The organism is Luteimonas aestuarii, assembly GCF_004357985.1.
Lineage (GTDB): Bacteria > Pseudomonadota > Gammaproteobacteria > Xanthomonadales > Xanthomonadaceae > Luteimonas > Luteimonas aestuarii.
The window spans coordinates 230,090-283,754 of the sequence record NZ_SMTF01000002.1; the positions used below are offsets into that span (position 1 = coordinate 230,090).

Sequence of the window (53,665 nt, forward strand, 5' to 3'; positions counted from 1 at the left end):
GGCAGCCCTTCCATATCAACTTCGGCGCGGCGCTTGCCGATCTGAAGTAAGCCGACTTTTCGCGGCGGGGCGCGCCCCGCCGCTTTCTCATTCGGAGGATCCCAACGATGAAATGCACATTGATCGCCGCACTGTTGGCCGCCTGTGCTACACCCGTGCTCGCAGCCGATCCTGCAGTCCCGTACCCCGATGGTTACCGCAGCTGGCACCACGTCAAGAGCATGGTGATCGAGAAGGGCCATCCCCTGTTCGAGTCGTTTGGCGGCATCCATCACCTCTACGCCAACCCGAAGGCGCTGGAGGGTTACAAGTCCGGCAAGTTCCCGGATGGAGCGGTCATCGTCTTCGATCTGCTCGACGCCCCGCAGGCGGATAACGCCATCACCGAAGGCGCGCGTAAGGTTGCTGGCGTGATGCACAAGGACGCGAAGAAATACGCGGCAACCGGCGGCTGGGGCTACGAGGGTTTCGGAGGCGGCGACAAGACCAAGCGCGTCGTCGGCGCCAACGCCGCCACCGCCTGCCATGCCTGCCATACCGCGCAGAAGGATCACGGCTACGTGTTCAGTAGCCTGCGCGACTGAGCGTGACGGTGAGTGACTTTCCGACAGCGCCCGCCTGGCAAGTCAGCCAGTGGTTCAACGCCGACCGCCCCCTGGACCTGGCCGCCCTGCGCGGCCAGGTCGTGGTGCTACATGCCTTCCAGATGCTGTGTCCCGGTTGTGTCTCTCATGGTGTGCCGCAGGCGGAGCGCATCCATCGCCTGTTTGCCCAGGATGGCGTCGCGGTGGTCGGTCTGCATACGGTGTTCGAGCATCACGAGGCTATGACGCCAGTCGCGTTGAAGGCCTTTCTGCACGAATACCGCGTCAGCCATCCGGTGGGCGTGGATGTGGCCGTTGCGGGCGCCCCAATCCCGGCCACCATGCTCACCTACGCGCTGGAAGGCACGCCGTCGCTGATCCTGATCGACCGCGCGGGGCGCCTGCGACTGAAACACTTTGGCCGGCTGGACGACCTCACGGTGGGTCGCGAGGTGATGCGCCTTGCGACGGAGTCAGGGCCCGGCGTGGACTCGTGCACCGACGAGAGTTGCCGCGCCGTCTGACGTGACCTCGACGGCCTTAGCTCCGCAGCCTCTGGCAGAGCGCCTGGCGGCGGTGCAGGCGCGCATTGCCGCGACCTGCGCCCGCGCCCACAGGGATCCGACCTCGGTGAAGCTTCTGCCCGTGAGCAAAACCGTGCCGACAACACGCCTGCGCCATGCACTCGCGTTGGGTCTGCGCGATTTTGGCGAGAACCGTGTGCAAGAACTGCTCGGCAAACGCGATGAGATGGGGAGCGACGCAGCCCGTTGGCATCTGATCGGCCATCTTCAGACCAACAAGGTGCGTCGGATCGCCACGCGCATCGCGAGCTTCCACGCCCTCGACAGTCTGCGCGTGGCCACCGCGCTGGACCGCGCTTTGTTCGCCGAAGGCCGGTCTCTCGACGTGCTGGTGCAAGTCAACACCGCAGGCCAGCCACAGCAGTATGGCTTGCCACCGGAATCGCTGCTGCCGTTCCTGAGGGAACTGCGGGCCTGCCAATGTCTGAAGGTGCGCGGGCTAATGACGCTCGCCATCTTCAGCGCCGACCCTGCACGGGTGCGCCCGTGTTTTGACCGGCTCCGCGTCTTGCGCGATGAGGCGCGCGAGGCGCTACCGGAGGCAGCCTCACTGCAGGAACTCTCGATGGGCATGAGCGGCGATTTCGAGACCGCCATTGAGGCGGGCGCCACCATCCTGCGCCTTGGTCGGGTGCTGTTCGGCGATCGGGGCGTTCCCGACAGCGCCTACTGGCCGCAGGCGGCTGGCACTGGGGACGGCGAAGTCGGGCCCAAAATCCTCGACACCGCCACTGACTGACTCCACGTCCCGCAGCGGTTCTGGAGCAGAGGCGACAGAAGTCGCATCAGGTTCGTCGCCTTGTTGGGTTGGGGGCGCCCTAGGCACGACGAACCGGACTTGGGGAATCAGTACCGGCAGTCGGAACTCCGCTCAATCGAACCTGATCGGCGTGCCGCTTTCAAACACAGCGACAGAATGTCGATGTGCTGACGTCATCGATCATCGTCACTGCGCTCCCGTTCCTTGCGAAGCCTGAGAAACCAAGGCTTCACGTACATCCAGTACAGCCCGCAGCAGAACGTGAATAGGCCAAGCAGCGCCAGCACCGGCTTGATCGCCTTGGCCGGTGCCCTGACGAGAATTGGCCAAGCGGCGAGCAGTAGGGCCAGGAACAGGAACCCGAACACCGCGATCTGCGCGCCGCCCCACAGGGCGATCCAAGGGCTCGCCGTAAGGCGCACTCCGAATACCGACCGATGCAGATTGCCGGTGTGCTGGAACAACTGGATTTCCGGGTCGGTCAGGTCGTATCGATTCTTCAGCGCGATCAGGCCGATCCGATCCCGGCGATTCCAGCGGAATCCCGGACCGAAGCGTTTGCGGAACTTGCCCTCGTCGGCGATCACTTCGTCGTCAGAATAGAGGCTGTCCAGCGGTTGGGATTCCGCGAGGATGCGGCGCATCTCTTCCAGCCGCGGGTCGAGTCGCTCCGGTGGCGGCGACTGCTGGTCAGGGCGCAGCGAGACAACCTTGCTGCGAGTTCCGGCGTTGCCTTCGGGCGGATCTTCCTGCAGAGCGTTGCGCCCCGGACCATGACGATCACTCATCGGGTCAGGCCGCGACGGACAGCATTTCACGCAGATGCGTAGCGTCAACCTCGCCTTTGGTGATGCAATGCTCGTAGCTCAGCCGGATCAACCGCGCCTTCTTGTCGGGCTTGAGCGTGCGACGGTGCTTGGTGAGCCATTCCTCGATGAGCCGAATCACGCTCTCCATCAGATCCATGTCGAGCACGCGACGACCCACCAGGACCGGATCTTCACCGGGACCCGTGAGCTGCCACAGCGGATCGATCCGGAACGTCTCGCACAGCGATTTGAACAGCGCCGTGGGCATTTCCCGCTCGCCGCGCTCGTAATTGGCATAGGCGCGCAGGGATAGCCCCAGCTTGTCCGCAAAATCAGCTTGCGTGAGTCCGCTGGCGACCCGGATGGCCATCAACCGGCGACCCATGACGAGGTTGTCGTCTTCGTTTGACAACTTACTCATAACTGCCTACTGTGAGTCTCAGGACTTCCCCTGACGATATCACGCATGCGCCCAGCCCTGGAACAACACGAGCGGATCAAGATGCGGCTCCGCGTCGCCGGCAGCTCGCTGGCCGAGGTCGCTCGCGAGCTGGGGGTCGCCGGCACGTCGGTCACGAGCGTGAGTCAGGGTTACCGGCGATCCCGGCGGATCGAATCGGCCATTGCCGACAAGCTCGGCGTCGTGCCCAGCAGCCTGTGGCCTGATCGATATCCAGATGGCGCAGGTGGTGATGACCGATCCCCCGTGTCACGGAATCTGGACTGCATGGGAGGTGGCTCGCTCAGCCCGGTCTTCTGCTGATGGCGGTAGCGGTACGTTTCGGGCAGCACAACGAGAAAACCCACGCCTTGCCGGGCGTGGGTCTCGAGCAGCTTCAACTGAACCTTGAGCCTGCATTCTCGTTTCTGCTTCCGGCGGTGTCAAGGACAGCGGCCCGTTCCGGGCCGTGCGATGGGCCTTTCCCCGCCGCCGGAGTGAGGTCCTCCCTCACGCCTCTTTCTGGAGGTGTCAATCGATGAGAACGCGGGATGAATCTGAAGGATGTGTGTCGCTATCTGCTCACCACCGACTTCTCCAACCGGGAAGTCGGTCGAGCAGCGGGAGTCTCGCCCAACACGGCGGGCCGCTACCGGATGCGCCTGGCTGAGGAGGGTCTGGACTGGAATGGGGTCGCGGTTCTGACGGACCGGGCCTTGGAGGAGCGGCTGAACAACGGCCGTCAGCTCGCGCGCAAGGCCTTTGCCGAGCCCGACTTCGCCCATGTCCATGCCGAACTGCGTCGGCCGGGCGTGACCTTGCTGCTGATGCACGAGGAATATGCGGACGCGGCCGGCAGTGACGCGATGTCGGAAACCGAATTCCGGCGGCGCTACGACCGCTACGAGTGCTCCCTGGGCATCGTCATGCGCCAGCCGCATGCGCCGGGCTACCGACTGTTTCTGGACTACTCGGGCAAACGCCCGAGCGTTCTGAATCCGAAGACCGGGGAGAAGCAACCGGTCGAGCTGTTTGTGGCCGTTATGGGTGCGAGCCGCAAGACTTTCGCGTATGCAAGCGCGACGCAGCGGCTGCCGGACTGGTGCGAGGCCAACGTGCGCGCCCTGGAGTTTTACCGTGGCGTGCCCAGGCTGCTGGTCCCCGACAACTTGAAGTCGGCGGTGGAACGGGTGACGGTGGCCGAGGGCCACATCATCAACTACACCTACAGCAAACTCGCGCAGCACTACGACTGCATCGTGATGCCGACGCGAGCGCGCAAGCCCAAGGACAAGGCCGCCGTCGAGGTCGGCGTGCGTTTCGCCCAGCGATGGATACTGGCGCGGCTGCGTAACCGGGTCTTCACGTCGATTGAAGAACTGAACGCCGCCATCGCGGAGCTGCTGGTGCGCATGAACGACAAGCCCATGCGCGGGCACGGCGGCAAAAGCCGCAACCAGCTCTTCGAGGAGCTGGATCGTCCGGCACTGAAGGCATTGCCGGAACTGCCCTTCGAGTACGCAGACTGGAAGCTCAACGTCACGGTGGCACAGGACTACCACGTCCTGTGGGACGAGCATTACTACTCGGTGCCGTACACCTACATCGGGGCCAAGGTACGCATCCGCGCGACCGCCCGACAGGTCGAGGTGTACGCAAAGGACGATCACTTCCCGATTGCGACCCACCTGCGGAATGCGCACAAGGGTGGTTGCACCACCTTGCCGGAGCACCAGCCTGCGTCCCATCGGGCGTACGCGCAGGATCAAGGTGCCGAGCTGATCGCATGGGCGGACCGCTCAGGCCCCTGGATCAGTGCCTTCGTGAAGAAGCACATCGACACGCATCGGCGGCCGGCGTTGTCGATGCAGGCGATGCGCGGCCTGCGCGGCATGGCCAAGGAATACGGCCCAGAGCGCCTGAATGCTGCCTGCCATCGCGCGCTACGCATCTCCACCACGTCGGTGTCGTCCGTGCGCTCGATGCTCCAGCGCCGGATCGAGAGCACGCCATTGCGCGGCGCCAGTGACGATGAGCCATTGCCGGGCCACGACAACGTGCGTGGCGCCAAGACCTACGAATCCTGAGGAACCCCGAATGACCATCATGAACACCGCCCAACAGCTCCGCGAACTGCGTCTCGTCGGCATGGCCGAGGCGCTGGATCAGCAGATGTCTCAGTCCGCCTTTCTCGGCGCGTCCTTCGAGCAACGCCTGCAGATGCTCGTGGATGCCGAGATCAGTTACCGCGACACGCGGCGCTACAAGAGCATCCTGCGCAACGCGCGACTCAAGGTGCAGGCCGTGCCCGAGGACATTGACTACCGAACCGGCCGCGGCATCGACAAGGCGACCTTCGCCGATCTGCTCACATGTGCGTGGATCTACAAGCAGATGAACCTGCTGATGACCGGCCCGACCGGCACGGGCAAGACTTGGCTGGCCTGCGCGCTGGCAGTGCAGGCGGCGCGCAAGGGCATCACCGTGGCTTACCGCAGGCTCGGGCGCTTGCTCGAAGAGATGGCCATCGCGCACGAAGACGGCTCCATCACGAAGCTGCGCAACCAGGTGGCCAAGGTCCAGCTCCTGATCCTGGACGACTTTGGCCTGACCGCACTGACCAATCGCGGTCGCGCCGACCTGCTGGAGCTGCTCGATGATCGGGTCGGCACGCACTCGACGATCGTGCTCGGGCAGATGCCGGTCAAGGAGTGGCACGCCTTCATCAATGATCCCGCGCTGGCCGATGCGCTGCTCGATCGGCTCGTGCATTCGAGCCTGAAGATCGCCCTCAAGGGCGAGTCGATGCGCAAGCTCAAGTCGGAGGGTGGGCAGTAGCTTGGCGGGGATGCGCAACAGCGTGGCACCACTGCGCAGGAAGCTGGTGCCATTGCGCAGCGACTTGGCGCCGGTGCGCAGCCTGGTGGCGTCGCCGCGCAAGGTCTTGATGCCGGTGCTCAGCTGGCATGGCGTCGGTGCGCAGATTAAATGGCGTCAACCGATCAACTCGCACGGCGGAGCCGCGCAGGTGAGCGCCGTTTTGTAGTTTGCGCGCTGCGCACTTACGCCCAGTGCTCTTCGCGCCCGGAACGCATGGTATGCATGCGGCTTGCAACACCGCTTTCGCGGGTAGTTTCGCCCGCTCTATACCCGACAGCGGTTCCAAAGCCCCAAAACTCGGGCCAGAGGGCAGTTTCGAACGTCGGCTTCTGGCCGCGTGCCGCCGGCTACAGGCGATGACTATGATCGTCGGGCCACGTGCTCACGTGGCCGGATGGCCTGTTCAGTAACAGTGGTATCCGCAGAGCACGACGTTGCTCAGTAGGTACTTCGAGGTCCCCGGACACGCTGCGAGCACGTTGGATGAACCTCGCCATGGGTTCGGTCAGGCGCGCCAGGGGATGCAGGAGGTAAGCCATCACGACGGTCGGTGCGCCAGCCAGCGGCCGCGCGGCGATGCCGCGGTTCAGGTAGCCAGCAAGCCTCGCAGACGGCGCGACGACGAGGCCGTACCCGGCTGACACGAGCGTCATCGCGATGTCGAAGGAGCTGACCAGCTGCTCCCGATCCTGCAGCGCATCCCCGAGGACACGCTGCGCCACAGCGCGCCACGGCTCGCCGGCCGTTGACTGCGCACGGATCAACGGCTGCTTGAGCACTTCCTGGCACGGCACTTCACGGTAGGCCAGCAAGTGGGAGCGCTTGGCCACGGCGACCGCCAGCGTGTCATGCCACAGCGGTTCGCATACCCAGCCAGGCCACTGCCGGGCAACCGCAGACAAGGCGAAGTCGAAGCCGTCGCCCGGCAGCTCCGCGCCCCGACCGGGATCTGTCCATCCAGCCAGGACGGCATGGGTCTCCGGCTCTTCGGCGCGCTGCAGGGCTAGCACGTCGGCGAGCTGGGGAGGCACCCATTCGCCGAGGACGGCCATGCGAATTTCGGCGGTGATGTCGCTCGATTCCACGTCCAGCTCCCCCCAGGCGGTGAATGTCGTGGCAACTGATCTCGGAGCCATTGAATGAGTTAAGTTTAACGTGGTTTAAATCGTGACCTTGTTCGACGCTTTTGGCAATGCAAAAGCGTTCGATCCAAAGAGGCCGCCCCGTCGGCACTACTACCTACGAAGCGGAACCAGCCATCGCGTTTGGGGCTGCCGTGCGGGAAGAAAGAACCAACCAGGGTATCGCTCAGGAAACGCTGGCCCACTTGGCTGGCATCGAACGGTCGCACATGGGCAAGATCGAACGCGGAGAGCACGTCCCCACGCTTCCCCTCATCCTCAAGATCGCCCGCGCGCTGAAATGCAGTTCTGCTCACTTGATGACTCTGACCGAAGCCAAGCTGGCGGAGTCGGCCCCATCCGCAGATTGAAGCCGGCCTTACCCCTGATCGTCGTTGTCCTTGCCGCCAAAGGCTGAATCTTCGCGCTTTGCGGCCTCGTTGAGGAGCCGCAGGTATGGGTTGTCTGGCGGCGTCTCCTGGAACAGCGCATCCGGGCTGGCGAGCAGATAGCCGTGCAGCCGGCGCGACTTGCGCGGCCCCGTGACTTCGCAGGTCCAGATGTTCAGCCCGCTGGGCTGCTTGCGGTGCTGCCCCAGCTTCTCGAACCGCTTCTGCACCCACTGCCACCCCTCCAGCTTCTCCTGCTTGGCCAGCGCGGCGACTTGAAGGTACTCCTGTGCATAGCGCTGAAACACGCCGGGGCTGACGAGGTAGGCCGTGCCGGCGACGGTATGCACCAGAGCCTTGGCGTCGTTGATGATCAGCTTGCGCGTCTGGATGCTCTGACGCAGCCAGGCCATGAAGTGCGCCCCGGAGGGCTCCGCGCGATCCTGGGAAGGCACGAGGTTCATCTGCGGCGGTGGCACGGTCAAAGGGGCCGGCTCGGGCTCGGCAACAGGGCAACTCGGGATCTCCGGTGCTGTAGGTGCAGTGGTGTCGCCCAGCAGGTCGAGCAGCGCGGCCACGCCCGGGTCTGTGGCTGCGGATGCGATCGGCGCCGTGCTCGCGGGTGCAGCATCGATGCCTTCCGCGCGCGGCACATCGGCCACCGCCGGCGCCTGCGGCTCCGCTTGTTCCTCTTCGACCTGCACACGGCCTGCGAACGGCGCCGGCCGATCGGCGGCATCCCAGATCATCGCCGGCGAGAGTTTCAGGAAGGTGAAGGCGTGCGACCAGCCGGCGTCGCTGGTGACGGTAGCCTTCCAGATCGCCTTGCCATCCGGCGTCGGTTGCACGATGCCGTGATCCTGCAGCACGTTGAACACGGCCGTATTGCTCGCCGGGATGCCGTCGATGCCCTGCGACAGCAGATGTGCGCGCAGCTTGTCGGAGACGGTCTTGCTCACCAGCCACAAAGCCTCTTGGGTCAGCCAACCGTCCGCCGGGCCGCCCTGGTTCAACTTGAACTCTTCCTTGAGCAGGTAGCGCAAGCCGTCGAGCAATTTGCGTTGCAGCGCATGCTTGGGTGCCGCCAGCGCCTTGCTGGGATCGCCGCCGAGTTCCTGGGCGACCGATGCCTGGTCGGCCTGCACGACCAGCTCGCCGAGCGTGCCGGCGTGCTCGTACTGGCCGGCCAGCACGTACAGCAGCGCGGCCCAGAGGTCGGGATAGCCGCTGAGCCAGTCGAAGATGTCCCGATCGAGAAGGCGCGCGTAGAGCAGCCCGGTGGCGGCGCTGTGCAGGCGGTACTCACGCTCCTTTCGGTAACGAAAGCGGTAGGGCTTTCGCACCGGGCCGTGCCAGGGATGCCAGGCGCTGCCGTCGGCATGCTCGACGTGCAGATCGACCGCTATCTTGCCGATGTCGTGCAGCAGGGCCGCGTAGGCCGTGCCTGCGGTCCAGGCTTCGGCCTGCGCCGCCTGTGCCTCTGGCGTGACGCCCGCAGGCAGCAGGTAAGACTGCCGCAATTTCAGCGCGTAGGCGACGATCTCCAGGCCGTGGTCCAGCATGCCGCCCGGATAGGCGTGGTGGTGGCTTTCGGACGCAGGGAACTGCTGGACCAGTTCGGCGTAGCGTTCCAGCGGCGCCAGGTACAGCGTGGCGAATTGCCCGCGCGACAGCGAGGTGCGCTGCCAGATGTGTTCCAGCAGCTTCTGCCGGCGCGGTGTTGCCAGCAGCGATGCGGCCGACTCGGGCCGCGTCAGCCCTTTGGGTGTCTCGGTGGAGGGAGTGGATGGTGCGCCGGAGGCCGGCAGCATCCGTTTGCGAAACAGCGAGAGCATGGCGAACCTCGGATGAGAGGCTGCTCAGGGGTGCCTTTTGGCCTTTTCGGGTAGGGCCTTTCCCCTTGGCCCCATTCCCTTGCCCCTTCCCAGCCCTTGCGGCCTTTTTGGAAGCCTTTGGGTATAGGGGCAGCGCGTGTCGCGTGCCGCAATCAATGCGGCATGGGGCAACCCCGGCAAGCCGGGAATACTTCTGCCGCCGCGTCAGATCTGGCCCAGGCCGGCATCGAGCGCAGCGGCTTGCGCGGCGAAGTCCTTGGGGCGCTTTTTGCGAAAGGTCTCCAGGTTGTTGAGCTTCCAGCGCAGTGCCGGCAGTTGCGCGGCGTGCTGGCATTGCACCAGCGACCAGTCCGGTTCTGCGCGTACCAGGCCGCTCAGGAACCGCCTGTGCGCCTTCGTCAGCCGTTGCTGCAACTCGCTTCGCAACTGCGCGCGAGCGTCCAGCAGCGTGTCCAAGGGGCAGTCCACTTCGGCCATACCGACAAAGGCCCGTTCGTACTCGCCGGCGATGTCCTTGTCGTTGCCGAACAGCACTTCGTGGGGCGGCCGGTTGTGCCCGGCCAGGTAGACCACGAAGCACTCGACCATGCCATCGCTGATGCCGCCCGATTCGTAGAGCTGCCACACGTCGAACAGATCGCGCGGATGCTGTCGATCCAGCGCAGCCACCAGCTTGCTGGCGTACAGCTCGTCCGGCGCCAGGATCGGCAGCTCGAACTCGACGCCGAACAGATCGCGGGTCTTGGCGCTCAGTGGTCGCCGCTCGACGGGCAGCACACTGCCACGGAACACGACATTGACCTCGATCTTCACCTGGCCGACGTCGTTCTCGACGATCAGCTTGGTGTCCCCCAGGTCCTTGGCGCGAACCAGGCGTGTCTGCACACCCAGTGGTGCAACGCGCGCGGCGATGGCGGCCAGTTCCTGGTTGATGGCTTGCAGCGCTTCGTCGCGCGGCGTCTGCCACGGGAGGTACACCACGTCGATGTCCACCGACAGGCGTGGCATGTCCTGCACGAAGAGATTGATGGCCGTGCCGCCCTTCATAGCGAAGATGCCATTCGCGAAAACATCGGGCGCGACAGCCAGCAGCAGGCGAACGGTGTCCGCGTAGGTCTTATCCATGGGACTTCAGACTCAACAGGCTGCCGTCGTCGAGTCGGCTCATCCAGCGCGTGGCGCTGCCGGTGCGAACCGGGTACTGTTCCAGCAAGGCATCGACGTCCACGAGGCTTGTTTCCCGCGCCCAGGTGAGGAACAGGCGCACGGCCTTGACGCTGGTACAGCAGGACAGCAGTTGTCCGAGCATGTCCTTGCGGGGCGAGCGCAGTCCGTCGAAGACGTTGCGCGCTTCTTCGAGGCTCTGCTTGACACCGGCTTCGTACAGCAGCTCCAGAACGGCACGCTCGGGGGCTGCCACCCGCAGATCCTCGGGCAGGCCAGGCGGCGTGGACAGGGTCTTGCTGGCCAGCGCCGTGTCCGGCCAGTCGAACAGGCGGGCATGGACGTAGCGGGCCGGGAAGCGCGAGGTGAACCAGACCGGCAGCGCGTAGCGGTTGTCGCCCCACAGCACCAGCGTGTCGCGGCTGCTCAGGTTGTGCCGCACGCCCTGCAGGGCCAGGGCGCTCTTGCCGCCGACATGCAGGCCGGGCACGCGCTGCCGCAGGAACTTCAGCGCACCGTAGACCCCAAAGTCATCGTTCGGGAATGCATAGACACCCTGGGCCAGGCGCACGAGCCAGCCCCCGTCGGCGTAGTGGGCAGCGAGCTGGGGCGACACCCCGAACTGGCTCAGGGTGGCCAGATCGAACGGTGCTCCGCGGGGAAGCTCCGCCTGCAGACGCTTGATTACTTGGTGCTTGGAATTTCCATCCATGTTATAAAAATAACACGAAATCCAATCACGCCCTAGCGCTGCCACAGACATTTGCACAGAAAGTAGCATCATGTTTTACTTTTGGAGCATAATCTAATCATGATCGGCAGCCCAGGCCAATCCGACTCGCCGATCGCAACCTCGCCTTCTGGATCGCGGTCTATGCTGGAGGGCGAACGACAACGCCTCCCCCCATGAGGTGAGGCACCACTGAAACCGAGGCACATGAGCATGACCACCAACACGCACAACGGGCGCTGGAGCCACCGGCTGGGCCGGGGGGCTGGCCGCGCCTGGCGTGGCTACCTGCGTCGTGAGCAACGTGCCGCCGGCTGGCTGGTGGCGCGTGGAGTGCCTGCAGATGCGGCCAAGGCGGTGCTCTGGATCGTCAAGCTCGCCGTGTTCGGTGTCCTGCTCTACGCTGCATCCTGGCTGGCCTTGCTGCTGGTCTTTGCGGTGGCCGCCGCATGGCTTGCGCGGAACGCCGATGCGGATGATGAGAACCAGCCAGAGTGGCGTGAAGGACACTCCGGCCATGGTCTGTACGACAAGAACGAGTGGCGCCACGACATGGGCGACTCTGACGAGTCGTAGCTGCCCCATCGGTACGAAAGGATGCGTTTTACTTCGCGCCGCCTTTCGATGCAGCTGTCATCGCAAGGCGAGAACCACTACCTCCAGCCGCCTTTGCGTCGCCGGTAGCGACGGTAAGCGCACCAAGGATATTGCCTGCCCGTACACCAGCCCAGGCCAGTGCCATCACCCAGAACGTCGGCAGCACGATGAACATCATCGCCATGACGAAGTTCAGCAGCATGTCCCCGAACGCATTGTTCAGACCGATCAAAGGATCGAAGTTGCTGTGCGGCCGGTTCGCGCCGAAGCCCCAGCCGTAGAGCGCGTCGAGGATCGTGCTGTCGATCCAGCGCGCGAGCTGGAACCAGAAGTCCACGAAGAACAGCGCGAACTTCACGCAGCTCACCGTCACCGTCGTCTTGAGGTCGTAGGTGCCCACCAAGAGCACCAACGGGATGCAGATGACGAGCGCCATCTTGAGCATCGTCAGCACCATCGGCAGCGCCTGACGCACCACGTCCATCGCCGGGAAGAAGCCCAGCGAGCCCACGGTCAGCCCCAGGTCGCTCGCGCCGCGCGTGACGATGTTCGGCAAGGTCTTGTCGATCTGCCCGCCGTAGTCGGTGTAGACGGCGCCCTGGTTCATCTTCTGCTGTCGCGGTGAGACCACGGCGCGGATCACCGAATCATTGACCTCGCTCTGCGACAGGAAGCCCGCCCAGCGGCCGATGCGGGTCAGCAGGTCCGGGTCGACCTGTGCCAGCAGCCGGCTGCGCAGTCCCTGGCTGCCATCGGCCCACCACTGCCGGCAGGACGGATAGCCGCCGCCACTGTCCACCTGAGCCAGCCCCGCATCGCGCGTGGCGTCATAGGGCCAGACGATGCGCGGCGTCTTGGAGCGGTAGGTGTCGTAGAAGCCCGGCGTGCTGAGGAAGTAGCTCGACCCGATCCATGTCACGTCGTTCATCTGCTCCTCGGTGAGCGTCGGCCGATTCATGAACAGCTTGGCGCGCGAAGGCCCGTAGCAGTCGTGTGTGAAGTCTGCGACCTCCTGGGCCAGCACCGGGTCGTCGGTGCGCGTGGCATCCACATCCATCCGTATTTGCCGCAGGTCCGTGCCGCAGGGAATCGCTGCAACCGCCGCGCCCGTCACGGCTTTCGACAGCGCGTGCATGGCGAACCACCACACCGGCACGAGCGCGCTCTGGTTGTTGAGCGTGGTGTAGGCGTTGGACCAGCCCGTGTCCTGGGGCTGCGGGACATTGACCTGGCATTGTGCGGAGCGGGTCGTGTCGAAGCGGATGATACTGAGGTCGACCGGAACGAACGGGATGCCGGCGAACAGGATCACCACGATGGCCACCCACACACGGTTCTCGATGCGCAGCGAGGACAGCACGCCCTTGTTGCCTTCGTCCGCGCCCTCGCTGCGCGCCCGGAGCCATTCGTGGATGACGATGACAACGAACGGCAGCGCGAACACGCCGCTGGCCACCAGCAGGTTCCAGATGCCGTTGTTGACGATCCAGCCCACCAGCGTGAGGTAGTACTCCAGATAGTCCGTCGTGTAGAGCGTCATGCCCGTCTCCCGGTCTCAGCCGTGCCGCAGCAACTGACTGCCTTCCAGCAGCACGAGGGCTGTCACGGCCGCGATCTCCGTGCGCCGCAGGCGCTGATGCGCCTCGGCCGACGGTTCACGTTGCCGCAGGCGCCCGCGCATCCACCACCAGCCGTAGGCTGTTGCTGCGTAGAGCAGAAGCCGCCACAGGAAGAAGTGGCCCGCATGCGCCCTCAACCAGTTCTCCCAGCCATCGACGCCGCCGACCACGTGGATGCCCGCGATGTTCACCGCCACCGCGGCGGCGACCACCAGCAAGGTCCACAGCAGCGCCACGCCAACGCGGCGGTTGAACAGCCACGGCAGCCGCAGCCAGGCCAGCCGGCTCATGGCGTACCGCTCCGCGGCTTCTCGATCTCCCGCAGCCGGTCGCGTGTGGTGTCGCCCTCGAAGACACCGCGCGAGCCGGCGGCGCGGGTGCTGTGGCGCTGGATGATCGCCATCGCCGAGTTGCCGGCCAACGTGCGCCGCAGCTCCAGCTCGGTCTTGAGGTTGTTGATCTCTTGCTCCAGCGCGGCGTTCTCCTGATCGACCGCCTGCACGGCCAGCTCGTTGGCTGCGACGTTGGGCTCCTTCTTGCCCGTCAGCAGCGTGCGCTGCAGCAGCAAGGCTTTTTCCAGCACGCTCGACAGTGCGGCCTCGGATGCGAGACGCCGGCCCAGCACGTCCTGATCGGGCTCGTCGCGTAGCGCTTCGATCACGCCACGGGTGATCGGCAGCGAGCTGCTGCCGGCGGCTTCGAGATGGGCCGGCGTCGTCGGCCGCGCCCCTGTCACCAGCTCTTGCAGCGACTGCAGCTTGGTTTCGTACTCTTCCTGGATCATCGGCGTGAGCCCGACGCCTGGGGTGGTCTGCGTCTTGGTGCAGCTCTCGCAGGTGCGCTGCTCACGCTCGCCCAGCACGCGGATCGCCCAGGCCGAGGCCGCCTGCGGCGATGGCCAAGTCTGGCAGGTCAGGCGGTTGCCGCAGGCGCTGGACGCAATCGGCGACGCATCGCCGACGCTGCGGCCGTTGAGCAGGTTGTAGCCCGCACGCGTCACGTCGCCCACCACCTTGATCGAGCTTTGGCCGTTGCCGCCGGCATTGCTGCCGCCAACCCAGGGCACGCCGTTGTTGCCCCGGTTGGTCTCGGCCTGCTCGATGGCGGACACGGCATCGGTGCTGGCGACCGCATCGCGCAGCGCCAGGCCCTCGGCGAGCTGGTTCCAGCCGGCTTGACCGCCAGCCATGTCGGCCATCCGCTCGGCGATCGCACGGCAGGTCATCTTGGAGCGGTCGAAGTCCAGCCGCGCCTGCAAGATGCCGTTGGTGAGCAGGTTGTAGAGCCCGGGATCTGCGCGCTGGATGATCAGCGCCGGCAGCGACGCCACCGCGGCAGTAGCGTTCTGGATCACGTTCGACATGATCGTCTGGAAGCCATTGGTGAGGCCGTTCAACTGGTTCTGCAGCGTCGTGGTGATGCTCATGTCGCCGCAGATGAGGTTGCTGTTCCAGCCGATGCCGACACCGATGCTCTGCATGTTCCCCGCACCGCCCATGGACACGGCGCGGCCACCGCCGATGCTGTAGAGCACGTCGTCGCCGATCACGCTGCCGCTGACATTCACGCCATTGGGGTCGATGCGGGTCTGCGCCCAGGCGGCGCCGACGGCCAGCGTGATGGCCGCCACGAGCAGCGTGGCCCGCAGGTGCGACTTCGCGCGGCGCAGGAAGTCAGGGAGGGAGGCGTTCATCGTGGGTTCCTCACATGAAATCGACGCTGCCGAGGAAGACCTGGCCACGGCGCCGGCAGCAGGAGTACGGCCGCCACAAGGCCCAGGCGTAGTCGCCTTGCTGGGCCTGCACGCGGGTGCGGCTGTGCGGGAAGACCACGCAACTGTTCGAGAGCGTGGGCGTCAGCTCCTGCCACTTGCCCGTCGAGGCGTCGGTCTCCATCAGCGCGCCGGCCGGCCAGTAGCCGTCGCGGGCGTTGGCCAGCAGCGGCTGGTACACGTGGATCTGGCCGCGGCGCGTCACGATGTCACCCGCACGCTGCGCGACCACGGCACCGCTCTTGTAGTCGTCGGTCTGGTGCAGGAAACCGCCACGCGGATAGACGTTGCCCCACAGGTTCAGGCCGGCGCGCGTGCCGATCTCGCGCCGTCCGGGAATCAGAGCTTCGGGGTAGAACGCTTCGGGGATGTTGTAGCGCCAGGCGATGGTATCGAGCGTGCTCAGCAGGTAGGGCATGAAGGCCGTGCCCGCACCCTCGCAGGAGTAGCCGGAGGTGGCGGCGAACTGGCTGAACACCAGGCCGGCGGGGTGGCCGATCACGTCAGCGTTCTTGAACTTCGCCAGGTTGTTCTCGTTGTCGTGGTTGGTGGTGCCGTCGCCGCCGGCCTTGGCGGTCGGATTCGGCATGCTCATCGCCCGCACTTCCAGCCAGGGGTTCTCACCCGTGTTGCTGTAGCTCGACACGACGGCATCGGGCACGTAGTGGCGTACCTTCACCGAGGTGCGCACCGAGCAGCCGAACGGCGTGCAGTACAGCCAGTAGCAGATGCCGACGACACGGTACTCCAGGCAGTCGGGCGACAACGCCGAAGAGACGATGGTGGCGGTGTTCAGGGCGAACGCCGAGGTGGCCGCGCCCAGCATCAGCGAGGCGACGATGGCGCGCAGGCGCCGGGAAGTCATCAGGCGGCTCATGGGCGTGCGCTCCGGTAGGCGTCGATGCGCGCGACGGCGCGGGCCACGTCGGGCTCGCCGTAGACCACGTAGCGCCGATCGACCACCACAGCAGGGATCTTGACGATGCCCAGTCCCCAGGCATCGGCGACGCCCTGGTAGGCCTGGCCGATTCGGCGCTGCAGGTCGGCGCCGCCATCGAGCAGCCGCTGCCGTACCAGGGCCTCCGCCTGGGCTGGGTCAGCGGGCAGGTGCGCCGTGAGTTCGGCCTCGATGTGCGCCGGCTGGTCCAGCTCGATGACACGCACGCCGGCCAGGGCCTGCACCGGATGACGGCTGTCGGTGACGACGAGCACGTCCGCCGCCACCGCAGCCTGGCTGAACATGAACAGAACTGCCCACAGTCCGGGGGCAATGCTGATGATCAGCAGCTGGGGCGAAGCCCTGAAGAAGGGGGCCGGCATATCGGGTGTCCTTGAAATCGATCAAGGTCGCAGTCGACTTCAAGTGCCGATGTGGCGCGACAAAGAAACCGCAGTCGGGCCCTGCCGGTTTCATGCCTATGCCGTTGTGAGCATTGCGTTTGCCTCCTGTAGGAGGCGGAGGTCAGGCGCGCGACGCTGAGGTGCCCGCGAACCCAAGAAACGCATGATGCAAGCGAATCGGCATCGACGGCTTGGAGCGCGCATGTAGGCTCTGCCAAGTCCCTTCACTGATGTCGCTCGGGGCGAGGCGATCTACCGAGCGCGAAACTCGTCTCAAGTAAGCGTTGACGCCATCCGCGGAGTCCGGAGGCGAGCCGGAGAGAACATAGCCCACCATGAAGCCGATTGCGTGGTTCTCCCCGTACGGAGGTGGATATTCTTGGTGGTCAGCAGCGGGAGCCGTGCCGACAGGTCGAAGCGCATCTGATGGCCGAACAGGCTCAACGTCCCGGTGCCGGTGCGGTCGCTTTTTTTAGCGCCCCATGCGCGAGGACGTGACGCAACAACCGCAGGAATTGCCGCTCCATCGAGTCGCCGCTTCCGCTCATCGCATTGCCCCACGTCCATCGATCTCCGACAGGACGCGCCGAACCGCGCCCGTCAATAGCGAAAGGTCCTGCGGCTCGATCACGTAGGCCGGCATCATGTAGACCAGGCGGCCGAAAGGACGCAGCCAGATCCCGGCCTCCACGAATCGCGGCGTCAGCGCGCGCAGGTCCACCGGCGCATGCATCTCGATGACGCCGATCGCGCCCAGCACCCGCACCTCCCGCACCGTCGCCAGCGCGGCACAGGGGGCCAGTTCCGCGCGCAACTGGCGCTCGATGTCCCGCACCCGCGCCTGCCAGTCCTGATCCAGCAGCAGGTCGACACTCGCCACGGCCACGGCGCAGGCGAGCGGATTGGCCATGAAGGTCGGCCCGTGCATGAAACAGCCGGCGCCGCCGCGGGAGATGGTCTCCGCGACCTCGGCGGTGGTGAGCGTGGCGGCGAGCGTCAGGTAGCCGCCGGTGAGCGCCTTGCCCAGGCACAGGATGTCCGGGGCGATGCCGGCGTGCTCGCAGGCGAACAGCCTCCCGCTGCGCCCGAAGCCGGTGGCGATCTCGTCGGCGATCAGCAGCACGCCGTGCGCGTCGCACAGGGCGCGCACCTGGCGCAGGTACTCGGGGTGGTAGAACCACATGCCGCCCGCGCCCTGCACGACGGGCTCCAGAATCACCGCCGCGAGTTCGTCGCGGTGCGTCTCGATCAGGCGCGCGAACCCGGCGATGTCGGACGGATTCCAGGCGTCGTCGAACCGGCAGCCGGGGCGCGGCGCGAAGAGCTGCTCGGGCAGTGTCCCTCTGAAGAGGTGGTGCATGCCGGTTACCGGGTCGCACACCGACATGGCGGCGAAGGTGTCACCGTGATAGCCACCACGCAGAGCGAGCAACCGGCGCTTGTCCGGGCGGCCCCGGGCCTGCCAGTACTGGATCGCCATCTTGACGGCCACCTCCACCGATACGGACCCGGAATCGCACAGAAAGACCTTCTCCAATGTGGCTGGAGTGATCGCCACCAGCCGCCGCGCCAGTTCGATCGCCGGCGCGTGGGTCAAACCGCCGAACATCACGTGCGCCATGCCCCGTAGTTGATCCTCCACCGCGCGGTTGAGCCGGGGGTGGTTATAGCCGTGGATCGCCGCCCACCACGAGGCCATGCCGTCGACCAGTTCGCGCCCGTCGGCGAGCTTCAAGCGCACCCCCTCGGCACCGATCACCGGCCACGCCGGCAGCGGATCGGTCATCGAGCCATAGGGATGCCAGAGATGGGCGCGGTCGAAGGCCAGCGCGTCCGCCCAGTCCGGCCCAACCTTGACTTCGCCGTCAATTCCCATCGGCAGCCTGTGCCAGGGCGGCTCCCATCGCTCGAGTCAGATCTGTCATGGCTTCAATCGGTCACCGCCCCCTTGCTCGCCGACGATACCTGCTTGGCGTACTTCGCCAATACGCCCCGCGTGTAGCGGGGCGCAGGCGGTTGCCAAGCTTTGCTTCGGCGCGCGATTTCGTCCTCGGGCACGTTGAGTTGCAGCAAGCGTTGTTCCGCGTCCAGGGTAATCGAGTCGCCCTCCTCGACCAGCGTGATCGTGCCGCCCACAAAGGCCTCGGGTGCAACGTGACCGACCACCATGCCGTAGGTGCCGCCGGAGAAACGGCCGTCGGTGATCAAACCCACGCTGTCACCCAGGCCCGCGCCGACCAGGGCGGAGGTGGGCGAGAGCATCTCGCGCATGCCGGGGCCACCCCTCGGGCCTTCGTAACGGATCACCACCACGTCGCCCGCCTTGATTTTCTGCGCCAGGATCGCTTCCATGCACGCCTCTTCCGAGTCGAACACACGTGCGGGGCCTGTGATCCTCGGAACCTTCACCCCGCTGGTCTTGGCCACCGCCCCCTCGATGGCAAGATTGCCTTTGAGGATGGCGAGATGGCCGTGCGGATACATGGGCCGGCCCCAGGGCCGGATGACATCCTGATCATGGCGCGGCTCTTCGGGCACGCTCTCGAGCGCCTCGGCCAGAGTCTGGCCGGTCACGGTCAGCGCGTCTCCGTGCAACAGGCCGTGGGCGAGCAGCATCTTCATCACTTGCGGGATGCCGCCCGCTTGGTGTAGATCGGTGGCGACGTAGCGTCCGGACGGTTTCAGATCGCACAGCACCGGCACGCGCCTGCTGAATGCATCGAAATCATCGAGTGTCAGCTTCACTCCCGCGGCGTGCGCGATGGCGGGCAGGTGCAGCACGGCGTTGGTGGAGCCGCCCAGCGCCATCAACACGGCGATGGCGTTCTCGAACGCCCGGCGGGTGAGGAGGTCGCGCGGCAGGATTTGTTTACGGATCGCCTGCACCAGCACCTCGGCCGATTTCGCCGCGCTGTCGGCCTTTTCCGCGTCCTCCGCGGCCATGGTCGAGGAATACGGCAGGCTCATGCCCATGGCCTCGAAGAGCGAGGCCATGGTGTTGGCGGTATACATGCCGCCGCAGGAGCCCGCGCCCGGGCAGGCGCGGCGCTCGATCTCCAGTAACTCGTTCTGGTCAATTTTATGCGCGGTGTACTCACCGACCGCTTCGAAGGCGCTCACAATGGTGAGATTGCAGCCCTTATAGTGGCCCGGCTTGATGGTGCCGCCATAAACAAAGATCGCCGGGATGTTGAGGCGCGCGATGGCGATCATCGCCCCCGGCATATTCTTGTCGCAGCCGCCGAGGGCGAGCACCCCGTCCATGCTCTGGCCGTTGCACACGGTTTCGATGGAATCCGCGATCACCTCGCGCGACACCAGTGAATATTTCATGCCCTCGGTGCCCATCGAAATGCCATCCGAGATGGTGATGGTGCCGAACATCTGCGGCATGGCACCGGCTTTTTTCAACGCGGCATCGGCGCGCGCGGCGAGCGCGCCGATGCCCATGTTGCACGGCGTGACGGTGCTGTGCGCGTTCGCCACGCCGACGATGGGTTTGTCGAAATCCCCATCGTCGAACCCCGTGGCGCGCAACAGGGCGCGGTTGGGCGAGCGCTGCACGCCTTGGGTGACGGTTTTGCTTCTGCGGTTGTCGGGCATGATTTATCTCCTGATATGAGCCGTGCCCAAAGCGCCGTGACCGGGGACATTGGGTGTGGAATCTTGCAAACGAATGCCTTACGAGTTCACTCTGCCAACCGCCACGCAATCGTTTCCCCGGCGCGCAGCGGCACGCCTGTTTCCTTTCCGAAACGCAGCTCCTCGGGCACGGTCCAGTCCTGGCGCTCCAGTGTGATGCGCCCCGTATTGCGCGGCAGCCCATAGAAATCGGGGCCGTGGAAACTGGCGAACGCCTCCAGCCGGTCGAGCGCGCCGGCCTGCTCGAAGGCCTCTGCATACAGTTCGATGGCGGCGTGCGCGGTGTAGATGCCGGCGCAACCGCAGGCCGACTCCTTGGCGCGGCGCAGGTGCGGGGCGCTGTCGGTGCCGAGGAAGAATTTCGGGTTGCCGCTGGTGGCGGCGGCAATCAGCACCTGGCGGTGCGGCTCGCGCTTCAATACCGGCAGGCAGTAGGCATGCGGGCGGATGCCGCCGGCGAACATCGCGTTGCGATTCAGCAATAAATGGTGCGCAGTGATGGTGGCGGCCACGTTGGGGCCGGCCCGCTCGACGAACGTGACCACCTCGCGCGTGGTGATGTGTTCCAGTACCACCTTGAGGCGCGGAAAACGCTCGATGATGCGCTGCAGATGTCGCTCGATGAACACCGCCTCGCGGTCGAACACGTCGATCTCGGGATCGGTCACCTCGCCATGCAGCAGCAGCGGCAGACCGGTCTCCTCCATGGCCGCGAACACCGCGTCGCAGCGCGCGAAATCGGTGACGCCAAATGAAGAGTTGGTTGTTGCGCCAACGAGAAAGGCTTCACCCACCGCGTGCACGAAACCGCTCGCCCTGGCCCGCAGGATCTCTTCGGGCGTGGTGTGGTCGGTGAGATAGAGCGTCATCAACGGCTCGAAGGCCATGCCCGCCGGCAGCGCTGCCAGGATGCGCGCGCGGTAGGCGCGGGCCTCGTCCACCGTGCGCACGGGTGGATCGAGATTGGGCATGACCATGGCGCGCGCAAACCGCCGCGCGGTGTCGGGCAGGACCGCGGCCAGTGCATCACCGTCGCGCAGGTGCAGGTGCCAGTCGTCGGGACGGGTGAGGGTCAGGCGTGCTGTGGCCATTGATGGGATCTCATGGATTGCAGTAATCGCAGCGCCCCGGATCGGCGTACTGCGGCTCGGGGCGCTCGCGCGTTTCGCGATGCGCGCACTTCAGGCAGCCGTACACCTCGGCGCGGGTCTCGCGGGTCGGGGCGCCGCAGTCGCCACAGAGCAGGCCCGCAATGCGCTCGACGAGCCAGAACCCCGGCGCGCCGCAGGCCGGACAGGGCGAGCCGAGCTTGGCGACCAGGTCCTCGGCCGCAAGCCGGATCATCTCCATGCGCGTGGGGTTGGCGTGGGCCCGCAGGTCGGTCTCCAGGAACACCTGGCCGCTCGCCGATTGCGCCTGCGCCCAGGCGAACGCGGCTTTAAGCTCCTCCCAGGCGGCGATCCCCTTGCGCAGGCGCGGGTCGTTCTCGCCCTCGGGGCGCACGACCAGATGGTGCGCGGGAAACGCCGCCTGCCGGGCGAAGGCCTCGGCCGCCGTCCAGTCGCCGGTCAGAAGATGCGCGTGGATCGCCTTGCCCTGCGCGACACCGACGATCTCGAGCCCCTGCTCGTCGTCGATGAAGATGAGGAACTCCACGTTCCAGGGGAACATCCCCACCATCGGGTCCGGCCCGAACGAGCCCTCGCTGGCGAGCCCGAGCGAAAGTCCGGACATCTCCATGCCGAGGCGCGCCTTCTTGCGCGCCGCCTCGAGCTGCTTGCCGGCGCGCGGGATCTCGCGGGTGAAGGTGCCGAGGAGATCGGTGTCGTAGCCGCCGACCCGTTCCACCTGGCAGCCGAGCGCTGTGTCGAGCACCGAGGCAATCACGCGCTCCTTGCCGTGCTGGGTGAGCAGGGCGATGCGTGTTCCGGCGTAGACAACGCGGGTCATGGCGCCGCAGCGGTCGGCAGCGTCCGATGGCGCGCCAGCAGCACAATCAGCGTGATGACTGTGAGCGGCAGCACGAAGCCCAGCATGGTGGCGCTGTACGCCGGCAGTGCCATGTGCTGCGTGGCCGCAAGAATCAGGTACGACACATAGACGGCGTAATAGCCGAGGAACAGCGCCCCCTCCCAGCGCGCGATCCGGTGGCCGGTGGCGAAGATGGGCAGGCACGCGAGCGCCACCGCGATCATCACCGGCAGATCGAAGCGGACCAGCGCGGCGGCCACGTCGAGCCCGCCGGGCGTGACCAAGGCGGCGATGCCGGCGATTGCCAGGAGATTGAACAGGCTGCTGCCGATCACGTTGCCCACGGCGATGTCGCGCTCGCCGCGCAGCGCGGCCACCAGGGAAGTGGCCAGCTCGGGCAGGCTGGTGCCGACGGCGACGATGGTCAGGCCGATGACGATCTCGCTCACCCCGAAGGCGTGCGCGATCGCCACCGCGCTGTCGACCAGCCAGGTGGCGCCGAGCACGAGCAGCGCCAGGCCCGCGGCGATGAAGACGATCTGGACCGGCAACCGGTCGATCCATGCGCTCGCGCCGCCGTCGAACTCCCGCGCATATTCGGCCTGTATTTCCGGGCTTTCCTGGCGACTCTGGCGGATAGCGAAGACCGTATAAGCCACGATGCCGGCCGTGAGCAGCAGACCATCGAACAGGCCGATGCGGCCATCGAGCGCCATGACCCAAAACAGCACCGACACACCGATCACCAGCGGCACGTCGAAGCGGACGAGCTGCTGCTGAACCACCAGCGGCGCGATGAGCGCAGAAAGCCCGAGCACCACCAGCACGTTGAAGATGTTGCTGCCAACGATGTTGCCGACGGCGATGTCTGCCTGTCCCGAAAGACCGGACTGAACGCTGACCGCCAGCTCCGGCGAACTGGTGCCGAAGGCGACCACGGTGAGTCCGATCACCAGCGGCGAAATCCCGAAACGGGCCGCGAGGCGCGCGGCGCCGCGCACCAGCAACTCGGCGCCAGCCACCAGCAGCACCAGGCCCAGCACCAGAAAAACAACAACCGTAAGCGTCATGAAATCAAAGCCTCAAGAAGTCTGACCAAAAGATGCGCGCACTGTGGGGAAAACCCGCATCGCCGATCACCGCCCGCGCACCATGGCCATGACCCGCCCCATATCGAGCGTTGCAGCCTGTTGCTGGATCTGGGGCAGGTATTGCGTTTGCATCTGCTTGGCGGGGCCGAGCAGGTTCTGGAACGTATCCTTAAGCATCACCGTATTCATCACCCGGCCGCCGGCGTAATAGCGTTTGGCGAGCTGCCCCAGGGCGTAGGTGGTGGCGAAGGAGAACGCCATGCCGGTGGCCGCGCTTCCCACCTTGCCGAAGGTCCTGCCCGCTGCCTTGCCGAGCAGGCCGCCCAGCAGCTTGCGGCCGAACTGCTCCAGATATTGCGAGGTGAGGCCGACCCCGGCGGCGGCGATGAATTCCTTGATGTGGCCCTGGTCGAGCTGGACGCCGTGGGCGCTGCCGATGCCGTAGACCATCTTGATCTGCAGCGGGATGATGGCCATCGATGCCCAGGACTGCGGCAGTAGTTCCAGCGCACCGTTCATCAAGGCGTAGTTGAGGATGGACTTGTCGAGTTCCGCCTCGGACACGTTCGGCTGCGCCGCCACCACCGGCCCGGGCGCGGCGGCTACAGCGGCGGCGCCTGCCGCGGCTACGGGGGCCGCGGCCTCGCTGAGCTCGACAATGGCGTCGGCCTCGCGCTCGAAGGCGGCGGTCTGCCCCGCATCGAGCTTCAACAGGGCTTTCAGCTCGTTCAGGAAGCGCTGCTCGGCCTCGCTCTGGCGACCGTCGGCGTCGCACACGCACACCGCCATTTCATAGGCCAGCTGGCGTTCATGCCCTTCAGGGTGCTCGCCGGGGTCTTGCAACGCGGTAACGGCGGCATCCAGGCTGATGCGCTTGAGCAGCACGTCCTGATAGAGGCGGGCGAGATCAGGCGCGCCCGCCTCGCCGCCCAGCGACTCGGCGATGCGGCGGATTTCCTCGCGCTCGCGGTCGTGCTTGGCGCCGTCGGCGAAGGCGGCGTGGAGGGCGATGGCGAGGATGGCTTTCTGCTGTTCGGGGTTCATTGCGGGTTCTTCCATCTGATCTGGAATTCGATTTCTTCCGACTCGCCTTCCCGTTCGTGTTCGATGTTGCAGACCGCCCGCACCGGCACCGAGATTCTTTCGCCCGCGATCTGGATTTCAAAGCGTTCGCCCTGTTCGAGCGCATCGGCCAGGCGCCGCAATTTCGCAATGAACTCCGGCAGGGGGTAGGTTTTTTCCACATCGCGTTCAGGTTTGCTGTTCATGCGTGTCCTTTCAGTGCTTCGGTGAGTTTCAGTCCGGCCAACTCGCGGAGGGAGCGCGCCAGGAAATAGAGCGCGGCCATCATGATCAACATGGAGGGCAGCGCGATCATGGGATAGCTAAACAGGGTGAGCCGCCCCAGCTCTTCGTTGAAGGCGGGGGAGCCGGATGGACTGGTGACGATCCAGGTGGCGAGAAAGTAGTTCATGACGGAGGAAAAAAAGAACGAGCCGGCCAGCATCCAGGTGGCGGCCCGCAGGCGCGTCTTGAAGGCGGCACGCTTGCCGCGTTCGTCCAGGCCGCGCTGAATCCGCTCGACATCCATCAGCGCCGGCGTGAACAGCAGCACCCGCACCAGCGGGTAGCGGCTATGGGCGGAAATGGCCACGGCCAGACCGATCAGGCCGGGAATGGCGGCTTCCTTGATGGCCAGCCACCGCGTGTCCAGTTGCAGCAGGCCGATCCCGCCGGTAAGCAGGATGCTGACCAGACCGAGCACGGCGAACAGGTTGAGCTTGCGCCGGGTAAGCAAATCCCGCGCGCCCCAGGCCAGCGGGAAAGCCAGCGCCAGCAGCAGCGCGTTGACGGCGCCCAGGTCTTCCGGGCCGCTCAGCTTCATCAGGATCAGAGAGGGAATGACGATAGCGATCAGCAGTTCGATCAGTGGGTTGTTTTTCCCGGATGCCGAAGAAGGTGCAGTGGAATGGCACGCCGCCCCCCGGCGCGCCCCGTGCTTGATTTCAGCCACGATTTCGCCACCACTTCTCGAGACCGATCACCGGCAGGATGAGGGCGCCGACAACGATGCTCAAAAGCACGTCGCCAGCGGAGAGGGGCGCGGACGCGAAGATCTCGTGCATGAACGGGGCGTAGACGAACAGCGCCTGCAGCACGAGGATCGCCGCGATCCCGACGAACACGGTCTTGTTGCTGAACACCCCGATCTTCAGCATCGAGTCACGCAGCGAGCGGCAGTTGAGCAGGTAGAAGATCTGGAACATGATCACCGTGGTGACGGCCATCGTTTGCGCCTTGGCGAGCGCTGCGGGTCCGCTGTCTCCCGCGGCTCGGAACTCGTAGAGGAAGAGCCCGAGCGCCCCGGCGGTCATCAGGATCGCCACCACGAAGGTGCGCATGACGACGAACCCGCTCAGCACTGGCGCGGCCGGGTTGCGCGGTGGGCGCCTCATGACGTTGGGCTCTTTCGCCTCGAACGCGAGCGGCAGCGCCAGCGCCACCGCCGCTACCAGATTGATCCATAGCAACTGCGCCGGCGTCATCGGCATCAGCAGCTCGCGCATCGTATGGGCGACGCCGTCGATGACGTGCGTGACATCGGCGAACGGGAAAAAGGCTACCGCCCACATCAGGATCAGCGCCAGCCCGAGGTTGGTCGGCAGCACGAAGGCGAGCGACTTGATGAGGTTGTCGTAGACGCGCCGCCCTTCCTCGACCGCCGCGGCGATGGAAGCGAAGTTGTCGTCGGCGAGCACGATCCCCGCCGCCTCCTTGGAGACGCTGGTCCCGGTGATCCCCATCGCCACGCCGATATTCGCCTGCTTGAGCGCGGGCGCATCGTTGACGCCGTCGCCGGTCATCGCGACCACTTCGTTGCGGCTCTGCAGGGCACGCACCAGGCCGAGCTTGTGCTCCGGCGCGACGCGCGCAAAGACGTTGCACGCGCCCGCCGCATCACGCAGCTGCACTTCGGACATCTGCGCGAGCTGGGCCCCGGCGATCGCCTTGGGTGCTGCGGGATTCTTAGGGAGGATGTTGAGCTGGTCCGCGATCGCCTGCGCCGTGCCCTGGTGGTCGCCGGTGATCATCTTCACGGTAATCCCGGCCTGATGGCAGAGCGCGATCGCCGCGATTGCCTCGGGACGCGGCGGGTCGATCATGCCCTGGAGCCCGAGGAAGGTGAACCCGCTTTGCGTGTCGTGCATCTCGATGCCAGTCTGCCCGCGCGCGGGCTGGGCGGCGAACGCCAGCACCCGCATCCCCTTGGCGGCCAGCTTTTCGACCTCGCGTAGCACCGCCTCCATATCGAGCACACGGCCGCCCGGCGTCGTGGCGCAACGCTTTAGCACGGCCTCCGGCGCACCCTTGAGCAGGATGCGTCCGCCGTCCTGCGCGTGGAGTGTGGCCATGAACTGGTTCTCGGACTCGAACGGAATCGTATCCAGGCGCTTGTGTTGCGCCCGCGCTTTCTCCACGTCCAGCGCGACCTTTTCCGCGGCGACAACGAGCGCGCCCTCCGTCGGATCGCCATGGATCTTCCACTGCCCCTCCTCGTTCGCGAGCGAGGCGTCGTTGCACAGCACCCCGGCGAGCAGCAGATCAGTCAGGTCCGCAGGCGCCGTCTTGACGAGCGTTCCCTCGCGCTGCAGTTGCCCCTTGGGCGCGTAGCCGACGCCCGACACGGCAAAGGCGCCGGAGGCGGGCGTCCAGAGCTCCTGCACGGTCATCTCGTTGCGGGTAAGGGTCCCGGTCTTGTCAGAGCAGATGACGGTGGTCGAGCCGAGGGTCTCGACGGCGGGGAGCTTGCGCACCACGGCACGGCGCGTCGCCATGCGCTGCACGCCGATCGCCAGCGCGATGGTCACGATCGCCGGCAGCCCCTCGGGGATGGCGCCCACCGCCAGCGCGATGGCGAAGATGACCGTCTCGCGCAGGGCCGGAAGCCACTCGACCCCGGTCTCGGCCATGGTTCGCCAGGTCCCGAGCAAGAGGATTCCGATCGCGATGACAACGATCGCGATGGTGATGTACCAGCCGATTTTGGCCAGCGCCTTGGTGAGCGGAGTCTGCAGATCGGTCGTTTCCCTCAGCATGGTGGAGATGCGGCCGAGCTCGGTCCTGGCGCCGGTCTCGACCACCACCGCGGTCCCCGTCCCGTAGGTGACCAGCGTGCCGCCAAAGACCATGCAGGTTCGGTCGCCGATGCCCGCCTCGGATGCCACCGGGGCGAGCCGTTTCTCCGTCGGCACCGACTCGCCGGTGAGCGCCGCCTCCTCGATCTGCAGGTTGCGCAACTGGATCAGGCGCATGTCCGCGGGCACCTTGTCTCCGCTGGCGAGCAGGACCATGTCGCCGGGGACGAGATCCGCTGCCGGGAGGGTGAGTTTGCGGCCCTCGCGCAAGGCGGAAACATTCTCCGGCACCATGCGGCTGAGCGCCTCGATCGCCTTGCCGGCCTTGAACTCCTGCACGAAGCCGATGATCGTGTTGAGCACCACCACCGCCAGGATCACCAGCCCGTTCTTGACCCCGCCGGTGGGGTCGACAGCCATCGCCACCAGCGCCGACACGATCAGCACCCAGATCAAGGGGTTGTTGACCTGCCGCCAGATCAGGTCGAGGGCGGTGTCCCCTTTGCCCCGGGGGATCACATTGGACCCGTAGGTCTTCAGACGCTGCACGGCTTCCGCGTTGGTGAGGCCATCCGGACGCGTCTCCATACGCGCGACCGTCTCGTCCACGCCCAGTGCGTGCCACGGCTGCCGATCCGGCATGCCCGCAGCGCCGCTGGAACCACCATTCATAGCAGACGCGTTGCTCGTGATGGCTTGTTGCGCCGTTGCTTTCATGCTCAGCTTGTGCACGCGTTCTTCTTGGTTGCCAGGGAGTCGACTCATGGCAATCATTCGGCGGCTGCAAAGAACAACGATGCCAAGCCCGTGCCGACGCCGGCTGGAATGCCGTAGCGTTCCAGCGGGGACACCGGGTCTCCTGCCACAACCTTGACCGGGACGGTCGTCAGCTCAATCACCTTGTTGATCGTCGAGTTCTCGACCATCCGGATCAGCGAGCTCTTGCGTGCGGCACCCACCACGATATGGTCGCAGTGGAGGCGGCGCGCCGCGTCGGTAATGACGTATGCCTTTTCCCCAAGTTCCATGTGCGCTTCATAGGGCACCCCGAACCTGTCTAGCATCTGTCTGCTTGGCAGCAGCGCCAACTCGGCCTGATCGCGATGGAAATCGTGGCGATCTCTTCTGCTCACGAATCGTGAAACGTATTGGGAAAATGGCGTCTGAACATTCAATAGATGAATTTCCAACGCCGCGTTCTTCCTGAATTCATTGACGACGTGCCGCACCGCATGGAGCGAGTTGCTTGAGCCGTCGACCGGAACGAGTATTTTCAACATGGCGCGGGTTCCTTTCCAATGGCCAGCTATAGTCGGGAAATCAGATCGAACGGCAGTAGGACTCAGACCACCACCGCGCCCAGCAACAGGCGGGCTGCAAGCCGCGTGCGCATTCATTGCGCTGCCTTGAGCGCCGCGATGCGTTTGGTCAGCGGCGGGTGGGTCATGAACAGGCGCTTGAGACCCGACGCACCTCCGCCGGCGATGCCGAAGGCCGTCATCTTGTCGGGCAGGGACGCAGGCTGCAGCGCACTGAGCCGCTCCAACGCTGCAATCATGGCGCCGCGCCCGGCCAGTGACGCGCCGCCCGCGTCGGCGCGGAACTCCCGTTGGCGCGAGAACCACATGACGATGAGGGAGGCCAGGATGCCCAGCACCAAGTCGGCGATGATGACCGTCACCCAGAATGCCGGGCCGTGCCCGTTCTCGCTCTTGAAGATTATCCGGTCCACCGTGTGGCCGATCACCCGCGAGAGGAACAGCACGAAGGTGTTCACCACGCCCTGGATCAGCGCCAGCGTCACCATGTCGCCATTGGCGGCGTGCGCGACTTCATGGCCCAGCACGGCTTCTGCCTCCTCGCGCGTCATCTGCTGCAAGAGGCCGGTGGAGACGGCGATCAGCGCCTTGTTCCTGCTCATCCCGGTGGCGAAGGCGTTGACGTCGGGCGCGTCGTAAATGCCTACCTCGGGCATGCCTATGCCCGCCTGCCGCGCGTACTTGCGAACCGTATCTACCAGCCAGGCTTCGGTCGTATTCGATGGCGCCTTGATCACCCGCACGCCCATCATCTTCTTGGCCATCCACTTGGAGACGGCCAGCGAGATGAGCGATCCGCCGAAGCCCATCACCGCGGCGAAGATCAGCAGCGCCGTCAAGTTCAGTCCCTGTTCGTTCAGCCATGGCTCCACCCCCAGCAGGCGCATGCTGACCGAGAGCACCAGCAAAATGGCCAGGTTGGTGGCGAGAAACAGGACGATGCGCTTCATGCTCGGCTCCCTGGCATCATTGCCGTGAGGAATGTTGCAAACGAACTTCGATCAAACCGCCCGGGCGGCGCATCAGCGCGAACTCGATGGACTCCTGACTATGTCGAAACCGGTGCCTTTCCTCCTCTGGCATGGCGGAAATCACCTCCTGGACGAACCCGGCGTCGGCGAAGCCCCGGACATAGTGCGCCAGCGCCGCGTCGAAACCCGCGCGGCCGGCGTAACGCACTTCGGTCGTCTCGCCATCGCGCGCGTAATGACTGCGCACCAGGCCTGGGAAGCGCGGGACCGGGCCGAGGTCGGTGCCGCTGACATCGCGCGCGGGCGGCGCTTCGCCGAGGCCCGGCAGCCACCGGTCCGCCTGCTCCTGAATGCCCGGCAGCCAGCGCTCCGCCTGCTCTTTGAGACCGGGCGCTGCCTGTTCAACCGTTGCCGCCGCCTCGTCGGCCAAACGCTTGCCGGTCTCCGTCGCCACCGGCGCCTGCGCCCACAGCCAGGACAACAGCGCGATGCCGGCCCAGACGAGCAGGCCGACGATGGCGAAGGCGAGCCCGCCCAGGATCAGCCAGGTGCGCGCCCGAATATTTCCCAGCCACGATGCGGCCTGCGCCAAGTTTCTTTTTGCCATCAGAACTTCTCCGGCCGCAGCACCGCGACGTCGGACACGAACAGGATCATGGCGTAGTTCTCGTAGTAGCGGGCCTGCAGATGTGCGGCGATGGCCTCGGCGGTCGCCGCATCGCATACGACCTCGATGCGGATGTTGCTGCTCGCATCCCACGCGGAGCTGCGCACGCCCCGGCTGCCCTTGCCGCGGGCGTCGGTAATGGTGTAGCCCCGGACTCCCAGGCGTTCGAGGTCCTTGATCAAGACGCTCTCCAGGGCGGCCTCGGTGATGATGGTCAGCAGTTTGCGCATCGAACTGTTCATGAACCTAGCCTCCGGTCAGGGCGAATGCTTGCGTCGCCATGGCGTGATAGAGCGGAATGCCGACCAGGACGTTGAACGGGAAAGTGACGCCCAAGGAAGCGGCCAGCGACAGCGTCGGGTTGGCCTCCGGCACCGAAATGCGCATGGCGGCGGGCACGGCGATGTAGGACGCACTCGCTGCCAGGATGGCCAGCATGGCCGTGCCCCCCAGCGACAGCCCGAGTCCGTAACCCAGCGCGATGCCCACCACGGAGGAGAACAGCGGCATGCCGATGCCGAACAGCACGAGGAACAGGCCGTGCCGCCGCAGGCTGCCGAACTGGGCGGCCGTGATCAGCCCCATTTCCAGGAGGAACAGGGCAAGGATTCCCTTGAACAGATCGAAGAACAGCGGCTTGACGGAAGTCAGTCCCTCCGGGCCGGCGGCCCAGCCGATCAGCAGCCCGCCGACGAGCAGCACGATGCCCTTGCCCAGAAACACCTCATGCGCGACCGTGCCGATCCGCATGTCACGGGAGAACCCGCGGGCCAGCAGGATCCCCACCAGGATGGCCGGGATCTCCAGCACGGCGAGCAGGAACGGCATGTGCGACTCGAACTCGATCTGCCGGCTGGCGAAATAGGTGGTGGCGACGGCATAGGTGCCGACGCTCACCGAGCCATAGTGGGCGGCAACGGATGCCGCGTCCGCACGGGGGAAACGCCCCATGAACCGCAGCACCGGAAAGGCGACCAGCGGCAACAGTACGCCCATCGCCATGACCGCGAGGGCTTGCAGCGCGAGGTCACCGAAGGGTTGCCTGGCGAGTTCGATGCCGCCCTTGAGGCCGATGGCGAGCAGCAGCAGCATGCTCACCAGTTCATAGACGGCCGCGGGCAGTCGCAGCTCCGAGCGCAGCAGGCCAGCGGCCAAGCCGAGCAGGAAGAACAGCAGGACGGGGTCGAGGGTGCTCAAGATGGCGTTCCTTCATCGTGCGGCTGCGCCGATGGCAGGACCAGGCTGCCGCCGGCGTCCTGGTAGATCGGCGGCAGCACGAGTTCCGGGTAGCGTGCTTCGAGCACCTGCAGCTCCGCGCTCACGCTGGAGTCGGGCGCATTGCCTGCGAAGACCGGGATGAAGCGTGCGGCGAGCGTGGTCGCGTCTTCATGGCCGAAGCAGTCCAACAGCGCCGCCACCAGGTCGACGCGGGAGACGGCGCTTGCCGCCGTCTCGAGCCAGCACAGCATCCAGATCCCGTTGATCCCTGTTGTCTCCAGGATACGGACGGTTCGCCGCGCGCCGGCCGCATCCGGCAGAACCAGCGCGCACGGCAAGTTCGCCACGCCTTCTTCGTCGATCCAGATGCCTTGCACGGTTTCAACGTCGCTGGCGGGCAACCGGCGGCGCAGAATCGACAGGTAAGCGGCCAGATCTTCGCTGGCGCGCTCCAGATCCCCATCGCTGCGCACGAGCAAGAAGGCGCTTCTGGACTCGGTCGGCATGTCTTCATCCCCTGCGTAGGTGGCGGGCACTGGACGCTTCTCACCACGAGCGCCTGAGGCGCGAAAGGCCGTGCAGGACCCGTCCTGTTGTTACCCGGAAGGTAACCTGGTGAATTTTGACGGTCTGGATGATTCATATAAAGTCGAATATAATTCACAGACACTTCGTAAAAAGTTGCGAATAGCAGATAATGAATCTCAAACACCTGCGCTACTTCTGGGCGGTGGCCCACGCCGGGAGTGTGGCGGCGGCGTCCAATCAGTTGCATCTGACGCCGCAAACCGTCAGCGCCCAAATCAAGCTGCTCGAGGACGACCTCGGAACGGCCTTGTTCAAGCCTGCCGGACGCGGACTCGAACTCACCGAGGCGGGGCGCGTTGCGCTGTCCTACGCCGACGAGATCTTCGCGCTGGGTCACGAGATGGTCTCCTCGCTGCGGGCGAACGCAATCCCGGAGCAGACGATGGCTACGTTTCGCGTCGGTATTTCCGATGCGATCCCCAAGTCGCTGACACACCGGTTGCTGGCTTCGCTGAAGAGGGTGGAGAAGCCGATACGGCTGGTGTGCCACGAGGGCACGATCGACTGGTTGCTCGGGGAATTGGCACTGCACCGGCTGGAGATGGTGCTGGCCGATCGCCCGATGCCGGCAGGGTTGGCGGTCCGCGGCCACAGCCGCAAGCTGGGTGAAAGTGCCGTCGCCTTTTTTGCCGCGCCCGAGCTGGCGCGGCGCGGCGCGGCTTTTCCAGCCTGTCTGAACGGGGCGCCACTGCTGCTGCCCGGTCAGAACGCGGCGGTACGGGGCGAGATCGACCTCTGGCTGGGCGAGTCACGCCTGTACCCACGGGTCATCGGGGAGTTCGATGACAGCGCCCTGATGAAGGTCTTTGCACAGGCGGGTGAAGGCTATTTCCCCGCGCCCGCGATCCTCTCGGACGAGATCTGCGCGCGCTACGGCGTCAGCGAGGTGGGGCGGCTGGAGGAGGTGCGCGAGGCATTCTGGCTGATCAGCACGGAACGGCGCATCCAGCATCCGGAGGTTCGCGCCGTCCTGGAAGCCGCCCGCGGCGCGGTCTTCGTTCCGCAGGGCGACGGCCAAATGGCGCGGTAAATGCGGGAGTCCTGATCATGTTGCAACTTACTTCCCACCCGGACGATCTGTCCACCGCCGTGAACCTGCTGCGGGCGGGGGAACTCGTGGCGCTGCCTTTCGAGACCGTTTATGGGTTGGCCGCCGATGCGACCAACCCCGATGCCTTGCGCGCGATCTTTCGCGCCAAAGGCCGCCCGGCCGATCACCCGCTGATCGTGCATCTCGCCGCCACCGAGCAACTGTCGGACTGGGTCACCGAGGTACCGGAGGTGGTCTGGCGGCTGGCTTCGGCCTTTTGGCCAGGTCCGCTCACCCTGGTGCTGCCTGCCGCGCGAACGGTTTCGCCGCTGGTGACCGGCGGCCAAACGACCGTCGCGCTACGCGTGCCGGCACATCCGGTACCGCAGGCCGTCTTGCGACAGTTCGGTCGGGGCCTGGCCGCGCCATCCGCGAATCCTTTTGGTCAAATCAGTCCGACCACGGCGGCGCATGTGCGGCGACACCTGGCCGGAAAGATCGCGGCGGTGGTCGATGGCGGCCCCTGCCTGGTCGGCATCGAGTCGACCATCGTCGATCTCAGTCGTGAACATCCGCGCATTCTGCGTCCCGGCGCCATCACCACCGATATGCTCGCGCGCCACCTGTTTCTTGCGGGCACCGTTGCTGCGGCAGCGCCTCGCGTGCCAGGCGCCCTGGCCTCGCATTACGCGCCGCGCACGCCGTGCTACCGGATCCCGGCCGGGCTGGCCGAGGCGCCGTTTCCAGGCCGGCGTACCGGGCTGCTTGCGCAGCGCCCCGCAAATTGGCCGGTGGCGAAGTTCTGGCCGATGCCCTCGCAGTCCGAAGACTATGCGCGCGCGCTTTACGCGGCTTTGCACGAGGCCGATGCCACCAGTTGCGAGGTCTTGCTGATTGCGCTGCCGCCGGACGAACCGGCATGGGCGGCCATACACGACCGCTTGCGCCGTGCGACCCGATCTCTTTAGCGGACGGTGGCAGCGCAGCTTGGCGGAACGCCGCCTCAATGCGTGCGGGAGCGAGCAGTTCACGAGGGCACGCAACTAAAGCAGGGGCGCGCGGACGCCTGAACGCAGCGACGCAAATCGCGGCTTCGCTGATGTCCACGCCATAGACTCGCCCGTAGAGCGTCGAGCGAATCACCTCCCTCGTGGACGGCTGACCTTGCGAGCGAAGATGAACGAAGCGCCACAACGCTTCGGCCTGGAAGACACCGGAGCAGCACGTCAAATCCAGCACCGCTCCCGTCCAGATAGGCCATCCATGACCTCATCGAGGATCAGCGAGACGACGACGGACAGTCGCGTGTAGTGCACGCCGTTTTGCAACGCTTCTGTGCGCTTTCCATCTGTCCACGGCTCAGCGTGCGCGAACTGCTCGTAGATCGAGCTGATGAGCTCGATCGGAATCACCTCGAACTGGTAGGGGAAGAAGCTGAGCTGCCCGCTTTCAGGATCGACAGCCGCCAGGAACTCCGCAACCCGCGTCAAGTGGTGAGCGGCCGGTGTCGTTTTCACCAAAGAAGGCGGAAACATATCGCCGTTGAGGGTCTGGGCCAGCCATGCGAACAGCTTGCTGGTCGCTGGCCGGTCGCGCAGTCCCGCCGGCAACGCCGTGCGGCCGCATACCCGCTTCAACCGCGTCGCACTAACGATCTGGCGGTCTGGCCCAGCGAGCACACTCCTATCACCCGTCGGTCTTAGGCGGAGTCTCGTTAGAAAATTTGCTATTTTCTTCCACGTATGGGCGTGCTTCTCAACAGGGATAGGCCGGTTCAGCCGCCTATCCCACAAGCTTTCCAAGCATCCGAAAATTGTGACCATCAGAGCGCATCGCGAACGTGGCAACCGGAGCCTTCCAGAGCAGTTCTTGTGGAGATGGGCAAGAGGCACAGGCGCCCCCGGAAGGGGCGCCTGCGGACTACAACAAGCCGGCTTCGGCGAACGAGTACGGACTGCCCTTGCCGACGATGAAGTGATCCAGCACCCGGACATCGACGGTGGCCAGGGCGCTCTTCAGCCGCTCGGTGATCGCACGATCAGCGGCCGAGGGCTCGGTGTTCCCCGAGGGGTGCTGATGCGCCAGGATCAGCGCCGAAGCGTTGAGCGTCAGCGCACGCTGGACAACCACCCTTGGATACACCGAAGTCTGGTCGACCGTGCCCTTGAACAGCGGCTCAAACGCGAGCACCTGGTGCTGGCTGTCGAGAAACACGACGGCGAAGATTTCGTTCGGCTCCGCGACCAGTTTCAGGCGCAGGTAGTCGCGCACGGCGGCGGGACTGCCCAGCGCCGGACCGGCCTTGAACACGCGGTTCTCCAGCAGGGTGATGGCCTGCCGGATGATCCAGTCTTCGTGCTGGGCGGCGATCAGGGCGAGCGACTCCGGGCGGGAGTCGGCGATGACAAGAGACATGGCGAACCTCCAATGGATGAGATCGGAGGGCGCCTGCCCCTGGAGGGCAAACCCTCCTGGGGACGATGGGGATGAAACAGGTGACGAGCGGGCATCCACCACCGCGGATGCAGTGGCCGTTCGCGTCAAGGGATGCGATGCGAACGGGTTTCGATCAACGCGGACAAGCCGCGCCGTAGCCTTGAAGATCGATGGCTACCTGGGCATGTCGCCAGCAACGCTGGCGGGCATGTCTGGGAGATGTGAGGACTCGGCGCTCGCCGTGTCGCCGGCAGCCAGCAGGTCAAGCGCCGAGAGCAAGGCGTCGCCGTCCAAGGGGCCGTGCAGCAGGAGGGTCTTGCCAGTGTCGCGATCGCGCAGTAGCAGGGCCGGCGTGGCGGCAATGCTCTGTCGTGCCGCCTCCGCGGCCTGGGCGCGGATCACGGCGTCGGGCCGCTCGCTGTCGAGGCACTGCTGCAGCGTTGGCGTGAGGTCGGGATAGCGCAGGCCCTCCGGCAGGCCCTGGCCGTCGCCGCGGGTGTGCGCGTAGAGCCAGGCCACCGCCTGCCAGAACGCGGCATGCCCGCCCACCTCGCCCGCGCACTCGGCCAGGCGTGCCCCGGCGGTCGCGGCAGGCTCGTGCATGGACAGCGGCAGGTGATGCCACTGCCAGTTCACCTCGCGGTGGGCGTCGATCCAGCGCTGCAGCGTCGGGAAGTACGCCCGGCAGTACGGGCACTCCAGGTCGGCGTAACCGACCACCGTGAAGCGGGCATCGCTGCGGCCGTACAGCCACGGCGGCCCGGCCGGCTTCGGTGGCTCGGGCACGGTCGTGATCGGATGCATGAACTCCGGGGCCTCATCGGGCGTGCGCAGGAGCAACCACCCGGCGGCACCCACCGCCGCGACCAGCAGCGCGATCAGGGTATGGCGTCGAGTGAACAAAGGCAGGCGCATGGTGTTCCTCATTCAGGCCAATGCATCCAGCGCCAGCGGCTCGATGCCCCGCGCACGATCGATCTTCTCGGCCACGCGGAAGGCGGCATCCAGCTCGCCGATGCCGTGCTGCTGCATCAACTGGAAGCGTTCGGCCTTCTCCTCGGGCTCGGTCATCGCCATCGCCAAGTAGAGGCTGGGCGGCACGGCGCGGAACAGCACTTCCATGCTCTTGGAGAGGATGACGCCCTCCGAGAAGGCGCCGGCCTGCTTGCGCGCCGACAGCATCAGCGCCTTCTGCGAAGCGTTGAGTTCGCGGAAACGCGCGACCTTCTCCACCTCGTCCGGCGGCATCGACAGGCAGATCCACCACTCGATCATGTTGAGCATGGGCTCGGCCGCCTTGGGCAAGTCGTCGAGGTTTTGCGTGGCCAGCCAGAACCAGGCACCGAGCTTGCGCCACATCTTGGTGATCTTGACGATGTACGGCGAGAGCAGCGGGTTCTTGGTGATGATGTGGCCTTCGTCCGTCACATTGACGATGGGTCGGCCCAGGTACTGGTCCCGCTCGGCGATGTTGTTCACCGTGTTGATCAGCGAGATGTAGGCAATGGAGAGCTGCGCGTTGTAGCCCTCGCGGGCGAAGGTGGCGAGATCCACGATCGTGATGTCCGCCTCGGGCCACGGTGTTCCCGGACGGTCGAACATCTCACCGTCCACGCCCTGGCAGAACATATCCATCGCGTCCGCCATCTCCTGCAGCCGCGCCCGCCGGGTCTCCGGCAGCGTGGCATCGCGGCTGCGCTCGCGCAGCGCGTCGCGCACGTCGCGCGTGAGCACCGTGCGTTGCTCGGCCACGCAGCGCCGCGCCGCGTCGAGGATGCACTGGCGGATCAGGCTGCGGTCGGCGCGCGTCATGCGCGCTTCCTCGCGCTCTTCACCGCCCGTGATCATCAGCCGCGCCGTGATCTCCAACTCGCCGAGCACGTCGCGCTGCTCGTCGCCGTCCATCGCCGCAGCAGTTTCGGCGCGGTCCTCGTCGAGCGCGTCGGCGTCGAGGGTCTGCACCTGGCCCGGCGTGTCGACCAGGCGCCAGGCATCGGCAAACGGGGCCAGGCTGACGCCCGAGCCTGGTGCGAGCTTCACGCGGTTGACGCTGAGCCCAAGGCGCGCGGCGAAGTCGCCAAACAGCCCGAACGAGTTGCCCGCTTCGACGATGAACAGCCGCGGCCGGTAGATGGCGGTGACCTGGTTGAGCAGGTTGTTGAGGGTCGCGGATTTGCCGGAACCCGTGGGACCGAACAAGAACAGATGCGCATTCATCTGCCGGTCGAGCCGGTTCAGTGGGTCGAAGCTGATCGTGCCGCCGCCGCGATTGAAGAAGGTGATGCCGGGGTGGCCTGTGCCCTGGCTGCGGCCCCAGACCGGCGCCAGGTTCGCAGCGTGCTGCGCGAACATGAGCTGCGTGTACCACCCGCGCTTATCGGCGGCCGGGTCGTAGACGCAGGGCAGCCAGCGCAAGTAGCTGTTCAGCGGCGCCACCTCGTCTTCCTCGCGCACCGGCTGCAGGCCCGCGTTGAGCATCACGTTGACGAGCTGCAGTCCGCGCGCGTCGAGCTGGGCCTGATCTCGACCACGCAGGTAGAACGCCAGTGCGCCACGGTAAAGCTTGTGGGAGCTGCCGATCAGGCCGCGCGCCTGCTGCACGTCCGCACGCGTCTGTTCGGAGGCCAGGGTTTCGCCGACGGCCTTCTTGGCCAGGTGATTGAGATGGCTTTCCAGCACGTCCTGCGGTGTCGCCACCACGGTCAGGCACATCACCGTGTCTTCCGGCATCTGGTCGAACAGCGCGTTCATGGAGTCGCCGCCCTTGCGCGTCTCGCCCGTCAGGTGTCCGGTCGCCGGCGACATGCGAAGGCGATCCATCACGATGACGCGATGCGGGAGCCCATCGAAGAACCACAGGCCCTGCTCGACATCCGAGCGCGGCGGGCCGAAGAACAGCCGCTGCGCGAAGTCGGTGCCGCTGGCGAGTTCGACTTCGCCCTCCTCGGGCTCGTCGGGGTAGCGGGTCAGCGCATAGAAGCGCTCGCGGTCTTCGGCGCTCGGGCCGAGCAGGGTCGGATGCGGGTTGAACCAGCGCAGCAGCCAGGCGTGGATGTCCGCCGCGCCGAGACGCCGGGCTTTCACGCCGGCATTCGCCAGCCCGCCAGCGAGGCGGTCGCAGATCGTGGTCAGCGCCTGCTCGGGCGACTGGCCGCGCCGCGTGGCCGCGGCCGCGGACGTGCGGCGATAGACCACCATGCGCACGCGCCGGACTTGGCCGCGCCACGGCAGACGCGTCACCGTAGTGTCCTCGAACAGGCCACCCGGCTTGGCGATGGCCCGCAGGTGATGGGTGAAGAAGCGCAGGTAGAAGTCGCTGAACGCGCTGCCCTGCGCACGCGGCTGCACGTAGCCCGCCAAGTTACTCAGGTAGTGGTTCCAATCGGCTTCGTCCTGGGCATAGAGCTGCACCACCCAGGGGTTCTCATCGAGTTCGTCGAAGGAGTCCTGCAGGGCGTTCTCCAGCGCATCGCGGGCCTGCCACAGCCAAGCCAGCTCACGGCCTTCAGTGCCCACCGGCAGCAGCTCGAAGAACGCGGCCACCGACTGCCCGTCTTCGAGCAGCATGGCCTTCGAGCCCGGCAGGTACTCGACCCACGGCAGCATGTCCGCGAACGACGGCGCGACGGTGTAGAGCGCGTCGTGGTCGGCCTGGGTCGCGGGCCGGCGCTGGCCGGCGAGCGCGCCGCCGGGCTCGGGTATGCCCTGTGCGGCCAGCGTCGACAAATGCCGTTCCCAGGCGTCGGCTGCACGAGACCCTGCGGCGGGCGACGGGGCCGCCTTCCGCGGCCATGGCAGCGACCAGGCCATCAATAGTCCTCCACCCGCTCGCCGGGCATTGCGTACTGCACGCGCTGGTACAACGGGAACGCCGTGCTGTAGCCAGGCACCGGCACCGGGTCGGTGCCGGCCAGATGCGGGTACACGTACATCACCAGGTCGGGATTCGGCAGGCGATGAAACTGCCGGTAGATTTCGTTGCCCGCGGTGCGCGTGTAGCGCTCCTGCACGGCGGGCGCGGCCTGCACGTCGGCTTCGGTCAACGGCCGACGCAGGCCCTGGCGTGCGTCGAGCAGTTGCCGTGCGATGGGGCCGCCGCCTTCGCCGCCGCCGGTCTCCTGCTGCCAGATGTCGAGCATGGTGTTGTGGCCGTGGGGCAGCAGCTTCTCCTTGCTGGTCGCACAGCCGCCGAGCAAGACGGCCGCCAGCAGCACGGCAGTCGCGTCAATCCAGGTCCGAAGCATGGGCTTCTCCGATGCGGTGGTTCACCCGACGCCCCTGGGCGTCGTGGTCGATGTGGAGCGGCTGCTCCAGATGCACGGCGACCCTGGCGCCGGGCTGCACGTAGACGGCCGCGAAGGCCTGGCCATACAACTTGTTGACCCAATCGGCCATATCGCGCACGCCACCGGCCAGGATGCGGCCCATCGCTTCGTTGCCGCCGATGCCGACCGTACCGAGCGAGCCGTTGCCGTTGGCGACCACGGCCACGCTGCCGCTGTCGGATTTGATGAGCGAGGCCGCGCCCGCGCCGGCCGCGGTGATCAGCGCCTGGCTGCCGAGGTACTGCTGCGCGTTGCTGCGCCGCTCGCCGCTGACGCAGGGAATGCCGTAGGGATCGCTGATCCAGCCGAGGCCGCCTTGCGTGGCACTCGTCGTGCTGTTGGCGCTGGCTTGCCCGCCGCGCTGGTCCCGGTTGCCGTCCTCGGGCACGGTGCGGATGGTGCCGTCGTGGAACACGAAAGTGACCGAACGGATTTGCCCGCGCACGCACGAAAGCGTCCAGTCGCCCGAGGCCGTGCCGCTGACCACGGCGCCGGCCACGTCGGGGATGTCGATGCCGTTTGCCGTCAGGTTGTCCGGGCCGATCAGCACCTTGAAGGGGTACGGGTCATTGACCGTGCCGTCGATGGGCACGCGGCCGATCAGCGCCGTCATCGCCACCGAACCCATCAGCGTTGCATTGCGCGGCACCGTGTAGAACGGCGTCGTGGTCGCGCCCACGGCGCCGACCACCGCACGCCCGCCGGCATCGGCGACGGACTCCACGGCGGCCGACAGGGTTTTCTGCGCCGGGCCGAAGCTCAGCGGAAAGCTCGGTTCCTTGCTGCTGTTGCGGGCATCGGTCTTGGCATCGCCCGGTTCGACCCAATGTGTGCCGTTGCCTGCGCCGCTGCCGTCATTGCTGCCGAAGCGCTTGCCGTCGCCTTCTTCCAGGCCCAGCCCGACGGGCAGGTCGACCTGGCCGCCTTTGCCGGAGAGGCCATCGAGCCGCTGCTGCAGATCCTGCAGCAACCCCTGCGTCTGCTGCTTCTCGCTCGCCACCTGCTCGCGTTCCTGCTGCAAGCGGCTGCGTTCGCTTTCGAGCGCGGTCTGGATGCGCTGGTCGATCGCGCTCTCGCGGGTGCGCAGGCGCTCGTTCTCGGCCTTCTGCTGCCGGTTGTCGCCCAGCGCGGTCTGCAGCTCGGTGCGCAACTGTTTCACCTGCGCGACCAGCGTGGCCACCGTGTCGCGCGGCGTGTCGCCCTCGATGCCCAGGGCCTTCATCTCCTCGGGCGTGAGCGGGTTGGCCGTGCCCGACAGCGCGGGCCGCTGGCCGGCGGGGCCGGAGAACAGCTTGATGCCGACGAACACCAGCAGCAGGATCACGGGGATCAGCAGCCACTTGAGCAGCGGGTTACTCTTCATCGGACGCTCCTCCTGCCGTGCCGGCGGCACCGGACGGCGGCAGGTTCACGCTGGCGTCGATGGGGCTCAGCCTGGGAAGCAGCGCCTCGGCCAGACCGCGGCCGCGCGTGACCAGGTAGACCACGGTGGTGTCGGCCGCCTGGCCGGCCGGGCCCAGGTTCGGGTGCTGGAAGGTGGCCGCCACGAAATCGCCCTGCAGCGCACGCGGATCGAGGTCCAGCCAGTGCACCGCCGTGTTGGTGAGCCGCACCGCCGTCACCCACTGGTCTTCGAGCCGCCAGGCGGCCAAGGCCCGCGCCTGCACCGGCAGCGTCGGCAGCAGGGTGTCCAGCGGGAGGTCGCGGCGCAGGTTCACGCGGCCGATCCCGGCGACCGGCTCGACGGTACGCAACGGCGCGTACAGGTTCTGCGCGGCGTAACGCGTCAGCACGACCGGGATGGGTGTTTCGCGCTTGCGCACTGGCCGATCCGGTGCGGCGGCTTCCGTGGCGCTGGCCGTCTCGCCGCCGTAGCGCGTGGCGGGCGACCGCTCCGCGTCCACGATCCGCACCGGCTCCAGCGGGGGCTGTCCGTCCTGCGCTGGTTCGGCGGCGATGTCGAGTAGGATCAGCTCGCCGGACTCCACGTCCTGCAACTGCAGCCGCGTCGGCGGCAACGGTTCGCCCGCCCGCAGGTAGATCGCGCCGCCCGCGCTCTGCACCCGCAGGTGTGCGGACGCACTGTCCGGTACGCCGACACGCACGTTGCGGTCGATGAAGATCACCCGCTCCTGACCGACCACCAGCGGCACCGCCAGCGGCAGACGTTCCCAGCGCAGGATTTCCACAGCCTGGGCCGGCGCGAGCGCAAGCCACAGCAAGACGCCGGCCAAGGCCGACAAGGCATGGCGTTTCATGGGGAGTCTCCCTGCGAGTGACCGGCTGCGGTGCCGGGCGTCGGCGACGTCTCGATGCGCTGAGGTGCGCTGGCATGGCAGTCCAGCGCCAGGCCGAAGGGGTTGCGCTCGGGATCGACGTCCATGCGCACAACCTTGAGGGCGTAGCGCACCAGAGCACGTTTGACCTGCTCGGAGCCGTGGTACTCGTCGGCGCTCACGTCCAGCGTGACGATCCAATCGCGGTCGGAGACAGCCTTGACGCGCGTGCTGGGGCTGTCGCCATAGCCGCGGCCGGGAATCTCGTAGATGCCGCGCACGCGCTGCCGCAGCTCGCCGCTCGAGCGACGGTACTCGTAGTCCTGTGCCAGAAAGGCCCGGCAGCTCGGCGTGAGGTAAGCCGACAGCGCGTGCAGGTTGCGCGGGTAGTCGATCTCGCCGTTGGTGGGCCAGCGCTGCACCTGCTGCCAGATGTAGAAGCTGAACGCATACACGCTCTCGGGCGGCACGTCCCACCACTTGCGCACGCTGCCCGAGCGCAGGTCGGGGGGCACGTGGATCGTCAGATCGCGCGGCGCGCTCCACCAGCCGAAGCCGAGCAGCAGCGCCACCACGAACAGCGCCACGCCGCCCAGGCGCAGCGTCTTCACGTGTGCCTGCAGGTGCGCGACCTCATTCCTGAAACGGCTCATGCCGCACCTCGATCGGCCGTGCGCCGCGTGCTCCACCAGCCGGTGCGGGTGACCAGACGGCGCCCGTCCAGGTGAGCGGCGAGCACCGGATAGCGCAAGGTCAACCGCCACTGAAGCTGCCGGTACAGCCAAGTGTCAGGGCGGCCGCGCTTCTGGCTGCGCAGGAAGCCTCCGCCGACGAAGACGCCGAGCGCGATGCCCGCGACGATCAGCGTAGGCACCATGGCAATGCTTCGCGTCAGCCAGGCCAGGGGCACGCCGAGCACCAGCCCGGCGGCCGCCGACAGGCCGGCGCAGATCCACAGCTCATCGGCGGTCAGTCCGCGCACGACCACCGGCTGGCGATTCAGCCGGTGCGGCAGGAACGTCACCAGCGCGTCGCGCGCTGTCTCCGCGGGGGTGGCCATCGCGTGCAGCCCTTACAGCACGCCGGTGGCTTTGGTCAGCAGCCAGATGCCGACGACCAACAGGATCGCACCCACAGCGACGGTCAGCCCGAACTGGCCCCAGGTGGCACGGCCCGTGTGAATCTCGGAGTAGCGGGTGTAGGCGTGGTAGCAGACGCCGACGAACATCGAGGCGACCACGAGCAGCGCGATCAGCATCACGATGTCGTAGCCGTAGTTCTGCAGCGTCTGCATGAGGCCGCTGCCCTGGCCACGGGAAGGGTCTTCCATGGTCGGCAGGCCCTGCGCGAACGCGGATGGCGGCAGCCCCAGGAGCACCAGCGGTGCCAGCAGCGCGGCGATGCGCGAGGGAACGCGAAAAGTAGTCGGAGGCGTGTGCATGATCGATGGCCCTTCGTGGTGGTCAGGAGAGGATGAAGAAGGTCAGCACCAGGTACATCGCGACGAAGCGGATGCAGACGCCCAGGAACTGACGTTGGTTGATGCGGTTCTCGGCCCAGCCCACGTAGGCCGTGCGCATGGCCCACACGCCCCACAGCAGCAGCACGGCGAACACGAAGCCGAGCACCACGACGGACACCGCCGAGGGCGCAAAGCCACCGTTGGCCTGGAAGGCGGCGATCTGGTCGGCGGTCATGGCGAGGGCTCCTCCTGTTCGTCGCGGCGCAGGTAGTCGCCGGCCAGCGGAACGGGATCGCGCGGCTGGGCGCGCTGGGGCACGAGGAAGTCCTGCAAACCGGTGCGCACGCGCTTCAGGTCGGCGCGCAGCCGGGCGTAGTCGAAGTGGTAGCGGGCGCGCGCCTGCGGCGCTGTGGTGGTGGCGTGCTCGGCCAGTCGGTCGAGCAGGTCGAGCTGGCGCGCGAGCGCAGCGAGCTGCTCACGCTCCGGGGTGTCGTCGGCAATGGCGGGCTGCGGGGCCGAGAGCGACACGGTCAGCAGCACGGCCAGCGAAGGCCATGCGGATGCGCGGCGGTTAGTCTGTCCCATCGTGCCATTCCCCGTTGATGCGGATGGCCAGATGCTGTGCCGCGCTCTCGCTTTGCGCCGCAGGGAATGGGAACTACGGCATGACCGGATTCCCAGGTCGAACTGGCCATCAACTGCGCAAGGCTTCGCGGATCGCGGAGTTGGCCAGCGCCTACCGCGGCCTGGTAGAATTGGCTAAACTTGGCAATCCAAGGCTACGAAAGGCCAAATCGGATGGTTTCCGGATGACTGAAGTCGAGAGCGAAATCCTCACGCTGGAGGAGGTCGCGGCCTACCTCAAAGCCGGGAAGCGGACGGTCTATCGCCTTGCCCAGAAAGGAGAGATTCCGGCGTTCAAGCTTGGAGGTACCTGGCGCTTTCGCCGCTCAGAACTGGATCGCTGGATCGCCGAAAGCATCAGCAAGAAGAAGCCGGAGGCCGAGTGAGCGTGCGCCAAGTCAACGACCGAATCGCATTCGGAAAAGAACAAGGGGGGGATCGCCGTTGACAACACAGCAGCTTCTGACGCCGCACCAGAGCCAGTACTTCGCCTGGCTGCTGACCCGACGCGCGGCGGGCGACTCTGTGGAGTCGCTGGCCTCAACCTTGGTCGATTCGCAAGTCGATCTGAATCCTCATCAAGTCGAGGCCGCGCTCTTCGCTTGCCGCAACCCGCTCTCACGCGGCGTGATCCTCGCCGACGAGGTTGGTTTGGGCAAGACCATCGAAGCCGGTTTGGTCATCTCCCAACGCTGGGCCGAACGGCGACGGAAGATGCTCATCATTGTTCCGGCGAACCTGCGTAAGCAGTGGCACCAGGAGCTGCAGGACAAATTCGGCCTGCAAGGGCTGATCCTCGAAGCCAAAAACTACAACGCGATCCGCAAGCAGGAGCGGCAGAATCCGTTCCTGTTCGCGTCCGGCCCGATCATCTGTTCCTACCAGTTCGCAAAGGCCAAGGCCGACGACGTCAAGGGCATTGACTGGGACTTGGTCGTGCTCGACGAAGCGCATCGCCTGCGCAACGTCTACAAAACCAGCAACGTCATCGCCAAGACCCTCAAGGAGGCGCTGTCGCGCGTTCACTCCAAGGTGCTCCTGACCGCGACGCCGTTGCAGAACTCATTGCTCGAACTCTATGGGCTGGTCAGCTTCATCGATGACCGCGTGTTCGGAGACCTTGATAGCTTCCGCTCGCAGTTCACTGGCAGGGAGCAATCCTTCAGCAGCCTGCGTGACCGGCTGGCCCCCATCTGCAAGCGCACCCTGCGCAAACAGGTTCAGCCCTACGTTTCGTACACAGCACGCAGGGCCATCGTCGAGGAGTTCACGCCATCGGGCGAAGAGCAGGAACTTTCCAGGCTCGTCGCCGACTATCTGCGCCGCCCAAACCTCAAGGCCCTGCCCGACGGGCAGCGCCAACTGATTTCACTCGTGCTGTGGAAGCTGCTTGCCTCCAGCACGCACGCAATTGCGGGTGCGTTGGAGACAATGGCCAAGCGTCTCCAGGGCGTGCTGAATCAAGCTCCCGTGGTTCCCGATCTCGCCGAAGAACTGGACGAGGACTACGAGTCGCTCGACGAGACCGCCGACGAATGGGAGGACCAAGAGCCGGGCACAGAGGCAACGAACCGCTCCGAGCGTGATGCCATCGCACAGGAGATCGAGGAACTTCGCCACTTCAAAACGCTGGCAACCAACATCCGTGACAACGCCAAGGGTAAGGCGCTGCTCACCGCGCTGGTTCGCGCCTTCGCCGAACTGGATCGGTTGGGCGCGGCCAGAAAGGCCATCATCTTCACCGAGTGTTGCCGCTCGCTGAAAACTGACCAGATGGTCAGTTTTCGTTGCGCGCCAACAGTGACCGAGACCAGTCGCATCAAGCAGATGCTGTTCGGTGGCTTCGCGCGTTGTCTGTATCCGCTGCAGAAGTTCGATTCGGACACCGAGCGGCGCTTCGCCATCATCCTGGAGCGCGACGCGACGAAGTGGCTCAAGCCCGCGAAGGGGCAGTTCCAGATCTACTACAAGCTCGGCACCGAGCAGCCGGAATACATCCCCGACTTCGTGGCCGAGACAGACCCGACCATCTTCATGGTGGAGACCAAGGCGCGCGCCGACATCAACACTCAAGAGGTGCAGGCTAAGGCCGCTGCCGCTGCGCGGTGGTGCGTGAACGCCTCCGATCACGCTTCGAGCGTCGGCAGCAAGCCCTGGAAGTACCTGCTGGTGCCTCATGACGAAGTCAGCGAGTCGAAACGGCTCGCGGATTACCTGCGCTTTGAGGTCAAGACGTAGTTGAGCTGCCCTTGATCGACTTCAGTGAGCAAAAGCGATTCCAGCGAGGCACCTAGGCGGCGGAAAATCGCCGCTTCACGGGCATGATGAATCGGCAGGGAAGAGGAACAAGAAATGCAGAAACCCGCCGCACCGCAAAAGACCGTCCTGGAAACGATTCTGGACTGGTCAAAGGATCGTCCACTCTGGCAGCGTGACGCCCTGCGCCGCATCATCGCAAACGGCCGTCTGACGGACGCCGATATCGGCGAACTCGTGGACCTTTGCAAACAGGGCAAAGGTGCACCCGTAGGCGCGCTGAAAGCGGTACCGCTGGAGAAGGCCCACCTTCCGGCCAACCCCGGTCAGACCGCCGCGGTATCGCTTCTGTCGATTGCCGACGTGACCGGCGTGAACAACCTTGCCGCCGGCCAGGCACTCGGCTTCGAGCCGAATGGAATCACGATCATCTACGGCGACAACGGTGCGGGCAAGTCCGGCTACGCACGCATCCTGAAGCGCGCATGTCGTGCAAGGCATGCCGGAAAGATCGAACCCAATGTGTATGCCGATCAGCCCCCGAAGCGCGTCGGCGCGAACATCGCGTACGGGGTCGGCGGTACGCCGCAGCCGGTCGAGCAGTGGCAGAACGGCACAAATCCGCATGCAACGCTGTCAGCGGTGAGCGTGTTCGATAGCGACTGCGCCTCAGTGCATATCCGCGAGAAGAACGAAGTTGCATTCCGACCCTTTGGACTGGACGTACCGGATGAGCTTGCTGCAGCTTGCCAGTCGGTGAAGGATGCCCTCGCAGCTGAGCAGAAGCAGCTTGAGAAGGCCCGCAATCCGATCTTTGCGGCGCCAACCTGGAAGGCCACCACGGCCGTGGGGAAGGCGCTTGCGGCGCTGAACGCCAATACTGACGCAAAGAAGATTGAAGCCCTGGCGGTGCTCTCGGCAGACGAAAGCGCCCGTCTTGAGCGTCTGCGGGAAGACCTGTCGAAGAATCCGGCCAAGGCGGCAGCGGAGCAGACCGTTAAAGCCGACAACGTCATGCGGCTGATTACCGTGATGAACAGCGTTGCAGCCAGAACCACCGATGAGGAGCTGCTGGCAGCCGCTGCCCTCGCCAAGGACGCACGGTCGAAACGGGACGCTGCACGTCTTGCCGCGGAGAAGGCCTTCACGGGCGAACCCCTTGCCGGCGTCGGCGGCGAGACGTGGCGGGCGCTATGGGATTCCGCCCGACGCTACTCGACGGAGATCGCATACCCCGGAGAACCGTTCCCGCCGTCGGCCGAAGACGCGCATTGCATGCTTTGCCAGCAGCCATTGGAAGCTGAAGCACGTGCACGGATGGCACGCTTCGAGGATTTCATCCAGAAGGACACGGAACAGCTGGCACGCGAGGCAGAGAAGGCGGCTCAGATCGCACGTCAGACCATAGCTACCGGGGCAATCGGCACGCGGGCGGTGAAGGCCAGTCTCGACGAGCTGGGCCTCCAGAATCAGGAGCTGCAGCAGCAGACGCGCCGCTTCATCGCCGCAGCCCGGCTGCGGCGCCACGTTCTGCTCAAAGCCTTGGGCGGAAACGGCGAGGTACAGCTTCCGCCCGTTCCGCTGTCGCCGCTGCCTGATCTCGGCCAGCTTCAGACCATGATCCGCAGCTACGCCGCCGAGCTGCGCAAGTCCGCTGACGCGGATGAACGCAAGAAGCTGGAAGCCGATTTCGCCGAGCTGAGCGACCGGGCGCTGCTCGCTGGCATGCTGCAGGTCGTCACTGACGAGATCCAGCGGCTGAAGAGCATCCGGTTTCTGACCGAGTGTGCGGGCGAAACGGCGACGAACACCATCACCAAGATGGGCAACGACATTGCCGACACCGTGATTACTCCCCGGCTGCGCGACAGATTTCAGGAGGAGATTGTCAGGCTTGCGGCCTCGAAGGTTCGCGTCGAAATCGTGCGCTCCGGCGGCAAGTACGGCTCACCGCAGTATCAGGTGCGCCTCTTCGCCAAGCCGGATGCCAAGGTCCACGAAATCCTGAGCGAAGGGGAAAAGACCTGCGTGGCGCTGGCCGCCTTCATGACCGAGCTTGCCACCGCGATGCACCGCTCTGCTCTGGTCTTCGATGACCCGGTGTCCTCGTTGGACCATCGCTGGCGTGGGCAGGTGGCCAAGCGTCTCGTGGAAGAAGCGGAGAACCGTCAGGTCATTGTCTTCACGCATGATCTGGTGTTCGTGAACGATCTGAATGACCACGCGACGAAGACCGGGCGGGCAGTGCGGCTCACGACGCTCAGTCGTGGCGCCGCGGGAGCCGGTATGGTGGCCGACGGCCTGCCCTGGAAGGCCCAGAGCGTCGAAGATCGCATCGACAAGCTGGAGAAGGCGGCACGTGCGGTAAAGCTGCTGCATGACAACAACCAGGAAGACGAGTACGCGGTCGAGGTGGCAAAGCTCTACAACTCGCTGCGCGCCACATGGGAGCGCGGCCTGGAAGACATCGCTTTCGTCCGCGTTATTCAGCGCCACAGGGACTACATCAACGCCAAGGACCTGAAGAAGGTCAGTGCGCTCACCGAGGCTGACTGCGATGCTTTCGCCGCTGGATTCAAGAAGTGCTGCGACATTGTTGACGCACACGATCCATCCAGCGGTAGGAATGCCGCGCCGCCACCACCTACTGATCTCTTTCAGGACATCCAGGCTTTGAAGGACTGGGCCGCGTCTCTGCGAGACAGGCAGAAGAAGATTGCTTGAAACGTATTCGTTCACGCCGATGCTGACGTGCTTGACGAAACAGAGAACCGAAACTACGGCATCGTTCATCTGACCTGGCGCAGGGCTGCAGCTACAGATACTTCTTGAACGTCGCCGCCGCAATGCACACCGCCACGCCGAGCAATGCGGCGCTGGGCAGCAGGATCAGCAGCGGGTTCACGCTGACCGGCAGTGCCAGGTAAGTCACCCACGGCAGCACGGCCAGCGGGATCAGGCTGGCCCTGGCGCGGTGATAGATGAACCCCGATTCGCGTCCCGCGCCGAAGCGGCGGATGTCCCGGCGTACCAAGCCGTCCACCAGCCCGACGAAGGCGACCATCAGGAACAGCGGCAGGGTCAGGCACAGCACCAGCAGCCGCACGAGGAAGACCAGCGTCGTGTAGGCCGCCGCGATCAGGTAGCTCTCCACGTTCACGTAGACCAAGCCGATGTAGTAGCGAAAATCCTTGGTCGGGCGGTGGCTGCCGGCGCTGGCCTGCGCCGAGGCATCGCGTATCCAGTCCAGCAGACCGCTTTTCACGAACAGCCAGTCGTAGCCTTGCTCGACCAGCCGGTGTGCGGTGCGCCCCGGCTCCTGCACCAGCGCGCTGCGCGTGAAGTGCGTGGAGAGCTGACCCAGCTCGTAGTGCAGCATGCCCTGGGCGTGGCGCCAGCCCTGCTCGGGCCAGAAGAAGTGCATGCCGACGCATTCGATCAGGATGCACAGCAGCAGCGCGCCGCACAGCACGCCGAAGAAGCGGAACGGCAGCGTGACCAGGCCGGCGATCAGGCCTTGCTGTCGCTGCTGCTGGCGCTGGGCCGCGACGGCCGGATCGCTCATGCTTCGGCCTCTTCACCGACGGCCGCCATCTGCTTGAAGTCGTCCAGCAGGTCGGCGGGCAACCCGCTGTCCTGCAGGCCGGGCAGGCCGGGCAGGCCCTGATTGTCCCACCAGTCGCCGGCCTCGACGTAGTGCTGGCGCATGTAGCCGGCCAGCTCCTGCAGATCCTTCGGCATGGCCTCGTCGGGGTCGGGCGCCGGCAGCGGCATGCGGACTTTCCATAGGTTGCCGCCCTCGATCAGCGCGAAGCACTGCCCCTTGGGCAGCGCAACCACATGCGCCGGCTCGATCAGCGGCACGCTGTTGCTGCTGATGCGGTCCTGGGTGTTGGACGTGAAAGCGGTATTGCCGCGCGGGTCGGAACTGTCGGTGGCGCCGCTCATCAACGCCGTGGCATACACCTCGACCTTGGGCAGTTGTCGCGTCAACAGCTCGGCGGTGGCGGTCTCGCGCACGCGCAGCATGAACAGATTGTTGAAGTTGCCGACCACCTGGCCGGCCTTGGCCCTGTTGCCGATGCGGGCCTCGATGTCGCTCAAGGTCTGCGTGTAGGCCGTCACCTGCACGCCGGCACCGCCGCCCTTGTTGACCATCGGAATGAACTCGTCGCCCATGAGTTCATTGAATTCGTCGGCGTGGACGTTGATCGGAATCTTGGCGCTCATCGCTGCGCCGGGTAGCCCGTCGTCGATGCCGAATTTGTAGATGTGGCCGGCGACCGAGACCAGATCGCTGAACATCGAGTTGCCCACCGCCGCCGCGACTTCGGCGTCGGACAGCGCATCCAGCCCCACGTAGACCACCGCACGTTTGCGGATGACCTGCATCCAGTCGAAGATCGGCCGCGGGTCGGACAGGTCGGAATAGTTCGGTGCGAGCAGTTGCGCGATCTTGCCGGTGGTGAGCTTCTCCAGCAGCGGCAGCAGCGAAGCGACGATCTTGTCGAAGTACGTCCGGTCGTAGCGCACCGCGCTGCGCAGGCCATCGAGCACCGGGTCATAGATGCGCACTTGGGACAGGTACTGTTCGAGGGCCACCACGCGCTTCTCGCGCCCGATCATGTTGCGCGGGATGTTCTTGTCGTTCAGCTTCGCTTCGAGCTGGACGATGACCTCCCAGGCCTTCGGCTCGTTTTTGGCGAAGTAGTGCTGGGCATACTCGATGAACAGCGCGTCGATGTTGATGACGTGGCGCTGGATCAGCAGGTAGTCCGGCCGCTGCCCCAGCTCGACCAGGGCGCGGGCGATGATGTTGACGAAGCGCCAGGCGAATTCGCGGAACGCGGCGCTGTTGCCTTCGCCCGAGAGCTGTCCGGCGATGCGCGTGGCCACCTCGGAGATCCGCCCGAACCGGCCCACCGCGTTGTAGCGCGCGCTGATGTCCGGCCAGCCCAGGTGGAAGACGTAGAACTCGCCTTCGCGCCCCGCGCGCTTGGCCTCCACGTACATGCGTTTCAAGAGGTCGGCATCGCCCTTGGGGTCGAAAACGATCACCACCTCGTACTCGCCGGCCGCATTGCGGCGGCGGATGTCCTGAGTGATGAACAGCTCGGCCAGCCGCGTCTTGCCCACGCGCGTGGTGCCGAGCACCAGCGTGTGCCCCACGCGCTCGCCCAGCGGTAGCGTCACGTCGGTCTCGTGGGGTTCGATGCCGTGCAGCCGTGGCTGTCCGCCCACCGGCGGCAGAGGCCGGGCCGGGTTGAAGGGGCTGTCCCAGGCCAGGACCCGCGCGAGCTTCGATAGTGGAAACGGCGCGAACTCCAGCCACTCCTCCATCCGCCGCGCCGCGCGATAGATCGCGGTCGGCTCCACGAAGCGGCGGAACTCCGGCCGGTAGGTCTGCATCAGCCGGTGCGTGTGCCGCTGCTCCCACTTGAAACCCCGGCCGATGAACAGCCGTTGCTGGCTCACCGGCACGTTACGGCTGATCATCACGTAGCGCGGCAGGCGGCGGATGTTGCGCCGGTAGCGCAGAATCGCCCAGGCGTCATGCAGGCGGATGGCGCCGAAGGTCAGGAAGGCCAGCGCCGTTCCCAGGCCCAGCAGCGGATTCAGCGCGAGCGACCACGGTGCCACCAGGCACAGAAGCGCGGCGCCGGCGCAGACCGCCACGGTGTAAAGCTCCACCGCGGGACGGAGCAGAACTTCCACCGCATGCGGCTGCGCCATCGTCTCACTGCTCGATGCCGGTGGCGGTGATGAGCACCGGGTAGTGGCGCAGGCCCAGGCGCTGGGCCAGGTCGTCGCCCGAGGCCGGCGCGAGAGTCAGGCCGGGCACCAGGCGGCGCAGCTCGACCAGCGCCGCCGTCGACTCCACGTTGACCACCAGGCCCACGGCGCCCAGCTCTCGCAGCGTGGCGTGGCGCTGCCGCAGCCAGGCGCGCGAGCGTGCGTCGTCGCCGACCAGGAACAGCGGCGTCAGGCCCGGCGCGCGGATCACGCGGCGCGGCACGTCACCCGGTGACAGGTTCGCCGAGCGCACTGGCAGCATCGCGGCTTCGGCCTCGGCCGAGTTGCCCACGCGCGGGCGTGGCAGCGGAGTTGGCCGCGCGGTGTCGTCCGGCTGCGGATTCAAGGGCTGGTAGTACGGCAGTGCGGACGCGCCGCCGCGGTCCTCGACCACGATCAGTGGCACGGAGGCGGTCTGGGCGAAGACGGTGGTCGTGGACAGCAGCCCGATGGCGGCGATGAGGACGATGTGGTTCATGGCGTGGTGGCCTGGAGGGTTGTAACGGGAGCGCCAGGGCCGAGCACGCGGGTCAGGTGCCGGTGCACGCTGCGCCGGTAGCGCGCTGCGGGGGCGCCCCCGGCCGGGCGGTGGTAGCGGCCGATGGCGAGCAGCCAGTCCTCGCCCGGCGTGTGCTGCTCGCGCAGGATCTCGGCGGCGATGGCGAGGTTGCGGTACGGGTCCAGCAGCTCGCAGGGCTGCGCATAGCGCTGCGCGTGGTAGCCGAGATTGACCTGGCCGAGCCCAGCGTCGATGCGGGTGGCGGACGTGCGCTTGAGTGCCTGGCGCAGTCCCGCGCAGGCCTCGGCGCGGGTGGCATAGCGGTACGGCTTACCGGCGACGTTGAGCGTCCACGGCCAGGGCATCAGGCGCCCGCGCAGCCGGGTGCCGCTCTCCTGCAGGGCCACGGCGTACAGCACCGCCGCCGGCACGTCCGCACGCTGGGCCGCCAGTTGATAGGCCGGCGGCGGGACTTCGCGCGGCGGCGTGGCAAAGGCCGAGGCGCCGGTGGCGAGCAGCGCGGCGCAGGCGCCCCACAGGGCGCGGCGGCGTTGGGTGGCTACTGGCGCTGCCATTGCCCGTTCACCTCGCGCACCACGGCCGGCAGTTCACCGGGCAGGCCGAGCGACAGCCAGCGCCCGGCGTCGTGGTTGAGCGTGACGGTGCGGGCGCGCACCCGGGCCGGGTCGATGCCTGCCTGGGTGGCCCACTGGCGGATGCGCGCGTCGTCCTGGCGGC

At 66.1% G+C, this 53,665-nt stretch carries 58 protein-coding genes and 1 pseudogene (2 of these 59 cut by a window edge); 15 read left to right on the forward strand and 44 right to left on the reverse strand.

All coding sequences use genetic code 11. The features are described 5' to 3' along the window. The 4 genes in view from E2F46_RS03425 to E2F46_RS03440 are tightly spaced (at most 57 nt apart) and all read left to right on the forward strand, a layout consistent with a single transcriptional unit that may run on beyond the window. On the forward strand, window positions 1-50 hold the 3' portion of the coding sequence (locus E2F46_RS03425; RefSeq protein WP_088384469.1) for a thioredoxin family protein. It extends 187 nt beyond the left edge of the window; the window shows 50 of its 237 coding nt (coding positions 188-237); its start codon lies off the left edge, out of view; the stop codon is at window positions 48-50. Between the two features lie 57 nt (window positions 51-107). Then, window positions 108-584, forward strand: a complete 477-nt coding sequence (locus E2F46_RS03430) for a cytochrome P460 family protein (RefSeq protein WP_088384470.1) — start codon at window positions 108-110, stop codon at window positions 582-584. Window positions 585-586: 2 nt separating this feature from the next. After that, window positions 587-1,108, forward strand: coding sequence for a redoxin family protein (locus E2F46_RS03435; RefSeq protein ID WP_202820241.1), 522 nt, complete (start codon window positions 587-589; stop codon window positions 1,106-1,108). 1 nt (window position 1,109) lies between these two features. Beyond that, window positions 1,110-1,907 carry a YggS family pyridoxal phosphate-dependent enzyme gene (locus E2F46_RS03440; RefSeq protein ID WP_088384472.1) on the forward strand — a complete coding sequence of 266 codons (798 nt, stop codon included), beginning with the start codon at window positions 1,110-1,112 and terminating at the stop codon, window positions 1,905-1,907. A 194-nt stretch (window positions 1,908-2,101) separates the two neighbouring features. Here E2F46_RS03440 and E2F46_RS03445 read toward each other — a convergent pair whose 3' ends face one another. Beyond that, on the reverse strand, window positions 2,102-2,716 hold the full coding sequence (locus E2F46_RS03445) for a hypothetical protein (RefSeq protein WP_133320753.1): 615 nt from the start codon (window positions 2,714-2,716) through the stop codon (window positions 2,102-2,104). Window positions 2,717-2,720: 4 nt separating this feature from the next. Further along, a complete protein-coding gene (locus tag E2F46_RS03450) occupies window positions 2,721-3,158 on the reverse strand; it encodes a helix-turn-helix domain-containing protein (RefSeq protein ID WP_207949511.1) in 438 nt (145 codons plus the stop codon). 45 nt (window positions 3,159-3,203) lie between these two features. Here E2F46_RS03450 and E2F46_RS03455 point away from each other — a divergent pair, with 45 nt between their 5' ends. The 4 genes from E2F46_RS03455 (at window position 3,204) to E2F46_RS03470 (ending at window position 6,222) form a co-directional block, all read left to right on the forward strand. Then, window positions 3,204-3,500 (forward strand): helix-turn-helix domain-containing protein, encoded by a 297-nt coding sequence (locus E2F46_RS03455; RefSeq protein WP_202820242.1) that lies wholly within the window; start codon window positions 3,204-3,206, stop codon window positions 3,498-3,500. A 227-nt stretch (window positions 3,501-3,727) separates the two neighbouring features. After that, on the forward strand, window positions 3,728-5,263 hold the full coding sequence (gene istA, locus E2F46_RS03460; RefSeq protein WP_088384475.1) for an IS21 family transposase: 1,536 nt from the start codon (window positions 3,728-3,730) through the stop codon (window positions 5,261-5,263). Window positions 5,264-5,273: 10 nt separating this feature from the next. After that, window positions 5,274-6,014 carry an IS21-like element helper ATPase IstB gene (gene istB, locus E2F46_RS03465; RefSeq protein ID WP_088384476.1) on the forward strand — a complete coding sequence of 247 codons (741 nt, stop codon included), beginning with the start codon at window positions 5,274-5,276 and terminating at the stop codon, window positions 6,012-6,014. 10 nt (window positions 6,015-6,024) lie between these two features. Then, window positions 6,025-6,222: a hypothetical protein gene (locus E2F46_RS03470; protein WP_088384477.1), complete on the forward strand. Its 198-nt coding sequence runs from the start codon at window positions 6,025-6,027 to the stop codon at window positions 6,220-6,222. Between the two features lie 181 nt (window positions 6,223-6,403). Here the strand turns inward: E2F46_RS03470 and E2F46_RS03475 are convergent, their stop codons facing one another. Next, a complete protein-coding gene (locus E2F46_RS03475) occupies window positions 6,404-7,141 on the reverse strand; it encodes a substrate-binding domain-containing protein (protein WP_033470635.1) in 738 nt (245 codons plus the stop codon). Between the two features lie 107 nt (window positions 7,142-7,248). On the opposite strand from E2F46_RS03475, the gene E2F46_RS03480 reads away from it, so the two are divergent. Then, window positions 7,249-7,548 (forward strand): helix-turn-helix domain-containing protein, encoded by a 300-nt coding sequence (locus E2F46_RS03480; protein ID WP_033470452.1) that lies wholly within the window; start codon window positions 7,249-7,251, stop codon window positions 7,546-7,548. 8 nt (window positions 7,549-7,556) lie between these two features. Here the strand turns inward: E2F46_RS03480 and mobH are convergent, their stop codons facing one another. From mobH to E2F46_RS03495, 3 genes are all read right to left on the reverse strand, one after another. Then, a complete protein-coding gene (gene mobH / locus E2F46_RS03485; RefSeq protein ID WP_033470454.1) occupies window positions 7,557-9,401 on the reverse strand; it encodes a MobH family relaxase in 1,845 nt (614 codons plus the stop codon). Between the two features lie 204 nt (window positions 9,402-9,605). Continuing rightward, on the reverse strand, window positions 9,606-10,526 hold the full coding sequence (locus E2F46_RS03490) for a nucleotidyl transferase AbiEii/AbiGii toxin family protein (protein WP_033470456.1): 921 nt from the start codon (window positions 10,524-10,526) through the stop codon (window positions 9,606-9,608). Further along, entirely contained in the window at window positions 10,519-11,277 is a 759-nt protein-coding gene (locus tag E2F46_RS03495) for a type IV toxin-antitoxin system AbiEi family antitoxin domain-containing protein (RefSeq protein ID WP_033470458.1), read from the reverse strand. Before E2F46_RS03495 ends, E2F46_RS03490 begins: the two co-directional genes overlap by 8 nt. Window positions 11,278-11,502: 225 nt before the next feature. Here E2F46_RS03495 and E2F46_RS03500 point away from each other — a divergent pair, with 225 nt between their 5' ends. After that, window positions 11,503-11,871 (forward strand): DUF3742 family protein, encoded by a 369-nt coding sequence (locus E2F46_RS03500; protein WP_033470460.1) that lies wholly within the window; start codon window positions 11,503-11,505, stop codon window positions 11,869-11,871. Between the two features lie 28 nt (window positions 11,872-11,899). Here E2F46_RS03500 and E2F46_RS03505 read toward each other — a convergent pair whose 3' ends face one another. The 21 genes and pseudogenes from E2F46_RS03505 to E2F46_RS03610 all read right to left on the reverse strand — a co-directional run bounded on the left by E2F46_RS03505 (window position 11,900) and on the right by E2F46_RS03610 (window position 32,144). Then, a complete protein-coding gene (locus tag E2F46_RS03505; RefSeq protein ID WP_033470462.1) occupies window positions 11,900-13,432 on the reverse strand; it encodes a conjugal transfer protein TraG N-terminal domain-containing protein in 1,533 nt (510 codons plus the stop codon). A gap of 15 nt (window positions 13,433-13,447) precedes the next feature. After that, a complete protein-coding gene (locus E2F46_RS03510) occupies window positions 13,448-13,801 on the reverse strand; it encodes a hypothetical protein (RefSeq protein WP_033470464.1) in 354 nt (117 codons plus the stop codon). Further along, complete coding sequence (locus tag E2F46_RS03515) at window positions 13,798-15,204, reverse strand: integrating conjugative element protein (protein ID WP_033470466.1); 1,407 nt, start codon at window positions 15,202-15,204, stop codon at window positions 13,798-13,800. Before E2F46_RS03515 ends, E2F46_RS03510 begins: the two co-directional genes overlap by 4 nt. 10 nt (window positions 15,205-15,214) lie before the next feature. Continuing rightward, complete coding sequence (locus E2F46_RS03520; RefSeq protein ID WP_033470467.1) at window positions 15,215-16,159, reverse strand: TIGR03756 family integrating conjugative element protein; 945 nt, start codon at window positions 16,157-16,159, stop codon at window positions 15,215-15,217. Further along, window positions 16,156-16,602: a TIGR03757 family integrating conjugative element protein gene (locus tag E2F46_RS03525; protein WP_033470469.1), complete on the reverse strand. Its 447-nt coding sequence runs from the start codon at window positions 16,600-16,602 to the stop codon at window positions 16,156-16,158. The genes E2F46_RS03520 and E2F46_RS03525 overlap by 4 nt, the downstream gene beginning before the upstream one ends. A 381-nt stretch (window positions 16,603-16,983) precedes the next feature. Further along, a pseudogene (locus E2F46_RS17640) lies at window positions 16,984-17,150 on the reverse strand (thymidylate synthase); the annotation flags it as partial. A gap of 17 nt (window positions 17,151-17,167) precedes the next feature. After that, entirely contained in the window at window positions 17,168-18,499 is a 1,332-nt protein-coding gene (gene bioA, locus E2F46_RS03540; protein ID WP_050485076.1) for an adenosylmethionine--8-amino-7-oxononanoate transaminase, read from the reverse strand. A 53-nt stretch (window positions 18,500-18,552) separates the two neighbouring features. Next, window positions 18,553-20,226 (reverse strand): dihydroxy-acid dehydratase, encoded by a 1,674-nt coding sequence (ilvD, locus tag E2F46_RS03545; protein WP_133320754.1) that lies wholly within the window; start codon window positions 20,224-20,226, stop codon window positions 18,553-18,555. An 86-nt stretch (window positions 20,227-20,312) separates the two neighbouring features. Then, complete coding sequence (gene pyrC, locus E2F46_RS03550; protein WP_033470473.1) at window positions 20,313-21,356, reverse strand: dihydroorotase; 1,044 nt, start codon at window positions 21,354-21,356, stop codon at window positions 20,313-20,315. A gap of 10 nt (window positions 21,357-21,366) precedes the next feature. Further along, a complete protein-coding gene (locus tag E2F46_RS03555; protein WP_042928636.1) occupies window positions 21,367-22,215 on the reverse strand; it encodes a DUF6671 family protein in 849 nt (282 codons plus the stop codon). Further along, window positions 22,212-23,306, reverse strand: coding sequence for a calcium/sodium antiporter (locus tag E2F46_RS03560; protein ID WP_042928637.1), 1,095 nt, complete (start codon window positions 23,304-23,306; stop codon window positions 22,212-22,214). Before E2F46_RS03560 ends, E2F46_RS03555 begins: the two co-directional genes overlap by 4 nt. Window positions 23,307-23,372: 66 nt before the next feature. After that, window positions 23,373-24,371, reverse strand: a complete 999-nt coding sequence (locus E2F46_RS03565) for a YcjF family protein (RefSeq protein ID WP_033470479.1) — start codon at window positions 24,369-24,371, stop codon at window positions 23,373-23,375. After that, a complete protein-coding gene (locus tag E2F46_RS03570) occupies window positions 24,368-24,595 on the reverse strand; it encodes an amphi-Trp domain-containing protein (RefSeq protein ID WP_042928639.1) in 228 nt (75 codons plus the stop codon). The genes E2F46_RS03565 and E2F46_RS03570 overlap by 4 nt, the downstream gene beginning before the upstream one ends. After that, on the reverse strand, window positions 24,592-25,341 hold the full coding sequence (locus E2F46_RS03575; RefSeq protein ID WP_207949512.1) for a VC0807 family protein: 750 nt from the start codon (window positions 25,339-25,341) through the stop codon (window positions 24,592-24,594). The genes E2F46_RS03570 and E2F46_RS03575 overlap by 4 nt, the downstream gene beginning before the upstream one ends. Beyond that, window positions 25,334-28,228, reverse strand: a complete 2,895-nt coding sequence (locus E2F46_RS03580; RefSeq protein WP_207949513.1) for a cation-translocating P-type ATPase — start codon at window positions 28,226-28,228, stop codon at window positions 25,334-25,336. Before E2F46_RS03580 ends, E2F46_RS03575 begins: the two co-directional genes overlap by 8 nt. 5 nt (window positions 28,229-28,233) lie before the next feature. Beyond that, window positions 28,234-28,743: a universal stress protein gene (locus E2F46_RS03585; RefSeq protein WP_042928640.1), complete on the reverse strand. Its 510-nt coding sequence runs from the start codon at window positions 28,741-28,743 to the stop codon at window positions 28,234-28,236. A gap of 113 nt (window positions 28,744-28,856) precedes the next feature. Then, complete coding sequence (gene htpX, locus E2F46_RS03590) at window positions 28,857-29,732, reverse strand: protease HtpX (RefSeq protein ID WP_042928641.1); 876 nt, start codon at window positions 29,730-29,732, stop codon at window positions 28,857-28,859. A 16-nt stretch (window positions 29,733-29,748) separates the two neighbouring features. Then, a complete protein-coding gene (locus E2F46_RS03595) occupies window positions 29,749-30,360 on the reverse strand; it encodes a hypothetical protein (RefSeq protein WP_048512751.1) in 612 nt (203 codons plus the stop codon). Beyond that, window positions 30,360-30,650, reverse strand: coding sequence for a P-II family nitrogen regulator (locus tag E2F46_RS03600; protein WP_198299222.1), 291 nt, complete (start codon window positions 30,648-30,650; stop codon window positions 30,360-30,362). Before E2F46_RS03600 ends, E2F46_RS03595 begins: the two co-directional genes overlap by 1 nt. A gap of 16 nt (window positions 30,651-30,666) precedes the next feature. Further along, the gene (locus E2F46_RS03605) at window positions 30,667-31,617 is read right to left on the reverse strand and encodes a sodium-dependent bicarbonate transport family permease (protein ID WP_042928645.1); all 951 of its coding nucleotides are present in this window, start codon (window positions 31,615-31,617) and stop codon (window positions 30,667-30,669) included. Continuing rightward, window positions 31,614-32,144 (reverse strand): hypothetical protein, encoded by a 531-nt coding sequence (locus tag E2F46_RS03610; RefSeq protein WP_042928646.1) that lies wholly within the window; start codon window positions 32,142-32,144, stop codon window positions 31,614-31,616. The genes E2F46_RS03605 and E2F46_RS03610 overlap by 4 nt, the downstream gene beginning before the upstream one ends. 191 nt (window positions 32,145-32,335) lie before the next feature. Here E2F46_RS03610 and nhaR point away from each other — a divergent pair, with 191 nt between their 5' ends. Next, entirely contained in the window at window positions 32,336-33,256 is a 921-nt protein-coding gene (gene nhaR, locus E2F46_RS03615; RefSeq protein ID WP_048512752.1) for a transcriptional activator NhaR, read from the forward strand. Window positions 33,257-33,273: 17 nt separating this feature from the next. Further along, entirely contained in the window at window positions 33,274-34,224 is a 951-nt protein-coding gene (locus tag E2F46_RS03620) for an L-threonylcarbamoyladenylate synthase (protein ID WP_033470498.1), read from the forward strand. 258 nt (window positions 34,225-34,482) lie between these two features. Here E2F46_RS03620 and E2F46_RS03625 read toward each other — a convergent pair whose 3' ends face one another. From E2F46_RS03625 to E2F46_RS03680, 12 genes are all read right to left on the reverse strand, one after another. Continuing rightward, the gene (locus E2F46_RS03625; RefSeq protein ID WP_033470501.1) at window positions 34,483-34,935 is read right to left on the reverse strand and encodes a hypothetical protein; all 453 of its coding nucleotides are present in this window, start codon (window positions 34,933-34,935) and stop codon (window positions 34,483-34,485) included. 241 nt (window positions 34,936-35,176) lie between these two features. Beyond that, window positions 35,177-35,671: a RadC family protein gene (gene radC / locus E2F46_RS03630; RefSeq protein ID WP_033470504.1), complete on the reverse strand. Its 495-nt coding sequence runs from the start codon at window positions 35,669-35,671 to the stop codon at window positions 35,177-35,179. A 195-nt stretch (window positions 35,672-35,866) separates the two neighbouring features. Then, the gene (locus tag E2F46_RS03635) at window positions 35,867-36,607 is read right to left on the reverse strand and encodes a DsbA family protein (RefSeq protein ID WP_033470507.1); all 741 of its coding nucleotides are present in this window, start codon (window positions 36,605-36,607) and stop codon (window positions 35,867-35,869) included. A 12-nt stretch (window positions 36,608-36,619) separates the two neighbouring features. Then, on the reverse strand, window positions 36,620-39,502 hold the full coding sequence (locus E2F46_RS03640) for a conjugative transfer ATPase (RefSeq protein WP_033470510.1): 2,883 nt from the start codon (window positions 39,500-39,502) through the stop codon (window positions 36,620-36,622). Beyond that, the gene (locus tag E2F46_RS03645; RefSeq protein WP_033470513.1) at window positions 39,502-39,936 is read right to left on the reverse strand and encodes a TIGR03751 family conjugal transfer lipoprotein; all 435 of its coding nucleotides are present in this window, start codon (window positions 39,934-39,936) and stop codon (window positions 39,502-39,504) included. The genes E2F46_RS03640 and E2F46_RS03645 overlap by 1 nt, the downstream gene beginning before the upstream one ends. Next, entirely contained in the window at window positions 39,917-41,380 is a 1,464-nt protein-coding gene (locus E2F46_RS03650) for a TIGR03752 family integrating conjugative element protein (RefSeq protein WP_033470516.1), read from the reverse strand. Before E2F46_RS03650 ends, E2F46_RS03645 begins: the two co-directional genes overlap by 20 nt. Further along, entirely contained in the window at window positions 41,370-42,275 is a 906-nt protein-coding gene (locus E2F46_RS03655) for a TIGR03749 family integrating conjugative element protein (protein ID WP_033470518.1), read from the reverse strand. The genes E2F46_RS03650 and E2F46_RS03655 overlap by 11 nt, the downstream gene beginning before the upstream one ends. Beyond that, window positions 42,272-42,946: a PFL_4703 family integrating conjugative element protein gene (locus E2F46_RS03660; protein ID WP_033470520.1), complete on the reverse strand. Its 675-nt coding sequence runs from the start codon at window positions 42,944-42,946 to the stop codon at window positions 42,272-42,274. The genes E2F46_RS03655 and E2F46_RS03660 overlap by 4 nt, the downstream gene beginning before the upstream one ends. Continuing rightward, a complete protein-coding gene (locus tag E2F46_RS03665) occupies window positions 42,943-43,353 on the reverse strand; it encodes a TIGR03750 family conjugal transfer protein (protein WP_033470523.1) in 411 nt (136 codons plus the stop codon). Before E2F46_RS03665 ends, E2F46_RS03660 begins: the two co-directional genes overlap by 4 nt. Window positions 43,354-43,365: 12 nt before the next feature. Continuing rightward, window positions 43,366-43,734 carry a TIGR03745 family integrating conjugative element membrane protein gene (locus tag E2F46_RS03670; RefSeq protein WP_042928657.1) on the reverse strand — a complete coding sequence of 123 codons (369 nt, stop codon included), beginning with the start codon at window positions 43,732-43,734 and terminating at the stop codon, window positions 43,366-43,368. A gap of 22 nt (window positions 43,735-43,756) precedes the next feature. After that, entirely contained in the window at window positions 43,757-43,990 is a 234-nt protein-coding gene (locus E2F46_RS03675; RefSeq protein WP_033470529.1) for a TIGR03758 family integrating conjugative element protein, read from the reverse strand. Further along, window positions 43,987-44,340: an integrative conjugative element protein, RAQPRD family gene (locus E2F46_RS03680; protein WP_033470532.1), complete on the reverse strand. Its 354-nt coding sequence runs from the start codon at window positions 44,338-44,340 to the stop codon at window positions 43,987-43,989. Before E2F46_RS03680 ends, E2F46_RS03675 begins: the two co-directional genes overlap by 4 nt. A gap of 80 nt (window positions 44,341-44,420) precedes the next feature. Here E2F46_RS03680 and E2F46_RS17840 point away from each other — a divergent pair, with 80 nt between their 5' ends. The 3 genes from E2F46_RS17840 to E2F46_RS03695 all read left to right on the forward strand — a co-directional run bounded on the left by E2F46_RS17840 (window position 44,421) and on the right by E2F46_RS03695 (window position 49,359). Next, window positions 44,421-44,765, forward strand: a complete 345-nt coding sequence (locus tag E2F46_RS17840; protein WP_425599796.1) for a helix-turn-helix domain-containing protein — start codon at window positions 44,421-44,423, stop codon at window positions 44,763-44,765. 58 nt (window positions 44,766-44,823) lie between these two features. Continuing rightward, on the forward strand, window positions 44,824-46,617 hold the full coding sequence (locus E2F46_RS03690; RefSeq protein ID WP_243720287.1) for a DEAD/DEAH box helicase: 1,794 nt from the start codon (window positions 44,824-44,826) through the stop codon (window positions 46,615-46,617). Between the two features lie 114 nt (window positions 46,618-46,731). Continuing rightward, window positions 46,732-49,359, forward strand: a complete 2,628-nt coding sequence (locus E2F46_RS03695; protein ID WP_033470540.1) for an AAA family ATPase — start codon at window positions 46,732-46,734, stop codon at window positions 49,357-49,359. A gap of 91 nt (window positions 49,360-49,450) precedes the next feature. Here the strand turns inward: E2F46_RS03695 and E2F46_RS03700 are convergent, their stop codons facing one another. The 5 genes in view from E2F46_RS03700 to E2F46_RS03720 are tightly spaced (at most 4 nt apart) and all read right to left on the reverse strand, a layout consistent with a single transcriptional unit that may run on beyond the window. After that, window positions 49,451-50,200 (reverse strand): TIGR03747 family integrating conjugative element membrane protein, encoded by a 750-nt coding sequence (locus tag E2F46_RS03700; RefSeq protein ID WP_033470542.1) that lies wholly within the window; start codon window positions 50,198-50,200, stop codon window positions 49,451-49,453. Continuing rightward, on the reverse strand, window positions 50,197-52,368 hold the full coding sequence (gene traD / locus E2F46_RS03705; RefSeq protein WP_033470545.1) for a type IV conjugative transfer system coupling protein TraD: 2,172 nt from the start codon (window positions 52,366-52,368) through the stop codon (window positions 50,197-50,199). Before traD ends, E2F46_RS03700 begins: the two co-directional genes overlap by 4 nt. Before the next feature lie 4 nt (window positions 52,369-52,372). Continuing rightward, window positions 52,373-52,906 carry an integrating conjugative element protein gene (locus E2F46_RS03710; RefSeq protein WP_033470548.1) on the reverse strand — a complete coding sequence of 178 codons (534 nt, stop codon included), beginning with the start codon at window positions 52,904-52,906 and terminating at the stop codon, window positions 52,373-52,375. Further along, a complete protein-coding gene (locus E2F46_RS03715) occupies window positions 52,903-53,502 on the reverse strand; it encodes a lysozyme family protein (protein WP_033470552.1) in 600 nt (199 codons plus the stop codon). Before E2F46_RS03715 ends, E2F46_RS03710 begins: the two co-directional genes overlap by 4 nt. Continuing rightward, window positions 53,487-53,665: the end of a TIGR03759 family integrating conjugative element protein gene (locus E2F46_RS03720; RefSeq protein ID WP_033470554.1), read on the reverse strand. Its footprint extends 538 nt past the window's final position; 179 of the gene's 717 nt are visible here — the last part of the coding sequence; its start codon lies off the right edge, out of view; its stop codon occupies window positions 53,487-53,489. The genes E2F46_RS03715 and E2F46_RS03720 overlap by 16 nt, the downstream gene beginning before the upstream one ends.

What these genes read in the sequence shown, in the direction of transcription:
- E2F46_RS03700 (WP_033470542.1), bottom strand. Translation starts at nt 50,200, where the DNA reads ATGAGCGATCCGGCCGTCGCGGCCCAGCGCCAGCAGCAGCGACAGCAA.
- E2F46_RS03580 (WP_207949513.1), bottom strand. Translation starts at nt 28,228, where the DNA reads ATGAGTCGACTCCCTGGCAACCAAGAAGAACGCGTGCACAAGCTGAGC.
- bioA (WP_050485076.1), bottom strand. Translation starts at nt 18,499, where the DNA reads ATGGGAATTGACGGCGAAGTCAAGGTTGGGCCGGACTGGGCGGACGCG.
- E2F46_RS03520 (WP_033470467.1), bottom strand. Translation starts at nt 16,159, where the DNA reads ATGAGCCGCCTGATGACTTCCCGGCGCCTGCGCGCCATCGTCGCCTCG.
- istA (WP_088384475.1), top strand. Translation starts at nt 3,728, where the DNA reads ATGAATCTGAAGGATGTGTGTCGCTATCTGCTCACCACCGACTTCTCC.
- E2F46_RS03675 (WP_033470529.1), bottom strand. Translation starts at nt 43,990, where the DNA reads ATGACCGCCGACCAGATCGCCGCCTTCCAGGCCAACGGTGGCTTTGCG.
- istB (WP_088384476.1), top strand. Translation starts at nt 5,274, where the DNA reads ATGACCATCATGAACACCGCCCAACAGCTCCGCGAACTGCGTCTCGTC.
- E2F46_RS03565 (WP_033470479.1), bottom strand. Translation starts at nt 24,371, where the DNA reads ATGAACCCCGAACAGCAGAAAGCCATCCTCGCCATCGCCCTCCACGCC.
- E2F46_RS03490 (WP_033470456.1), bottom strand. Translation starts at nt 10,526, where the DNA reads ATGGATAAGACCTACGCGGACACCGTTCGCCTGCTGCTGGCTGTCGCG.
- E2F46_RS03645 (WP_033470513.1), bottom strand. Translation starts at nt 39,936, where the DNA reads ATGCTTCGGACCTGGATTGACGCGACTGCCGTGCTGCTGGCGGCCGTC.
- E2F46_RS03715 (WP_033470552.1), bottom strand. Translation starts at nt 53,502, where the DNA reads ATGGCAGCGCCAGTAGCCACCCAACGCCGCCGCGCCCTGTGGGGCGCC.
- E2F46_RS03470 (WP_088384477.1), top strand. Translation starts at nt 6,025, where the DNA reads ATGCGCAACAGCGTGGCACCACTGCGCAGGAAGCTGGTGCCATTGCGC.
- nhaR (WP_048512752.1), top strand. Translation starts at nt 32,336, where the DNA reads ATGAATCTCAAACACCTGCGCTACTTCTGGGCGGTGGCCCACGCCGGG.
- E2F46_RS03570 (WP_042928639.1), bottom strand. Translation starts at nt 24,595, where the DNA reads ATGAACAGCAAACCTGAACGCGATGTGGAAAAAACCTACCCCCTGCCG.
- E2F46_RS03480 (WP_033470452.1), top strand. Translation starts at nt 7,249, where the DNA reads ATGCAAAAGCGTTCGATCCAAAGAGGCCGCCCCGTCGGCACTACTACC.
- E2F46_RS03640 (WP_033470510.1), bottom strand. Translation starts at nt 39,502, where the DNA reads ATGGCCTGGTCGCTGCCATGGCCGCGGAAGGCGGCCCCGTCGCCCGCC.
- E2F46_RS03710 (WP_033470548.1), bottom strand. Translation starts at nt 52,906, where the DNA reads ATGAACCACATCGTCCTCATCGCCGCCATCGGGCTGCTGTCCACGACC.
- E2F46_RS03450 (WP_207949511.1), bottom strand. Translation starts at nt 3,158, where the DNA reads ATGAGTAAGTTGTCAAACGAAGACGACAACCTCGTCATGGGTCGCCGG.
- E2F46_RS03495 (WP_033470458.1), bottom strand. Translation starts at nt 11,277, where the DNA reads ATGGATGGAAATTCCAAGCACCAAGTAATCAAGCGTCTGCAGGCGGAG.
- traD (WP_033470545.1), bottom strand. Translation starts at nt 52,368, where the DNA reads ATGGCGCAGCCGCATGCGGTGGAAGTTCTGCTCCGTCCCGCGGTGGAG.
- E2F46_RS03695 (WP_033470540.1), top strand. Translation starts at nt 46,732, where the DNA reads ATGCAGAAACCCGCCGCACCGCAAAAGACCGTCCTGGAAACGATTCTG.
- E2F46_RS03655 (WP_033470518.1), bottom strand. Translation starts at nt 42,275, where the DNA reads ATGAAACGCCATGCCTTGTCGGCCTTGGCCGGCGTCTTGCTGTGGCTT.
- E2F46_RS03600 (WP_198299222.1), bottom strand. Translation starts at nt 30,650, where the DNA reads ATGCGCAAACTGCTGACCATCATCACCGAGGCCGCCCTGGAGAGCGTC.
- E2F46_RS03455 (WP_202820242.1), top strand. Translation starts at nt 3,204, where the DNA reads ATGCGCCCAGCCCTGGAACAACACGAGCGGATCAAGATGCGGCTCCGC.
- E2F46_RS03680 (WP_033470532.1), bottom strand. Translation starts at nt 44,340, where the DNA reads ATGGGACAGACTAACCGCCGCGCATCCGCATGGCCTTCGCTGGCCGTG.
- E2F46_RS03610 (WP_042928646.1), bottom strand. Translation starts at nt 32,144, where the DNA reads ATGCCGACCGAGTCCAGAAGCGCCTTCTTGCTCGTGCGCAGCGATGGG.
- htpX (WP_042928641.1), bottom strand. Translation starts at nt 29,732, where the DNA reads ATGAAGCGCATCGTCCTGTTTCTCGCCACCAACCTGGCCATTTTGCTG.
- E2F46_RS03670 (WP_042928657.1), bottom strand. Translation starts at nt 43,734, where the DNA reads ATGCACACGCCTCCGACTACTTTTCGCGTTCCCTCGCGCATCGCCGCG.
- E2F46_RS03515 (WP_033470466.1), bottom strand. Translation starts at nt 15,204, where the DNA reads ATGAACGCCTCCCTCCCTGACTTCCTGCGCCGCGCGAAGTCGCACCTG.
- E2F46_RS03430 (WP_088384470.1), top strand. Translation starts at nt 108, where the DNA reads ATGAAATGCACATTGATCGCCGCACTGTTGGCCGCCTGTGCTACACCC.
- E2F46_RS03595 (WP_048512751.1), bottom strand. Translation starts at nt 30,360, where the DNA reads ATGGCAAAAAGAAACTTGGCGCAGGCCGCATCGTGGCTGGGAAATATT.
- E2F46_RS03445 (WP_133320753.1), bottom strand. Translation starts at nt 2,716, where the DNA reads ATGAGTGATCGTCATGGTCCGGGGCGCAACGCTCTGCAGGAAGATCCG.
- E2F46_RS03500 (WP_033470460.1), top strand. Translation starts at nt 11,503, where the DNA reads ATGAGCATGACCACCAACACGCACAACGGGCGCTGGAGCCACCGGCTG.
- radC (WP_033470504.1), bottom strand. Translation starts at nt 35,671, where the DNA reads ATGTCTCTTGTCATCGCCGACTCCCGCCCGGAGTCGCTCGCCCTGATC.
- E2F46_RS03560 (WP_042928637.1), bottom strand. Translation starts at nt 23,306, where the DNA reads ATGACGCTTACGGTTGTTGTTTTTCTGGTGCTGGGCCTGGTGCTGCTG.
- mobH (WP_033470454.1), bottom strand. Translation starts at nt 9,401, where the DNA reads ATGCTCTCGCTGTTTCGCAAACGGATGCTGCCGGCCTCCGGCGCACCA.
- E2F46_RS03555 (WP_042928636.1), bottom strand. Translation starts at nt 22,215, where the DNA reads ATGACCCGCGTTGTCTACGCCGGAACACGCATCGCCCTGCTCACCCAG.
- ilvD (WP_133320754.1), bottom strand. Translation starts at nt 20,226, where the DNA reads ATGCCCGACAACCGCAGAAGCAAAACCGTCACCCAAGGCGTGCAGCGC.
- E2F46_RS17840 (WP_425599796.1), top strand. Translation starts at nt 44,421, where the DNA reads ATGACCGGATTCCCAGGTCGAACTGGCCATCAACTGCGCAAGGCTTCG.
- E2F46_RS03635 (WP_033470507.1), bottom strand. Translation starts at nt 36,607, where the DNA reads ATGCGCCTGCCTTTGTTCACTCGACGCCATACCCTGATCGCGCTGCTG.
- E2F46_RS03665 (WP_033470523.1), bottom strand. Translation starts at nt 43,353, where the DNA reads ATGGCCACCCCCGCGGAGACAGCGCGCGACGCGCTGGTGACGTTCCTG.
- E2F46_RS03650 (WP_033470516.1), bottom strand. Translation starts at nt 41,380, where the DNA reads ATGAAGAGTAACCCGCTGCTCAAGTGGCTGCTGATCCCCGTGATCCTG.
- E2F46_RS03620 (WP_033470498.1), top strand. Translation starts at nt 33,274, where the DNA reads ATGTTGCAACTTACTTCCCACCCGGACGATCTGTCCACCGCCGTGAAC.
- E2F46_RS03660 (WP_033470520.1), bottom strand. Translation starts at nt 42,946, where the DNA reads ATGAGCCGTTTCAGGAATGAGGTCGCGCACCTGCAGGCACACGTGAAG.
- E2F46_RS03585 (WP_042928640.1), bottom strand. Translation starts at nt 28,743, where the DNA reads ATGTTGAAAATACTCGTTCCGGTCGACGGCTCAAGCAACTCGCTCCAT.
- pyrC (WP_033470473.1), bottom strand. Translation starts at nt 21,356, where the DNA reads ATGGCCACAGCACGCCTGACCCTCACCCGTCCCGACGACTGGCACCTG.
- E2F46_RS03505 (WP_033470462.1), bottom strand. Translation starts at nt 13,432, where the DNA reads ATGACGCTCTACACGACGGACTATCTGGAGTACTACCTCACGCTGGTG.
- E2F46_RS03525 (WP_033470469.1), bottom strand. Translation starts at nt 16,602, where the DNA reads ATGCCGGCCCCCTTCTTCAGGGCTTCGCCCCAGCTGCTGATCATCAGC.
- E2F46_RS03510 (WP_033470464.1), bottom strand. Translation starts at nt 13,801, where the DNA reads ATGAGCCGGCTGGCCTGGCTGCGGCTGCCGTGGCTGTTCAACCGCCGC.